Consider the following 57,671-nt stretch of genomic DNA (forward strand, 5'->3'; position numbering starts at 1 on the left):
CCCGTTCGCGACTCTTCAAACTACGATGTGCAAGCACGGTGTAGTTTGAAGCGTTCCACTTGCATGTATTAGGCACGCCGCCAGCGTTCGTCCTGAGCCAGGATCAAACTCTCGTTAAAAGTTCATTTCTGAACTGGCTTTGTTTTGCCATTATCCTTAGTGCTTTAGCACTTAGGAATAATGGACAAATCTTTTATGTCTTTCATTATTGAATTGACAGTTTTTGATGAACCGTAGTTCATCACATGAGTCATTCTTCTTTATTCAGTTTTCAAGGGGCTTGTGTGCCGCTCTCTTGCGACAACTATTATATTCTATCAAACCTCTTTTCTTTTGTCAAGAATAAAGTGCGATTTTTTTGAAAAAAGTTTGTGATGGTTCGTTTTTAGCAGGCAAAAAGCCCGTGGGACGGGCTTTTTTGCTTAATAAAAATTTTTTTATTTTTGTCTGCTAAAGTTGGCAACATCTTCTGAGATTTCTTTAATGAAGTCATCGAAGCTGAGCACCTTAGTGTCTGTAGAGCCGTAGCGACGGATATTGACCGTACCGTCAGCCTGTTCTTGGTCGCCGACAACGATTTGGTAAGGAATCTTGCGAGTTTGAGATTGACGGATCTTGAAGCCCATTTTTTCGTTGGCTTCATCGACAACCACACGGAAGCCTTTGCTTTGAAGTTCTTTTTGAAGCTTCCAAGCGTAATCAGCATGAATTTCGTTGTTGACAGGGATGATGGTTGCTTGAGTTGGCGCCAACCAGGTTGGGAAGGCTCCCTTATAAAGCTCGATCAGGTAGGCTGTGAAGCGCTCAAGTGTAGAGATAACCCCACGGTGAATCATGACTGGACGGTGTTTCTCGCCGTCTGCACCGACATAAGTGATATCGAAGTTTTCTGGATTCAGGAAGTCCAGCTGGATAGTAGAAAGTGTTTCTTCATTTCCAAGGGCAGTCTTAACCTGGATGTCGAGTTTTGGTCCGTAAAAGGCAGCTTCACCTTCAGCTTCAACATAGTCCAACTTCATCTCATCCATGGTTGCCTTCAGCATGGTCTGGGCATTTTCCCACATAGCATCGTCCTGGAAGTACTTTTCTGTGTCTTCAGGATCACGATATGAGAGACGGAAGCTGTAATCATTGATACCAAAGTCATGGTACATATCCATAATAAATTGTAAAATCTTACCAAATTCTTCTTGAATTTGTTCTGGCGCCACAAAAGTATGGCCGTCATTGAGCTGCATCACGCGCACACGTTGCAGACCAGACAGGGCACCTGATTTTTCATAGCGGTGCATGGTACCAAATTCAGCGATACGGATAGGCAATTCGCGGTAGCTGTGGACATGGTGCTTGTAGATGGCAATGTGGGAAGGACAGTTCATCGGACGGAGTTCCAACTGTTCGCCGTCGTCGAATTCCATTGGCGGGAACATGTCTTCATGGTAGTGTTGCCAGTGGCCTGATTGCTTGTAAATGTCAAGGTTCATCAGGTTTGGTGTGTGGACATGAAGATAACCGGCCGCGATTTCACGGTCTTCGACGAAACGTTGAATGGTCCGGCGAAGCGTCGCCCCGTCTGGCATCCAGTAGGCAGTCCCTGCACCAAGGTCTGAGTCGTTGAAGAAGAGATCCAACTCACGGCCGAGCTTACGGTGGTCACGTTCTTTGGCTTCTTCACGGAATTTCAGGTTTTCTTCCAGTTCTTCTTTAGTGAACCAGGCTGTCCCGTAAACCCGTTGCATCATGGCATTGTCAGAGTTACCACGCCAGTAGGCACCGGCAACACTAAGAAGTTTGAAGAATTTAATGAAGCCAGTCGCAGGGACGTGCGGGCCACGGCAGAGGTCAGTGTATTCGCCCTGGCTGTAGATGGTCAGGCCACCCTCGTCTTCATTGTGCTCGTCGATGAGTTCGAGTTTATAAGGGTCGTTCTTGAAAATGTCTTGAGCTTCAGCCTTAGAGACTTCCTTACGGATAGAAGGGAAGTTTTCCTTGGCGATTTTCTTCATTTCTTCTTCAATTTTCGGCAGGTCTTCTTCTGAGATTTGTCCTGCTTCATTGTCGGTATCATAGTAGAAACCGTCTTGGATGGCAGGGCCAACCCCCAGATGGATGTCTGGGAAATGCCGGCGAGCCGCCTGGGCAAAGAGGTGGGCCGCTGAGTGACGGAGGATGCCTAAGGCATCTTCATGGTCAGGTGTGACAATCTCAAAGTCCGCATCTTCAGTGATGGGACGAGTCACGTCGATCAGCTTGCCGTTGACCTTACCAGCCAGGGCTTTTTTCGCCAGGCCTGGCGAGATTTGATGGGCAATGTCGTAGGTTGTGATGCCAGCTTCAAATTCTTTGACGGCAGCATCTGGGAAGGTAATTTTAATCATATCTAACTCCTTTATTTTTTGTTAACAGCTTCAGGCGGTGGCCTTCACGATAATAATAAAAAACGCAAGAGCTCCCCCAAAAAGGACGCTCCTGCGTGTTACCACCTTTGTTCAATTTCCATTAAAAAATGAAAATCTCTCATCATTGGCGTAAGGTGCCAGAGACCCCTAGCGATTAGGCCAGGCATTTTATGAGTGGTACCCTCAAAGTCGACATCTAGGCTCGCAGTACCGCCTAGTCTCTGAAAAATCTTGTCTGAGGACATGTCTCTTTCTTGATTATAATGCTTATCTTAGATTTTGTCAAGCGTTTTCAGTGACTTTGTTCAATATTACGCCGAGTCTTGTATTCCAAGAAATCACGGGCCACATCTGGGTCAAAATCATTGAGCTGCTTCATGACATGGTTTTGAATGGCTTCAATCTCCACCTTTTCAAATGGCATCTCGGCAACCACCTTTTCGACAATGCGGGTAACATTATTGGCAATCATGTTGGCCTGGAGGGGCTTGTCGTGAAACTTTCCATTGATAGCGGCCTTAAAAACGGCTGTCTGGATACGGAAAGAATCCCAGTCGACCACGCGACCGTTTCGTTTGATGACCACCTTATTGACGAGTTTTGATTCCATAGGCTTCTCCTTTTGTCTTCTTATTCCTATTATAACAAATTTTTTAGAAAATCTTACCATTTATCGGCTTTAAGGCAAGGATTAAAATGTCTCTACTAAGAGAATCACATTAAGAATCGTCACAAAAATCCCGGTCGCTAGCAGAAGGATTTTTGTATACCAGACATTCTTATATTTTCCCATAATTTTCTTTGAGCTGGTCAGGTAAATTTGCAGGAAGATTGTAATCGGTAGCTGAATCGACAGGAAGACCTGCGAGTAAATCAAGATGTTAAAGCTTGAGGTCACCAGGCTAAATCCCATGATGGCAAGGGCCGCCCCGATGATTGTAATCAAGACGCCCAGCCTAGAGTGAGGGTCCCGGGCATCATATGGCTCGGCGAAGATACCAGCAAAGATAGAGCCACCGGCCATCCCAGCCGTCACGGATGAAGCCACACCAGCAAAGAGAAAGGCGAGCCCAAAGAGAATGGCCGCCCCTGGCCCGAGCAGGGGCTTCAGAATGTCTTGAGCCTGCGCCATCTCAGTGACCACATGCGGGAAAAAGAGGGCGGCAGCAATAATGATAATGACGGAATTTATTACCCAGCCCAGAAACATTGAGAAAATCGTATCGAAGAACTCAAACTTGAGCTGGCGTTGGATGACCTTTTCGTCCTCAAGATGCCACTGACGGCTCTGAATGACCTCAGAATGTAGGAAGAGATTATGTGGCATGACGACCGCCCCCAGGGCAGAGAGGATAATCGGCATGGCGGCCGGTGTAATATGAGGAACAAAGGATCCATGAAGGGCGGATGTCCAGTCAATATGGGGAATGATAAAAATTTCTGCCAATAAGGAAATCCCAATCAGGCTGACAAAGCCAATGATGACCTTCTCGATTTTAGAGTAGGAATTACTGAATAAAAACCAGATGACCAGGATGGCTACAATCGGTGTCCCGACCATTATCGGTAGGCCGAAAATCATCTGTAGGGCCAGGGCACCGCCGAGGAGCTCGGCCGTCGCTGTTGAAATCGAGGCCAGGACAGCCGTAATCAGAATAAGCCGGCTGAGCCATGGCCTCAAGTACTCGGTTGCATTTTCAGAGAGGCACTTGCCGGTCACGATGCCCAGATGGGCGACGTTGTGCTGGAGAAAGGCCAGCATGATGGTCGAGAGGCTGATGACCCAGAGGAGCTTGTAGCCAAATTGCGAGCCGGCGGCCAAATTGGCCGCCCAGTTGCCCGGGTCAATGAAGCCAACAGCGACAATCAGGCCAGGCCCAACATAGCGGAGAAAATCCAGGGCCGGGTGGCGCTCGTCTTTTAATATGTTCTTGAATTTCATCTTAGCTTAATTATAACAAAACGAAGCGAAGTCTGCTTTACTAGGCTGTCAGCGGGACACATCCTCTTCCTTACTAAGCAAAAAAGCCTGGCAAACGCCAGACTTTTTAAGAAACAAATTTTAACTTCAAATTAATTTATTTGAACTCTTTGAAGCGAACGTCATCGCCCAAAGTTTCCTTATCGACTGTGTTCGGAGCTTCGATAGAACCGAAGACGAATTGGCCACGGAGCTTCCAGTCTTTAGGCACATCGTAGGCTGCGACAACTTTTTCGTCGACGAGTGGGTTGTAGTGCTGGATGTTACCGCCGACACCTGCTTCTGCCAGGGCGTTCCAGATGTTAGCCAGGACAATCCCGTGGCTTTGTTCTGCCCATGGCTTGAAGTTGTCAGCGTAGAGCGGGAATTGCTCTTCGAGGTTGGCTACTGTCGCCATGTCTTCAAAGAGGAGGACTGTGCCGTAGCCGGCCTTGAAGCCATTGAGACGGCCTTGAGTAGCTTCCCAGGCTGATTCGTCGAGGACACCATCTTGGGTCATGACGGCCTTGAGGCTTGACGTCACGATGTCGTCCCAGAATTCGTCGTGCTTAGCGCCTGTCAAAATCACGGCACGGGCTGTTTGGGCGTTGAAGGCTGATGGGGAAAGGCGGACAGCTTCTTTGATAGTTTCGATTACTTCATCGGCATTGTTGAGGTTTTTGCCGAGGGCGTAGATGGTGCGGCGTTTTTTAAGTGTGTCTAAGTAAGTCATAGTGGGACTCCTTTTTAGTTTTTTTATTTTCGTTTACGTTTGTAATCTTAGCATGTAAGCGGATGAAAGTCAAACGATTTGCTTTTCATTTTAGATTTTGTTTTCTGAGGGAATCGTTCCGCTAGAGAAGGCCACTGTTGAGCTGTGAGGCCGGGAGCGAAGCCTCCGGCTTCCATCCCTAGATTTGGAGCCTTTCGTCTCCAAATCTGCCATTTTCACAGCCCAACAGTGGCCTTCTCTAGCTACACTTATCAACTCCAATAAAAAAATCCCCATTCCATTTCTGGAAACAAAGGATTGAGTATGCTGTATTTATTTCGTACCAAACAAGCGGTCACCAGCGTCACCTAAGCCTGGGACGATGTAGCCTTGCTCGTTGAGGTGGTCGTCGAGGGAGGCGGCGTAGATGTCGAGGTCAGGGTGGGCTTCCTGGAGGGCTTTGACGCCTTCTGGTGCAGCGACGAGGCAGACAAATTTAATGTTGCTGGCCCCACGTTTTTTGAGGACGTCTACGGCGAGGGCGGCAGAGCCTCCAGTCGCAAGCATTGGGTCGACGAGGAAAATCTGGCGGTCAGCGATGTCTGTCGGAAGCTTGACCATGTATTCGACAGGCTTCATGGTTTCTTCGTCACGGTACATGCCGATGTGGCCGACACGGGCAGCAGGAATAAGCTTGAGAATCCCGTCAACCATACCGATACCGGCACGCAGAATCGGTACAACAGCCAGCTTTTTACCGGCCAACTGTTTAGCCGTCATCTGGGCAACAGGGGTCTCGATAGTCACGTCTTCAAGCGGAAGCTCACGAGAGACCTCATAGGCCATCAGCATCCCGATTTCATCGACAAGTTCACGAAACTCCTTGGTAGAAGCTTCTTTACGGCGAAGGATAGAGAGTTTGTGTTGAATCAATGGATGTTCGACAACGGTAAATTTAGACATGGCATCTCCTAGAAATTTTATAATTCTATTTTATCATTTTTGGGCAGTTTTTGCCTTGCTGGGCAGTGACCATTTGATCAGGAATGGGGCAATCAGGGTCGTCAAAATCGTCACGATGACCAACTCTGAATAGACCGTGTCAGAAATCACGGCTGACGCCAGGCCGACCTGGGCGACAATCAAGGCGACTTCGCCACGGGAGACCATGCCAGTCCCGACCAGGAGGCTATCGGCATTGGACAGCTTGACCGAACGGCCGGAAATATAGGCCGGTAGGAATTTTGTTGCAATAGCCAACAAGGTAAAGGCCAGAATAATCCAAGGGTGCTCAATCAGGCTATCAAAGCTGACAGAAAGAGCGATGGACACAAAGAAAACAGGGATGAAAATCACATAGGCAATGGCCGAGGTGTACTCTTCAATCCGGTGGGAGACCTCAGTCTGACTGATGGCAAGACCTGCAAAGAAGGCCCCAATCACGGCTGACATGCCCGAAGCCCAGGCCAACAATGAAAGAATCAGACAGATGAGAATCGCCGCTGTCGTATTTTTTGCATAAATCGGCAGGCGGTCGACCCATTTCCAAATCCTGGGAATCATCTTGTGGACGAGGACCAGGAAAAGTAGGAAGAGGGCCTCAAGCAGAAACTGAAGGGGCAGATTTCCCGAGCCTGACTTGGTCGAAGTAAAGACAGAGAGGGCCACGACGGCCAGGATGTCATCGACCACGGCCGCACCCAGGATGATGGCCCCCGCCCGGGTCCCGAGCTTCCCGTATTCCTGGAGGACTTCCACTGTAATAGAAACTGAGGTCGCCGCAAAGACAATCCCGTAGAAAATCGCCGTAGAAAAGCCATAACCCAGCAAGTGGGCCACGCCCCAGAAGGCAAAAAGCGGCACCAGGACGCCAGAGCTGGCAATCAAGAGCGAGGCCTTGAGGTTCTTTTTCAAGACCGTCAAGTCACTCTCGAGGCCGGCCAGGAACATGAGGAGAATGACCCCAATCTCAGAGAGGGTCTCAATCGTGTGCCCGCCGTGAATCCAGCCCAAGACGCTGGGGGCAAGAATCACGCCCACCACCATCTGCCCAACCACAGCCGGGATTTTGAGCTTTCTGGAGACCACCGTCGCAAAGAGCGAGGCGACCAGGATAATTGTTAGTTGAAAAATGTCGTTCATGCTTTTATTTTAACATAAAAATGGGGTGGTTTGAGGCTTTTTCTTTGGTTTTGGCGGGCTTTTGGCGGGTGTTTGGAGAGTGTTATATGAAGGAAGTGGGGGAATTTTTTTGAAAAAATAGGCTGGGGTTGGTTATTTGAAAAACTTAATAGAGTTGTTCAACTCATAAAAAAAGCCCCTCAGGGCTCTCATCATCACAAATACCGTCTCTCCAAATACTTCAACTTAGGATGAGCCATCGGAAGATCATAAATCGCCTCAGCAAAAGGCTTGGTCACGATTTCTGCATCACGGTCGTCGAGTAATTTTTGAGCAAAGCTTGGGTCGACCAGGGTCTGCTGGGCGACTCCTGCCAGCTCAGCATCCTCAAGAATGCCTTCGGCAGCAACACGGTCACGGACGCCACCGACAGCAAGGAGGGGGAAGGCCCCGTCGATGCGGTCGTGGATGTAGGCCAGCTCTGACTTCTCTTGGAGCTCAGGCGAGTTGGACTTGCGGTCATAGCTCTTCAATGAAACATGGAGATAGTCGAGTGGAAAGGCCTTGAGCTCATCAATCAGGTAGAGGCTGTCTTCCAGGCGGATGCCGGGTGTCGTCGCCTCAACTGGAGAAAGGCGGTAGCCAACAGCAAATGGCCGGTCAGCCTTTTCGACTTCTTCAAAGACCCGCTTGGTCACGGCCTTAGGAAAGTTGGCCCGTTTTTCGAGACTGCCACCCCAGGCGTCATTCCGGCGGTTAGAGTGTTCGCTGAAGAACTGTTGAATCAGGTAGGTATTGGCCCCGTGGATTTCGACACCGTCAAAGCCAGCGGCGATGGCACGTCTGGTTGCTTGACCAAAGGCTTCAATAATCTCGAGAATCTCAGCTTCTGAGAGCTCGCGAGGGATTTCAGCCCCTGGCATTTCAGCTGGGATAGCTGAGGCAGAGACGACCTGCTCGCCGATGGTCTTGCTTGAAGACATCCGGCCAGCATGGAAAATCTGAAGGATGGCCTTGGCTCCCTTGTCCTGAATGGCTTTAGCAATCCGGCTCAGGCCTTCAATCATCGAGTCATCTGTGACGGAGAGCTCGCCAGGCCAGCCCTTACCGTTTTCTGTGACATTGGCTGTCCCAGTGATGACAAGGCCTGAGCCTTGTGAGATTTCAGCGTAGTGGTTGACCTCGTCCGTCGTGATGGCACCGTCGTGGAAGGACAGGACGACCGTCATCGGCGGGACAAAGAGACGGTTTTTAAGCGTGATACCTGAGCGGAGGGTCAGGCTTTCGTTAAGTTTTGGCATAATCTTCTCCTTTAATTCGCCATTATTTTAGCACTTTGACATGAAAATGTCTTAAATTTTGATTTAGAAAAAAATGATAATCAAGCTCATCAAAATCAGGCTGATGAGCATGGAAAGTGAGACCGAAAGGCCAGTCACAGCCTTGTCATTGCCAAAGGTCGTAGCCTGGAGCATGTGAAGGAAGGACATGGGCAGAAAAAAATCAGGAGGAGGACCTGCTTGACCAGGTGTGGAAAGGGGATCAGAAAGTAGACGAGGAGGGAAAGGACGAGGGCTGCCGTATAGCGGCTAGCCAAGGTCTTGAGAATCAGACCGAGCTTACCGTCAGGGAGTCTGAAGTCCATAAAGAGGCCAATCGTGAAGATAGAAAGCAGGGTATTGGCCTGAGACAAGGGCTTGAGGGGCGTCAGCCAGCTGTCAGGCAAGGCAAGGCCAAAGAGGGCCAGGAGAAACATGATGATGTAGGCGACGAAGGGTGGATTCCGCAAGAGGACGCCTGCGACCTCTCGGGGAATGAAGCCAGATTTTTTTCTGCCACTGAGGCCTTCGATCAGGGCCTGGGAGCCTCCTGTAACCATGAGGGAATTGCCCATGTCAAACATGGCAAGAAATGGGATGGCCACCGGGAAAAAGCTAGAGACAAAGGGAATCGAGAAATTGCCGATGTTAAAGCCAGATAAATTAAACATGTAGAGGGCCTGCTCTTCGGCCGGCCGTCTGCTGGACAAGAGCTTGCCGATGAAAATCAGGGCCAGATTGCTGAAGAGGCCCATGACCATGAGGATGAAGAAGGTGGCAGAAAGCTGGCTGTGGTTGACACCGATGATGATGGTGGCCGGCAGTGTGATGTAGACGACCAATTTTGAGGTCATCAGGCCATCTTTTGAGCGGACCAGGCGAAACTGCTTGAGGAGCATGGCGAGAGCTAGGACGATGAAGATGCTGAGGGCGTTTAGGATTACGGTGGACATGCTTCTATTATAGGCCTTTTTGTCGGGAATTTATAGGGGCCGGGCAGTTTCTTTTGAAATATGGGCTGGTCCGTTCCAGAAAACAGCACAACACAGCAGTGGGCCGAAAATGGGATTGCCAAGACTATCTGCGTAGAAAAAAAAGCAAAGCTTTTCACCTTGCTTCGGCTTCCATTCCAAATCAACTGGATTATCATTTCCCAGCATTGGAAGAAAAGAAATATTAAATTCTTAAAAAATCTCAATCTCATACTCAGCCACAAACTTACCCTCTGGGGCCAGTTCATTGATGGCGAACTTGGTCATCAGATCACCGTCGGTGTTTTCGTCATCTGCGAGGCCACACCAGGGCTCGATGCAAACAAATGGAGCATCAGCTGGATAGGGGCTCCAGAGGCCAAAGTAGGGCATTTTCTCCCAGCTGAGACGGACGCCATGGGCGTCGATGCTGTTGGTCAGGCTGACAGCCATCTTTTTAGATGAGCTAAAAACCAGGGCGTCTTCCTTGAAAAGCTCGCGGTTGAGCTCCAGCTCGCTGACCGCCTCTTCTTTTTTATCCTTGAGCTTGAGGAGGCCGGTCGGCGGGTCGAGCGGGATAAAATCCCGTTTTTCGGCAGGCGAGATGGTCAGCTTGTAGTCTTCAAAAGTCCCTGATTTCAGGGGAACATTGAAGGCTGGATGGGCTCCCAGGCCAAATTGCATGAATTTTTCGTCTTCGTTTTTGACCTCATAGCGGACCCGGATGGTCTGGTCTGTCAGCTTGTAGGCCACTCGGAAGCGGAACTTGCGAGGGTACTTGTTGAGGCTATCAGCATTTTCACGGAGTTCATAGATTACCTCGTCGCTGTCTTCCTTGATGAGCTCAAAGTCATTGTCCCGGGCAAAGCCGTGGCCTGGCATCTGGTAGTGCTCGCCGTCGAGCTGATATTCGCCGGCTTTCAGCTTGCCGACGATGGGAAAGAGGACCGGAGCATGCCTCGCCCAATAGCTCTTGTCAGCCTGCCAGAGGTACTCGATGCCGGCGTGTTGGATGGAGTTGAGCTCGGCTCCGAAGCTGTTGATTTCGATTTGGAGGTTTTCGTTGGATAGTCTTGTTTTCATTTTTGCTCCTTCATGTTTTTCTTTTATTTTAACATGAAATTAGTAAAGTTCACTGGCTCCAACTGACCAATTTGACCCCATCGTAGGAGAAGGTTGAAAAACTACTGCTGAAGAAATCATATTGTGAGCCCCAACAAAAGAAAGATAATGTCCCACAACTTCTTTTGTTGGATCATTGTTCACTTCGTTGAGCCAGTTTGAAGCATTAGCATTTGCCATCTGCTCTGGTGTTGAATAGAGATAATCTCCCGCCAGATCCGCAGCCCAGGCAAAATTTCCTGAAGTTGGTTGCAACCAGCCATTCGCACTTTGATAATGGTCAAATTTAATGAGGGCGCCATATGCCGCATCTGTTAAACTGTAGGCATTATCTATTGGATTGACATCTTTAACCAGCGCTGTTAATCCGAGTTTTGAGCGAAGCAAGTTTATATCTTGAGCCAGCCTTTGATTATAACGCTGAGACCATTGGCTCAAGGTCGAATAAGTTGTCGATGCTTCAGAAGCTGAAGCAATATAGAAATTGCCTGAGCTTATTCCAGCATTAAGCTTGCTTTGGAAAGTTGTCAACTCATTCTTATAGGCCGTTGAACTAAAGGTTGACGAATCAATTTGACTGTATTGACTATAGTTACTGTCATCCATATAAGTCTCATTCAATAAATTGATAAAATCGTTCACTATAGATTTAACCGTACTTGTAAAGGCCGTTGTTTGCGTTAAACCAGTTGCATCAGTTGTAGGGCTTGTGGTTGCCGTCGCAACATTTGGTAATTGAGAAGCCAAAGAAAGGCTTGAACTTTGAAGCTTCCAAATCTTTGTCGTCGTATTAGTAACCGTCACATCCCCATTAGTCGCTATATCCGTGCTGGAACTTTGAGTCGACGAAACAAGTGTATAGCCCGTCGTCGAATTCAAAACATTCCCATTCTGGTCTTGGTTAATCGTCACACTTTTCGTTATTGTGGCGACCTTGTGGGCAAAGACGGTGTAGGCTCCCGTGTTATTGCTATAGGCATTCACCTTGAGATAAACAACTTGTCCTGCGGTCAAAGTCGTTGGTTTAATCAAGAAATTGAAATTTTGTCCTGATGTGACATCGTCATTGTAGTCTAATTGACTATTAGAACTGCTGGTCAGGGTCCCCTGTGTGTCGAGGTTTCCTGTCGTATAGAAGCTGTAATCTCCTGCTACTGTCGCTGTAAATTTATAGTAGACGGCTTGCCCAGCAGTTGAAATACTCCCCGCCGTTGCTGTATCAAGTGGCAGGTTGATGGCTGTGGCTGTTGAGTCACCTGAACTCGAGTTGAGCTTCCAGATGACAGTGGTCGTATTGGTGATGGTCTTATCACCATTTGAAGCAACTGAAGTTGTCGTTGTGGTGCTTGATGAGACCTGACTATAGCCTGTCGTTGAGCTCAAAACATTGCCATTTTGGTCTTTATTCACGGTGATATTTTTAGTTGTGCTGACAATCAGGTGCCAGATGTTGCTGGTTGAAATCGTCGTGACTGTATCCCCTGTGCTGTTTACAGATGTTGTAACCGTCGGCCCTGTTGTTGACATCTTATGGTAAAGGCTTGTATCGACATTATCTCCAAGGACAATTCCTGATTCATCTTGATTGATTGTTACGGTTTGCGTGATTGATTGCAGTTTATGGGCAACAACAGAGTAGGCCCCTATGCTGCTACTATAGGCATTAACCCTGAGGTAGACCACTTGTCCTGCCGTTAGACTGATTGGACTAATCAGGAAGTTTCTGCCATTGCTATCATCGTTTGATCCCAAAGTATTAGAGAGGCTATCTTGCAACATCCCGACGGTGTCCAGCGTCCCTGTGGTATAAAAGCTATAAGCTCCAGCTGTTGGGGCAATAAATTTATAATAAACCTGCTGTCCGCTACTAGAAATATTGCCTGAGCTTGCAATATCCTGCGTTAAGCTAAAGGCTGAATTTGTCGACGAACCTGTCAACTCCCAGATCACTGTGGTCGTATTTGTAATGGTCTTGTCGCCATTTGATGCTGTGCTTATGGTCTGGACTGGCGAAGAGGTCGAGAGCTTTGTATAGCCTGCCGTTGAGCTCAAAACATTGCCATTTTTATCTTTATTAAGGGTAACACTAGTCGTCGCTGTCTTGATTTTATGCCAGATGACGGTCGTCGTGATGGTGCTTGTCTTATTGCCATAGACATCTGTTGTAATAACAGGCGAGCCCGTCACAGAGGACATTTTGTGATAAAGCGTGCTATCGACATTACTGCCTAAAAGATTTCCTGCCTCATCCTTATTAACCGTCTTATAAACGCTAATATTTGACGTCGAACTTGGCTTGTAGTAGACCCGAAGCGTTGTGGTTGTCAGGCTGTCTCCATTTGAAGCGACCTACTTGACTAAACTCGTGGTCTGATAATCCTTTGTAAAGCCGGCAGTAGAAAGTAGCGTTTGACCGGTCACTTCATTGATATTGATGGTGACAGTCTTTTGTGTGGCCACTGCCTTATGCCAAATATTGGTCGTGGTAATCGTTACTGTCTTATTGCCTTTAGAATCAGTGCTAGTCACGGTATTTACTCCGCTACTGATTTTAACATAGCCCGTCGTCGAGCTTAGAATCGCTCCCTTGTCTGACTTGTTGACAGTGACTCTTTTAGTTTGAGTTGTCCCCGCAGTCGATGGCTTTCCCAGGGCATAGAGTTTTGCCCCTTCTTGTTGCCAGCCATATTGCGGTAAGATGTTATACTCATTTTTATCAATCGTCAATAAGTGCTGACCATTAAGCTTCGCATTATAGACACGATAGACCGGCATCCCACCTCCTGAATAAAAGAGGGGCTTACCATTATTATCCTTCTGCCAGCCTGACCCACTGGTTAAGACTTTAACCTCATTTTTATCCGTCGTATAGAGGTGGTTATGTAGCGCGGGATTGTAAAGACGATAAACCGCCTGACCTGATGTTGGTGCCTCCCATACAAGCCCTTCCGCCTTCCAGCCAGCTGTTGTGGATAAGACATGATTTTCATTTGCATCAGGTGTAAAAAGGTGCTCTCCTGTGATAGGATTGTAAAGACGATAAATCCCCTGCTCAGTTGCAGAGGCCTTAACTGACTGCTGTAAGCCAATAACAGTCAGCAATGACAGACTAGCTAAAGAAATTCCAATGACCTTCTTCTTTTTTAACCCCCTTTTAATTTTTCAGATAACTTAATTATAGCATTTATAACCTTAGAAAGGTTAGTCTAGCTGACAGTTAGACAGATTAGCAAACCCAATAACTGAGGGGCTTCTGGCCTTTGTGTTATAATTTATGAAGTAAATACCATGACTTATATAGAAAAAACACTCCAACTTAACGACCCCCTCAACTTTTGGCAGGCCTTTGACCAGAGCGATGACCGCTTTTTTTGGTATGGCCAAGGGAAAATCATCATCGGAGCTGGGATCAGCGATGAGCCGGATGCTCCCTACCGCTTTTACTGGCAGGACTTTTTTGACTCAGAGAAAAAAGAGCTGCTCAGCTTCAAGCATTACTTTGTCATGACTGAAGGCCGTCAGAGCTACTATTACAGTGGCAAAGCCGTCGAGATTTTAGAGCAAGAAATCCCCCTCAAACAGCATGACATCGCTGAAGAAGTCAGCGACTATGCCAGCTGGCAGAGGCTTTTTGACCGGATCATGACGGCCATCCAGTCCGGCCAGGCAGAGAAGATTGTAGCCTCAAGACAGCTGTCCTACACGAGTCCTGAGGACTTTGACATTCCTTCGATTCTTAAAAAATTGATGCTTTCTAATCCTGAGAATTTCGTCTTTGCCTTTGACAATGGTAGCGAAACCTTCCTCGGAGCCTCCCCTGAAATCCTCGTCCAAAAAGAAAATTCAGCCATCCTAAGCTACGCCCTCGCAGGCACGGCCTCAAAAGCGAGCGACCCCGACGGCCAAATGCTCCTTGCCGACCCTAAGAACAAGGCTGAACACGCCATTGTCGTCAAAAAAATCAGAGACAAGATGCAGGCAAAGGCCCAGCAGGTCAGCACGAGTGAGCTCCATCTGATGTCGCTTAAAAACGTCTTTCATCTGAGGACACTGATTCAAGCCGAGGATGACGCCACTAGCAGTCTGACCGACTGGGCCAGCTTCCTCCACCCTACGCCTGCCCTGGGCGGAGAGCCGTCTGACGTCGCCCTGAAGCTCCTAAAAGAGCATGAGGGCTATGAGCGTGGCCACTATGCGGCCCCGCTTGGCGTCCTTGATTCTGAGGGCAACGGCACCATCATCGTCGGCATTCGCTCGGCGACGATCAAAGACAATCAGCTCACTGCCTACGCAGGCTGTGGCCTTGTCGCCGGCAGTGATTGCCAGGCTGAATTTGATGAAACACAAGTCAAACTAAAAACCATATTAGAGGCGCTATAAATGAACAATAATTATCTGGCCACACTGGTCGATGAATTTTACCAGCTCGGCATCCGTGACGTGGTCGTGAGTCCTGGCTCTAGGTCTACGTCGCTGGCCATGCTCTTTGAAGAATACGGCAAATTTTCAACCTATGTCGACATTGACGAGCGCTCTGCCGGCTTTTTCGCCCTGGGTACCGCCAAGGCCAGCAAGAAGCCTGTCGTCCTCATCTGTACTTCTGGTTCGGCTGGGGCCCACTATTATCCAGCCGTGACTGAAGCCTGGCATAGCCGAGTGCCCCTGATTATCCTGACAGCTGACAGGCCCTATGACCTCCAGTTTGTCGGGGCCCCTCAGACCATGGACCAGACCCGGCTTTTTGGCGATTTTGTCAATCATTTCGAGAATATGATTAGGCCTGATGAAAAGCTCTTTTGGACCTATCCTCGCAAGGTCGCACAGCGGGCTGTTCTAAAAGGTCAGAGCCTACCCGTGCAGATTAACGTCCCCCTGAGCGAGCCTCTGGTGCCTGACCTTGACCCTGAAAACTTTGCGAAGGGCAGAAGGTCTTTTAGCTTATCAGCCGGAACAATGTCTACCGACTGGGACTTTGAGCAACTTCCTAACAAAGTCCTGATTTTAGCTGGGGCAACGACCGAGTCCGCCCAGGAAGACATTATCCGCTTTGCAGAAAAGCTCAAGGCCCCTGTCCTCGCCGATCCGCTATCCAAGCTGCGGAGCTTTGAGAGCCCTGTCCTCATCGACAGCTACGATGCCTTCTTGACCGATACAGCTTTAGCTGAACAACTCAAACCCGAGCTCATCTTTCAATTTGGCCAAATCGTCGTCTCTAAGCGGGTCCAGCAGTACATCGCCAGGCTCGACTGCGACTATGTCCAGGTCGACTATGAAAGCGACTATCGTAATCCCTCGCAGACGACGACCGAGATTGTCCAAAGTCATGTCAAGGCCTTCGTCTCAGGCTGTCAGCTTGAGCGGGAGGACAGCCAATACCTCAGCCAATGGCAGGCCGTACAGGACAAGATGCGGGCTAAGCTCGACACTGTTGCTAATGAAGCCAGCCCCTTCGAAGGCCGTTATGTCCAGCTCCTTCAAGAACTCATGCCAGCAGGCAGTCAGCTGTCCAGCTCCAACTCCATGGAAATCCGGGACCTGGACTACTTCTGGAAGGCCAGCCAAAAGCAGGTCGATATCTACTGCAACCGGGGTCTAAGCGGTATTGACGGCCTGACTTCAACCGCCCTTGGTATTTCCGCAAATGGAAAAAAGACCGTCATGCTGACCGGCGACCTCTCCTTCTTCCATGACTTGACTGGCTTGACTGTCGGAAAGACTGAAGCACTCAACCTGACCATCATCCTTTTTAACAACGACGGCGGTGGCATCTTCCACCATCTGGCCCAGCATGATGCCAAGCATTTTGACCGGCTCTTCTCGACCCCCCACGGCCTGGACTTTTCTGGTCTGGCCAAGCTGACTGGCTTGGATTATCACGAGATAAAAGATTATGAAGATTTTACCGAGCAGTTCACAGAAGCCATTACTAAAAAAGGAATTCACCTCTTAGAAATCAAAACTGATAAAGAGCACAGCCTCAATCTTCACAAGAAATACACGAGCTATGAACAATAAAATCTTTGCCCTCCACGGCTTTTCAGAGCATCCTGAGACCTGGGGAAATTTGAACTTAGAAGGCTTTGAGCTGATGGCCATCAGCCTTGAAGACATCGCCTGCCTGCCCTTGGAAGAAGCCATCAAAAGCATTCACGAACGCTTGACTCAGCTTGCTGACGGCCAGAGCTTCGGCCTGATTGGCTATTCGATGGGCGGACGCCTAGCCCTTCATTATGCGATGGAGCATCCTTTGGACTTTCTCATTTTAGAATCGGCCTCTGTCGGCATTAAAAATGAGCAGGAAAGACAGGAACGACGGGTATCCGACGAGGCCTTGGCTCAAAAGATTGAGCTCAATGGCTCTGCCTGGTTCGCTGATTTCTGGGCGGCGACTCCCATTTTTGAAAGTCAAAAAAACCTACCTCAAGAGCTTCAGGACAAGGTCTGGCAAAGTAGGGCCAGCAATGATCCTAAACGACTTGCACAGACCCTCCGCATGACTGGCCAGGGCGTCCTACCCTATCTGGGTGATACGATTTCTCAGCTGACCATGCCCCTCCTCTACCTCTCTGGCGCTCTCGACAAGAAATATACGGCCATCGGCGAGACTTATTTCCCCGAGCAACATGTCATCATCCCACAAGCTGGCCATAATATCCATCTGGAGGCCCCCAAAGCCTTTCAAGAGGCAATTCAAGCTTTTCTAAATAAAAAATCAGTCCTAATCGACTGATTTTTTATTTAGTCTGAAACCTTAATCAAAGACTTAATCGTCTTGCGTTCATCCATATCGACATAGGCCTGCTGAATCTCATCAAGGCTGTAGGCCGCTGTAAAGACACGGCCAGGATTGATTTCGCCTGACAGGACCTTCTCCAGAAGAATCTCTTCGTCCCAGCGTTTAACAGAGGCAATCCCGCCGACCAGGCCGATGTTCTTGCGGAACATCTTGTCCAGGTACTTGTTGTAGTCGACGTCGTTGGGCAGACCGACCCGGGAGACATTGGCACCGGCACGGGCGACCTGGAAGGCCGTCTCGACTGAATCCTTCATGCCGACACATTCAAGAACAGCATCCGCCCCTGAGCCATTGGTCATTTCCATCAATTTCTTGACCGCAGCTTCGCCACGCTCAGCGACAATGTCGGTCGCCCCAAATTCACGGGCCAGGGCCGCCCGGTCTTCATGCCGGCTCATAGCAATGATGCGTTTAGCCCCCAAGAGCTTGGCACCAATCACGGCACAGAGACCGACAGCCCCGTCGCCAAAGACCACAACCGTGTCGCCTGCCTTCACGCCCGCCTGTTTTGCGGCGTGAAAACCTGTTGGCATCACGTCTGATAGAGTCGTCAATGAAGCCAGCTGTTCTTCCGTATAATCGCTCGGCTGTCCAGGAATCTTGACCAGGGCACCGTCAGCGTTAATCGCCCGGTAAAACTCGGCCTGGAAGGTTCCGTGGGCATCGTCCGCATTTTCACAGCTATTTTCAAAGCCGGCAAGACAAGGCACGCAATGGCCACAACCATGTGTAAAAGGCACGATAACAAAATCGCCTGCCTTAAAGTTTTTCACATCTTCGCCGACTTCTTCTATAATCCCAATCGCCTCGTGGCCGCTGGTTGGCTCACCTGATTTTGCTTCAAAAATTCCCCGATAACGCCAGAGGTCTGAGCCACAGACACAGGCCCGGACAATCTTGATCAGGGCGTCTGTCGGCTTTTCGATTTTAGGACGCTCAATATCGACAAGTTCGACCTGCTTGGTCCCCATAAATACAGCTGATTTCATAAATTTTAATCCTCGCTTTCTTAATTATTATAACACCATGAGAAAGGTTAATGCAGACATGTTGTCTGATTATTTCATTCTCCGAAAGACCTGCTTTAAGGCCATCCGGTAAAGGCCCGGAAAGCTCCTTGCAAAGGCCACCATCATCCGGTCACGCCCTGAATGGTAATTGCGGAGCTTGGGCCGTCTTGCAGTAATTGCCTGATAGAAGTCTTCGGCCAGATTTTCAGAGGTCGCCCCCTTGCTGGTCGCCGTCGTCAACCTTGCCGTCGCCTTGATCAGGTTGCCATAAGGGCTGTCGGCCTTTAGATTTTCTTCTGCATTTTCAAAGGCGATATTGCCCCAGTTAGACGCGGTTGCTGCCGGCTGAATGATAATGCTCCGGATGCCAAAGGGGCTGACCTCGAGGTCAAGCGTGTCGCTCCATTGCTGGAGAGCCGCCTTGCTGGCATAATAATGGGCCCCGAGTGGTGTGTAGAGGTCGCCACCGACACTTGAGACATTGAGAATCCGGCCATAGCCCTGCTCCCGCATGCCTGGCAGGACCAGATTGGTCAGCTCTACAGCCCCAAAGTAATTGGTGTCAAACTGTTGCTTAGCCCGATCCAGCGGAATCTCTTCGGTCGGGCCAAATTCTCCGTAGCCAGCATTGTTGACCAGGGCATCAATATGGCCAGCATCCTCTAAAATCGCCTGGATAAAGCCCTTGTTCACAGCAGAGTCTGTGACGTCGAGCCTGACTGCGACGATATTTTCCCCGGTCGGAATCTTCTCGACCCGTCTAGCCCCGGCGTAGACCTTCCAGCCCCGCTTGGCAAAGACTTTCACGGCCTCATAGCCCATGCCATTTGACGCTCCTGTGATTGCCACTACTTTTTTATCCGTCATCCTATCTCCTCTACTGATTGCATTTTTACTACAATATTAATTGTATAAGAAGAATGAGGGATTGTCCAAAAAAATCATCCTGGATGGATGATTTCTGCCTTAATATTCTGCTAACTTGGCTTTCTCGCCCAATTCCTCTTCAATTCGCAAAAATTGATTGTATTTTTCGATCCGCTCGCCCCGGGCAAAGGAGCCCGTCTTGATTTGGCCAGCCTTCATCGCCACCGCAAAATCAGCAATGAAGCTATCGACCGTTTCACCAGAGCGGTGGGAAATCATGGTCTTGTAACCCGCCTTTCTGGCCAATTTGATGGTCTCCATCGTCTCCGTCACCGTCCCGATTTGATTGAGCTTAATTAAGATTGAATTAGCAATGCCTTTTTTAATGCCTTCTGCAAAGATGGCAGGATTGGTCACAAAAATATCATCGCCAATCAGCTGAATCTTGTCCCCCATCGCCTTGGTCTGGGCTTCAAAGCCCTCCCAGTCATGCTCTGAAAAGCCGTCTTCTATTGAGATGATCTCGGGAAATTTTTGAATCAAATCCTGATAATAGTCCAGTAGCTCTGCAGAAGTCAAGCTCTTGCCCTCAAAGTGATAGCTGGCTTTTTTGGGGTCATAAAACTCGCTCGAAGCCGGGTCGAGGGCAATCCCAATCTCGCTCCCCGCCTTATAGCCAGACATGCTAATCGCTTCAATGATAAATTCAATTGCCTCTGCTGTGCTGGCTAGTTTTGGGGCAAAACCGCCTTCGTCGCCTACGGCAGTCTCGTAGCCTTCTTCTTTGAGGAGGTCTTTCAACTTATGGTAAATATTGGCCACCTTTTCCAGGCCGTCCCGGAAGGACTTTCGCTTCAAGGGCGTAATCAAAAACTCTTGGACATCAATGCCTGAGTCGGCGTGCACGCCACCGTTGATGATATTGAAAAAGGGGAGAGGAAGCTCCAAGTCGACACCTCCAAGGTATCGGTAAAGGGGACAGCCCTGGGAGGCGGCACTCGCTCTGGCGATCGCCATAGAGACGCCCAGCATAGCATTGGCTCCCAGCTTAGACTTATTGTCCGTCCCATCGAGTTCAATCAAGCACTGGTCAATATCAGCTTGCTGAAATGCTTCTGAGCCCTCTAAAGCCGTAGCAATCACCCCATTTACATTGGCCACGGCCTTTTGGACTCCCTTTCCTCCAAGGCGTTTACCCCCATCTCTTAGCTCGACGGCTTCTCGGTCACCCCTTGAGGCACCTGAAGGCACTGCTGACCGACCAAAGCTCCCATCTGACAGCCTTACGTCGACCTCTATGGTGGGATTTCCCCGGGAATCAAAAATTTCTCTTGCAAAAATCTTTTCAATCACGATTTTTTCAGACATCACGTCCTCCTTTAGTCTTTTGACCAAACAAAAAGCACACTACAATACGCCACTTGCTGGTCAAGTGTTTTGCATTGTAGGTGCCATCAGAATCAATCGCTTGAAACAGTTTCGGGAGTGCACCATTCCCATCATTAATTCCAGTATAGACCTTTGATATTGTCCTGTCAATCTTCAGAAAGAGACTTTTCTGCCCCTCCTTATGTCTTCTAAAGATTCTAAATTTCTAAGCTTATCCATCTCCTGAAAGCCATGTTATAATTAAAAGATAGCAACTCAAAAAGGAGAACACATGACAACATTTAACTGGGTCGCTGGACCCCGCAACTATGAAGACATCAAATATGAAGTCTACAACCACATTGCCAAAATCACCATCAACCGGCCTGAGGTGCGTAATGCTTTCCGGCCAAAGACGGTCAATGAGCTGATTACAGCCTTTACGGATGCCCGTGAGGATGCTGAAGTCGGCGTGATTATCTTGACTGGTGCCAATCATGGTCAAGGCGAAGAAAAAGAGGCCTTCTGCTCTGGCGGTGACCAAAAGGTTCGTGGAAATGGTGGTTATGTCGGTGAAGATAACATTCCCCGCTTGAACGTCCTTGACCTGCAACACCTGATTCGTATCATTCCAAAGCCTGTTATTGCGATGGTTAACGGCTTTGCCATCGGTGGTGGACACGTTCTCCACATCGTCTGTGACCTTTCTATTGCTTCTGAAAATGCCCGCTTTGGACAAACAGGTCCTCGTGTTGGTTCATTTGATGCGGGTTACGGTGCTGGCTTGCTCGCTGCTATGGTTGGCCAGAAAAAGGCTCGTGAAATCTGGTTCCTCTGCCGTCAATACACGGCTCAAGAAGCCCTAGATATGGGCATGGTTAATACGGTTGTGCCATTTGACCAGCTCGAAGCAGAGACCGTGAAGTGGGCAGAAGAGATGCTGGCCCTCTCGCCAATGGCTCTCCGCATGCTCAAGGCCTCATTTAATGCCGCAACAGACGGCTTAGCCGGCCTCCAGCAATTTGCCGGCGATGCAACGCTTCTCTACTATACTTCAGATGAAGCCAAGGAAGGCCGCGATGCCTTTGTTGAAAAACGCAAACCTGACTTTGACAAATTCCCTAAATTCCCATAATAGCTCATGAAATGGTTAAAAGAACAGGCGATTAAAAAGCCTGAAAAATTATTCTTAAATGATCTGACCTTTCGACAAGTCATGGTCCAGGTCGTGACTCGTGCCGCCCAGCTCCAAGACATCGCTGAGCCCCGTGTCGCCCTCAAGGCAGAAAATAAGCTGAGCAGCCTGCTCAGTCTTTTTGCCTTGCTGGCCCTGGGCAAAGAAGTCCTCATGCTCAACCAAAGGCTGACAGAGGGCGAAATCGCTGAACAGACGGCAAGTCTTGGCATCAGTCAAATCATTGACCCTGATAATCTCCCCCCTGTCATGCCTGAGCGCACACCAGACCTCAACTGGGAGCCGGCTGACGACAAGATTGCCATCCTCATGAATACCTCAGCCACGACCGGGAAATTTAAGACCGTGCCGATTACTTGGGGGATGATTTCTGCCCAGGTCGCCATGTCTGCCGAGCGAATCGGTGTCGAAGTCGATGACAACTGGCTGGTCGTCCTGCCCATTTTCCATGTCAGTGGCCTGTCAATAATCATGCGGAGCCTCTACAACGGTACTCGGGCGACGATTTTGCCTGCCTTTAATGAAGAAGAGATTCTCAGCCTAGTTGAAAATGAGGCGGTCAATATGATGTCGCTGGTGCCAACCCAGCTCAAGCGGATGATTGACCGGCTCGAACGGCATCGGCTGCGGATGATTTTGCTGGGTGGAGAATACATTCCCCAAAGCCTGATCACGACGGCTCTTGAGAAGCAACTTCCTATATATAAGACCTACGGCATGACCGAGACCTTTTCTCAGTCTGTGACCTTTAACATCCTCGATGCCCCTGAGAAGGCCGAGAGTGTGGGCCGGCCTCTTCCTGGAGTGACGCTAGAGATTCGAAAGAAAGACGCTGACGGCATCGGCGAGGTCTGGCTTTCATCGCCTGCCCTCATGGCTGGCTATCTGGACCGGGAGCCTATCGGTGACTTTCTTGAGACCGGCGACATCGGCTATCTGGACGCTGACGACTACCTGCATATCTTGAACCGCCGGACCGACATCATCATTTCTGGCGGAGAAAACATTTACCCCAAGGAAATCGAAGACCTGCTCTATCAACTCCCCGGTGTCCGTGAGTGTGCCGTCGTCCCACAAGCTAATGAGCAGTGGGGCCAGGTCCCCGTCCTCTATGTTGCGACGGACTACCGGGCGGTCGAGCTCAATCTCTTTATGAAGGAGCATCTGGCCAGCTACAAGCTCCCCAAGGCCATCATTATCATGGATAGCCTGCCGAAAAATACTTCAGGTAAGATTTTAAGAAAAGAGTTACTCTCATGAAAATCAGCCTTTACCATATCCAGTTGCCGATGAAGTTTGACTTTAAGACGGCTAAGAGCGAAATTAAAAAGCGGGAATCTATTATTATCTGGGCTGAAGAGGACGGCCTTGTTGGTTGTGGTGAATGTGTGGCCTTTACGACTCCTTTTTATACGGCTGAAACCCTAGACTCTGCCTGGAATGTGCTTTGTCAGGACTATATTCCGAAAGTCTTGCGACTTTCTCATTTTAATGAAAGCAGTCGGCTTCAAGACCTGCTTGGCTCGGCCTCACCCATGGCTTTGGCTGGTCTTGAAAACGCCCTGCTTGACTTGCTTTATAAGAAAAAGGGTGAAAACCTCATTGCTGGCTACTTTGGCGAAACTCCGGCCGAGCAGATTAGTCAGGGTAGTGTCCTGGGCGAAATGCCTTTAGAGGAGCTCGACGAGGCCATTTCCAAGCTTGCAAACAGCGGCGTTCATCGTATCAAGCTCAAAATCAGCCCTGAGACAGATATTGCCAGCCTTGGCGAGATTCTTAAAAACTATCCCCAACTTGATTTTCTCGCAGATGCCAACCAATCTTTCCAGGACTGGAAAAAACTTGAAAGTCTTGACCAGCTTGGTCTTCACTGCATTGAAGAGCCACTGGCCAATCCAGCAGACTACTCGATGCTCAAACTCCAGACCCCCATCTGCTTTGACGAATCCGTCCAGAGTCTCGAGGACATCAAGGCGATGCAACAGCTGGTCGCAAGGCCCTGGCTCAACATCAAGATTGGTCGTCTGGGCGGTCTTTATCAGACCCGAGAAATCATCCGCTATTGCCGGCAGGAGGGCCTCCCCTTCTGGATTGGCTCTATGGTCGAGACCGGAATTTCTAAAATCCTCCATGCCGGTCTGTCTGGCCTAGCAGGCAACGTCATGCCAGGTGACCTGTCTGCCTCCAAGCATTATTTTGAAGCAGACCTCATTGAGCCTGACCTTCATTTTGAAGAAGGCAAAATGAGCCTGCCTAAGGGACCCGGCATTGGTGTCTCTGTTAATGAAGGACTCCTCGAGCAAGTCACTATCCGAAAGGAGCAATTCAGCAATGAACCTCATTGAAAGCCTAAACCTCAAACTCGTCAACCTGACCAGCAGCGGCTTTGAAGCCAGCATGACCCTCAGCGACTTCCACGCCCAACCTCAAGGCTACCTGAACGGCGGGGCAACCCTCGCCAGCGCTGAAATCCTGGCTGGCATGGCCAGCAATCAAATCACTGACGACCAGCATTTCGCCGTAGGCCAAGCCATCTCCGGCAACCACCTCCGACCAACGAAGGCCGAGGGGAGCCTCAAGATTATCGGCGAGCTCCTATTGAGCGGTAAGACCAGCCATGTCTGGGAAATCCGCTTTATGAAGGAGGAAAAGCTTATCTCGGTAGTACGGGTGACCAATGCACTTGTAGAAATCTAAGAGCTGGCATGCCTTTTCAGAAATTCTGAAAAACACTGTGAAAAAGGCAAGTCGGAAGACCAAAGCACTTCCAACTTAGCAATGAAAGCGAAGCTTTGCTCGCGGGCCCTACAGTACTTTTTAGAATTTCCGGAAGGCAACAGACCTTATAAACAAAAAAGGACTGCCAACACAGCCCTTTTTTCATTCTATAAATCTTCGTCTTTTCTCCGGAAGAAATCAATCACAATTCTTAAAGCCAGCATCAAAAGAATCAAGACGATAAGGCCGTAAAGAATCAAGCTAAAGATTTTCATATTTCCTCCTAAACGTTGAATTAATAGTTATTTTGATGAAGCTCTCGGTTTGAGCTCGGTGCTAGTTTTAGTTTTTTTAGCATACTGCTGAACCAGAACAAATGTCCACCGGACAGGTTTACTTTTACTTCTCTTAAGGCTCTAGGCTCTTAGACAGTGCTAGAGATAGGCCTTCTCTTTTCCAGATTACTGGCTTCTGCCAGCATGCTTTGAGAACAGAACAAATGTCCACTGGACATTTGTTTACACAAAAAGGCACATAAGTCCCAGGCTTAGTGCTGCTACCGTCAGGTCCTGACACGCTTCACAAGTGACTTATTGCCCGAAGACTATTATAACATATTTCATTTTTTTCTGCGAGCACTAAAGAAGTCCTGCATGATGGCGGCACAGTCGGCTTCTAAAATGCCGTGTTCGACCTGGACCCGGTGGTTGAGCCGTTCATCCTCCAGAATCTGGTAGAGGCTCTTGACCGCCCCAAACTTGGGATTGGTCGCCCCAAAATAGACCTCTGGAATCCTGGCCAGGCCGATGGCCCCTGCACACATGACACAGGGCTCAATCGTCACAAAGAGGGCACAATCAAGGAGACGCCAGTTGCCGATGACCCGGTTGGCCTCCTCAATCGCCGTAATTTCTGCGTGGTGGATGGCTTGCTTATCAATTTCCCTGCGATTATAGCCCCGGGCGATGATTTCGCCGTCCTTGACGATGACGGCCCCGATTGGGACCTCTTCATTATCCCCCGCCTTTTTGGCTTCCTGCATGGCCTCCCGCATGAAAAATTCTTTTTCTTCTTGGCTAAACATCAGAGCACCCACTTCTTATGGGGGCTAGCCAGCTCAACAGGGAGCTGCCCTGCCAACTCCTGGGCCTCCTGCGTCAGCAAGTCAAGGTCGCCCACTTGTGGTAAATGGGTCAAGACCAGCTTTTTCACGCCCGCTTGACGAGCGATTTCCCCTGCCTCAGCAGAAGAGAGGTGATTTGGCATTTTTGCCTTGTCTTTGAAGAAATAGACGTCGGCTAGGAAGAGGTCGGCTTCTGCCGCAAAGTCTGCCAGACCGTCAAAAAATCCCGTATCTCCCGTGAAAACCAGGATCTTGCCCGTCGTCCTCTCCTCAATCCGCATGGCGTAATTCAGGACAGGATGGACGGTCTCCAAAAAGCGGATATCAAAAGGCCCGATGCTCATGCCATGATCAACATCATAGGCTCGCCCTTCAGAAACGCCGTCGAGGCTCAATTTATTAAATTCATAGACATTTTTATCATGTCCATAAATCGGCAAGAGGCCTGGACGGACCGCCTGCAACTGTCGGTACTGCCTGAGGGCACCCAGGTCAGCAATATGGTCTTCATGATAATGACTGAGAATCACAGCATCCAAGTCATTTGGCGACAGCTCATGCTCGAGCTCAGTCACCGCCCGGCTCCCGCAGTCCAGCAGGAGATTAAAGCCGTCCTCTGACTGCACTAAATAACTGGTCGTCCCCGCATCCCGGGTAGGATAGCCCCCCCAGACGCCTAAAGCTGTGACTTTCATGCCTTTTCCTCGCTTCTATTTTAACTTCCTTTAATTATATCAAAAAAACAGGTGCTTTGACCTGTTATTCTGCTAATGAGGTCCGTTGCGTTCCGGAAAGCTGGCAAAGCATAGTGAGGCCATCTTCGTGGCTACGCCACTACGCTCTCCACGCTCGCTAAGTCGCTAAAGCGAGTAGTCGCATGGGGACAGCGAAGCCTTCGGCTTCCATGTCTAAATCTGGAGCCCTGAAGGTCTCCAGATTCGCCTTATTTCACTATGCTTTGCCAGCTTTCCTCCACTTCACTCGGGCCTATTTTTCTGGCTTCCTTGACTATAAAACCAAACTCATTTCCAAATCTGATCCACCATCTTCTTAATATGAGCCAGCTTCGCCCATTCTTCCTCCTCGCTCAGGTCGTTGCCTTCTTCGGTCGAGGCAAATCCACACTGGGTCGAGAGGGCGAGATTTTCTAGGGGAACGAGGGCTGCGGCCTCATGGAGTCGGCTCAGGATGGCCCGCTCTGGCTCGAGGGCGGCAAACTTGGAAGTAAAGACACCGAGAACAATCAAGACATCCTTACGGCCATTCCAAATCTCAGCAAGGGGGCCGAAGTCGCCACTTCTGGCATCGTCGTATTCGAGGAAGAAGCTGTCATAGTTGAGCTGGCCCAGGTATTTAGCCACTGGGGCATAAGAGCCCTCAAAGAGGTAGGTTGACTTAAAATTCCCCCGACAGATATGGGTCGTCACACGGAGGTCTGTCGGCAAGTCCTCAAGGACCTTGTTAATCAAATATACCGCATCTTCCGCCTGCTTTTCATAAGGGCTCTTATCCTCCTCGGTCGTCAGGCGGGCAATCAGAAAGGCCCAGGTCGTGTCATCGAGCTGGATATAGCGGGCCCCCAACTCATAAAACTTGAGGAGGCTGTCATGATAGGCCGTGGCCAGTGCATCCAGATAATCCCTCCAGCTCTCATAAAAGTCGCTGTAGGCATCGCTCCGGCCATCTCTCAGAAACATGGTCGGCGAAGGAATCGTGACTTTAGCTTCAATGCCTTCTGGCGTGATGGACTTGAGATAGAGAAAGTCCGCAAAAAAAGGATGGACACTGTTGACAGCGACCTTGCCGGTCAGGCGGACATTGGTCGCCCGGGTCTGCTGGCCGTGAAACTGATAGGTCGAAGCTTCCTGTTCATAGCTCTCGACACCGGTCAGGCCAGCCATAAAATCCAGATGCCACCAGGAACGGTTAAACTCGCCGTCAGTCACAGCCTGGAGGCCAATTTCAGCTTCCTTATCGACCAAGGCCTTGATTTCTGCTTCTTGGACGGCCTTCAGGTCTACAGCCGTGATCTTGCCTGCTGCAAAGTCAGCTCTGGCCTTCTTGAGCCGGTCAGTCCGTAGGTATGAGCCCACATGATCAAAATGATAATGTTTTATCGCCATAATAATTTCCTCACAATCTTAGTTTTATTTTACAGCTTTCATGGCCTTTGCAACTTATTTTTTTCCGATGTCCGGCTTAGGATTTTTTTATGCCGGCTTTCAAAAAAACAGCCCTGGGCCAGTCAGCCGGCCAGCCTGTGTTATAATTAGATTATGACAACTTCAGCAGATATAAAAGAAAGGATGCGAATCGCCATTATCCTGGCCTTAAACGCTGGCTTTATGGATGGCTTTTCCTTCTTCCACTTTGAAAATCGCTTTATCGGAGCCCAGTCTGGAAATTTAATCCAGGCTGCCCTCGAGCTGGCAAAAGGAAATATTGCCCTCTTTCTTAATTTTATCATCCCCATCTTCTTCTTTATTGCTGGGGTCGTGACCCGGGGCCTCTATTCTCATTATCTGGCCGACCACCATCGCTTTGATGCCCTCTATCTCCTGGTCCTCCAGTGGCTCGGCGTGACCATCACTGCACTAAGCTATGCTCTGGGCCTCCGTCTTCCGGTTTCCTTATACGTCGGGATTTTCTCCTTCTTTATGGCCATCCAGTACGATACTTTTACCAAGACCCACGGCCGGGCCTATGCTTCGATTTTCATGACTGGAAATCTCCGCTCGATGTCGGTCAATATCGCCCAGTATTTTTTGACCAAAAATAAAGAGAATCTCCATGCCGTCTGGACCTACCTGAGCTTAGCGACCAGCTTCTTTGTCGGGGCCTTCGTCTCCGTCTTTGCCCTCAAGGCCTTTGACAACTGGACCATGCTGGGCTCTAGCCTGCTCCTCGGTATCGTTGTCCTGATTGCCCGTTTTGAAAGGAATTAATATGACCACCCAAGAACTCATCGCAAAACTCCAAGAAATGCCCATGGAGGCCAATGTTAAAATCATCCAAGAAGACCTGTCCGGAGAGCGTTTTTTCGACCTTGAGACCGTCGAGAGCATGACCCGGCTCTTGATGACCACTGAGGGCATCGAGAAGGTGGAGACCGTGATTATTGGGATTTAGCCCGGTCTTATAAAGAAAAAAGCCTGCTGGATTGGCGGGCTTTTTCTCTCTTTTATTGGGGACTGGACGCTTTGAGCTGATCCATAAAAAGGCTACTGAAAAAGTCAGACAGGGGCTTTGTTGTCCAGGATTTTAATGAGTTCTAACAGCTCCTGGATATTTTCTCTACCCCGGCTTGAACTTTCAAAATGGTAAATGTAGCTGCCCTCTGCCAAGATTTGGAAGGCTGTGATAAAAAAATCCCTTTCTCTTTCCAGTTTTGAGCAATCCTCCAAAATCTCCCTGGCCGCCTTTTTGATGAGGAAAGCTTCGCTTTCCCTATCCATAACCTTTTTTGCAGAAATATGGGCTTCAAAGTGACCTAAGTCACTTTGAAGCCTCAGATTAAATGAGGAAAGCTTCGCTTTCAATATCCACAACCTTTTTTGCAGGAATCTGGACTCCAAAGTGACCTAAGTCACTTTGAAGCCTCAGATTACTAGCAAAAAAGCCCCCATCACAAGGCTTTTTCGTTTATTAAAAGAGGAAGAAATGTTGAAGCAAGGCTAGTCAGGCCCTGCTTGGACAGTAGTCGCACCTACTCCGGCAAGTGTCCAGATAAGATATAAAGGACGGCAAAAATCATCAGGATGATCAGCGTGAGTAAGCCGGGTAAAAATAAGAGACTATAGAGCCGGTCAAAGAACTTCGCCGGTGTTCGATGATGCTCAAATAGCGGTTTACTCATTCTTTTGCCCTCCTTTCTATTTTATCTACCCTTACATAATAACAAAAAAATGAGAGCAATGCAAAATATATGGCAAGACTCTCATTTTTAATTCATTTTTCTTTTTTAGAAACAGCTTTAACTCCCATTACAGCAGGATTCCATTTCTAATCTGCAGCCAATGCATCAATGGTATTGAGCTTAGCAGCACGGCCTGCAGGGGCGAGGCTGGCCAGGAGGGCAATGATAATCGCAATGACAATCGCGAAAATGACTTGCCCCAGCTGGATCTGGACGATATTACCACCAACCAGAGAATGAAGGCCTGCGTTAATCGCCGCCTGGCCGAGGAAGGCCAGTACAATCCCAATGACGGCTGCCACCAGGCCAAGAATCACGCTCTCAGAAGTAAAGAGGCGACGGATGTCCTTACGGCGGGCCCCAAGGGCACGGAGGACACCGATTTCCTTGGTCCGCTCAGCCACTGACATATAGGTCGTGACCACAATCATAAAGATGGAAACAATCAGGCTGATGCCGGCAATAGAGGCCAGCACCGCCGCTACGATACTGGTAATATTATTGATGGTATCCAGAATCGCACCAACACCCTGGGTCACATAGACCTTCTGGCCATTTTCTTTGATGCCAGCAATATCATCCATGACCTGCTTGACATTGTGACTGCTGTTGACCGTGACCATGACCCGATTCGGCGTGGTAGATACGCCATTTTCTTCAAAGATTGATTTTAAGGTATCGTAAGAAGGTACCAGGGTGGGCACGCCAGGCACGGCCTGTAGGACACCAGAAATCTTGAGCTTGACCGTTGCCTGTTTGATGCCTGTCGGGCTCTGGAGGTTCAGATGGAGCTGGACTTCCTTGCCAATCACCGACTTCCAGTCCTTATTTTCAAAGGCCTTGGCATCGAGACTCTCCACCAGGCTTTCCTGGATGACGACTTCATTTTTGCCTGGCTTTTGACCAGCATCAAGACTGGATTCTTGGAGAATCGGATTCCAGCTCATCATGCTCTGGGCACGGCCTGTGTTTTCACCCAGCTGGATCTGGCTTGGGCTGGCATTGACAAGGACAGGGTCGACGGCCTCGACATTGTCAATGGCCTTGAGCTGGCTGATATTAGCTGATGAGAGCTCAGAGCCGGCCGGATTGGTCGCAGCATTTTGCTCAGCGGTCTGGAGGGCCTGCTGGTCATTGGCGGATTGATTATTGTCCCCCCGCTTCATGACAGACATGACATTAGGATTGGCTACACTGGTGACCTGGTCGTTCATGTACTTGGTCGCACCAGTCCCAAGACCCAGGAAGAAGATGACGGAAAAGAGACCAATCGCTGTCCCGATAGCAATCAGGAGGTTCATCTTCCAGCTGTTGCTAAAGTGCTGAAAGGCGGTCCGGCTGGTCGCAGAAAAGCTCAGTGCCTTGGTGGCAAAGTTTTTTTCGACATTTTCGAGCGGATAGGCAGGCTTCAGGCGTTCGTCTTTAAGGATTTTCCCGTCTGCCAGGTGGAGAATCCGGGTCCCGTTGTCAGCGACCTCTTGTGAGTGGGTCACGACGATGACGGTCTTACCAGCCTTGGCGATGTCATTGAGCAGGGCCAGGACTTCCTTGGTATTTTGGCTGTCGAGGGCTCCTGTCGGCTCATCGGCCAGGATAATCTCAGGGTCACTGGCCAGGGCCCGGGCAATAGCGACACGTTGCTTCTGTCCGCCTGAGAGCTGGGCTGGCTTCTTCTTGCGATGGTCGTAGAGGCCGACCTGTCGGGTCAGCTCGACCGCCCGCTCATGTTGCTCTTTGGTCGAGAGGTCCGTCATCTTGAGCGAGAGGAGGATATTGTCAAGGACAGACAGGTAGTTGACCAGATTAAAAGACTGGAAGATAAAGCCAATGGTATCACGCCGGTAGGCATCCATGTGCTTTTCCGTCTTTGATTTTTGGGCCATACCGTCGATGAGGACATCGCCCTCATAGTTGCGGTCGAGACCACCGATGATATTCATCAGGGTGGATTTACCGCCACCTGATTCGCCAAGGAGGCTGACAAACTCCCCTCTTTCTACTTCCAGGTTGATCCCGTGAAGGACAGGAAATTCTTCCTTGCCAAGGAAATAAGACTTACGTATATTTTTTAATGCTAAGATTGACATGATGTCTTCTTTCTATTATTTTATCATTCTAATTATATCACGTTGTGCTTAAGCAAGCCTCAGACTAAGTTCTTAAGCGGGAATGAAAGAAGTGGCCTTAAATAAAGCCACTTCTTAATGAAAACCATTGCTCACCGCATAGATGACGAAGGCAATCCCGATGACCAGGGCGAGGACGGCAATCACACGGGTCCGCTTGACCAGGCTCTTGACCGCTTCTTCTCGCTCTGTCTCTGTCCGGGCATTGTCAAAGGCCTGTTGTTGCTTGCCCTGGCCCCGATTTTGCTCAAGGACCTGACGAATCCGCTCTTCGCCACTGGTCACCAGATAAAAGACCCCCATCGCCAGCAATATCAAACCAATAACCCAATCGAACAGCATAATTAAACATTCTTCCTTTTTAATAATATAGAATTATTATAGCACGCTCGAAGGCTTGAGACAAGGTTTTTATAAATTGACTGTAAAAATTTAGTTATTAAATTCGACTTAAAACAGGCCTAATTGACCACCTGTTCTTTGACATATTGGCCATACAAGGGATGGCTCTCAACCAGCTCAGCATGCCGTCCGGCACCTGTCACCTGGCCTTTTTCGATAAAGTAAATCTTATCAGCATCCACAATCGTAGAAAGCCTGTGGGCAATGACCAGGGTCGTCCGTCCCTTCATCAGGCTGTCCAGGGCCTTTTGGACCATGGCTTCTGACTCAGAGTCAAGACTAGCCGTCGCTTCGTCCAGCATGAGAATCTTAGGATTCCTCAAGAAGGCCCGGGCAATGGCAATCCGCTGGCGTTGACCGCCAGAGATTTTCACACCCCGCTCGCCGACTTGTGTGTCCAGTTGTTCTGGCATGTCTTCGACAAACTTCCTAGCATAGGCCAGCTCCAGGACCTGCCAGAGCTCAGCATCACTGTAGTCTCTATCTTGGAGACCATAGGTCAGATTGTCCCGGATACTGCCGGCCATGATGGCAGAATCCTGTGAGACAAAGCCAATCTGGCTCCGCCAGCTCTCTAGGCTGATGTCGTTGACGGCTTGCCCGCCGATGGTCAGTTGACCTGAGGTCGGCTGGTAAAAGCGTTCCAGCATGGCAAAGATGGTCGATTTTCCGCCACCTGAAGGGCCCGCAAAGGCAACAATCGAGTTGGCCTCAGCCTCAAAGCTGACATTTTTAAGGATTTCTTCGGAGTCGTCATAGCTAAAGCTGATGTTCTCAGCTTTCAGGGTCTTGTTTTCAATGTCGACAGTCTGGCCAGCTTCGAGCTCTTCTTGCGCTTCGCCCAGGAGCTCAGTGATTCGACCAGTCGAGCCAGAAGCCTTGGCCAGTGCTGTTGCAAAGCCTGCCAGCGTACCGATGGCCCCAATCATATTCATCAGATAAAGCATCATCCCAAGCAGGGTACCAAGCGTCATGACACCGGTCGCAATCAGGTAGACCCCGTAGGCCAAAATTCCGAAAATCAGGAGCATCATGGTCATCATCATAACAGGTTGCATCATGCCGTCAAAGATGGCCTCGCGGACACCGACCTTGTAAAGGGAAGTCACCGCCTCGCGAGCACTAGCTGTCGCCTGCTTTTCAGCGTTTGACGATTTGATCAGGCGGACCTCGCTGAGGGATTCATTGGCAATCCCTTGAAATTTACCCATGGCATCCTGACGGCTGTAGGCAATTTTCTTGCCAAAGTTCATCATGGGCATCATGATCAGAAACATGACGGGAACCGCAACCACCATGACCAGGAGGAGGCGCCACTGGAGCTGAATCATAAAGAAGATAGAGCCCAGCACTAGCAGGATTTGCGAGAAGGCCTGGGGCAGATTGGTCGCAATCAAATCCTTGACCTGCATGGTGTCGTTGGCCAGTCGAGAAGAAAGCTCACCGGTCTGCCGTTCGTCAAAATAGCTGACCCTTAAATGAATCATCTTGTCCCAGACCCGGGTCCGTAGGCTCTTGACAATCCGTTCACCAAAGATACCAAGGACAATGGCTGACAAAGCAGAGAGGCCCGCCGATAGGATATAGAGGCCGATAACTGAGGCCACCTGTCCCGCCGCCACGCCATGGGCAAAGCTATTGGCCAGGCCCGTCACCATCTTAGGGACGATCAGAGAAATCCCTGTCCCAGCAAGAGAAATCAGGATGCCCAGGACAAATAAGAGATATTTTGGCTTGGTCATCTTGATTAATTTGAGAAAATCACGCAGGCTGGTCTTATTAAAAGCCTGCTTGCCTTCGTCTAATTTGCGGTCTTCCATTGAGAAGCCCTGTTCGTTCATTCCACCTTGTGCCATGGTGTTTACTCCTTTTATCTATCGCTGGACGACGCTGGAAGAAGGAGCTCGTTCAGTAGCCCTTCTCCCTGCTTCTTAAAATTCGTCCCAGCCCTTTTCATCATCTTTCTTCTTTTTATCGCCAGGCTTTGCCGGTTCAAAATGCCGATCTTGCCAGTCTGGATAATCCTTCATATCACGAGGGCCACGGACCCAGTCCATAAAGTTGCCGTGAGGGCGACCCATGCCTGGGCGACGTTCAAAGCCAAAGTCCTTCTGCCAGTTGGTCGCATCTTTGATTTCATCCCGCATGTCAGATTTCATCTGTCGCATTCGGTCCTTCATGCCCTCTTTGATGGCACGGCGTTCCTCAGGACTCAGCCCCTTCCAGTCAGCATGGCTCATGTCCAACCAGTCAAAGTTGTCATTTTCAGCCCAGTGGCTGGTCAATTTTTCAAGCAGGCCGGCGAGTTGAGCCTGTTCTTCTTCGGTCAGATTGTTGAAGAGCTCTTCAGAGTAGCTGTTGCGTTGCTCAGAGCGTTTGTCTTTAGCAGAACGACCTTCTTCTGTCAGGAAAATCCGAGAGACCCGGCCGTCGTTTTCGTCGGCCCGCCGTTCGACGTATCCCCGACGTTCCAGTTCTTTGACCTGGGCTGTTACTGAGGAAGGCCGGATATCCAAGAGCTCAGCAATTTCAGAGTTGGTCAAGCCGTCCTGTTCCCAGAGCTTGACGAGGAGGCCACGGGCACCTCTACGATCGCCACCATTTCTGAAACGCTTCGCCATCATTTCTAAGCGTAGGGCCATGATAAGTTGTGGCTCTCGCAGGATTTTAGAAAATAGATTCAATAGTTTATTTGTTTTTTCAGACATCTGTTCGTCTCCTTTTTTAGTTAGTTTACTCTTGACAAAACTAAGTATAATTTAATTAGTTCGTTTTGTCAAGAGTAAACTAACTAAAATTTGTTTTTTATTTTTAGGTATTCAAAAACAGCTCTACTGAGCTGTTTAAGACTAATTAAGAAAATATATAATCCAGGCAAAAACTTACAAATGCCACGAGTGAAGTGGAAGAAATTCTGAAAAACACTGTGAAAATGGCAAATGGCGAGACCGCTAGGGCTCGCCATTTAGCAATGAGACAGCAAAGCTGTCTGCTTGCGGCCTCACAGTGCTTTTTCAGAATTTCTGTAACGAAACGGCCTAGTCAGTCAGGCCCTTATCCAAAGCATACAACCGCTTAAAGTCAGGATTCTCCTCCAACAAGTCGCTTGGCTTACCATCAATCTTAATCTTCCCAGCTTCCAGGAAAATCACCCGGTTCATGTGCTGAATCCCAAGCAAGTGGTGGGTAATAAAGATAATCGTCTTATCACTCAAGCGCTCAAAGAAGAGCTCCAGCAACTGATTTTCAGTAATCGGGTCGAGGCTGACCGTTGGCTCATCGAGGATGACGAGGTCAGCATCAGACAAGAGCACCCGGGCCAGGGCCAACCTCTGGCGCTCCCCACCAGAGAAGCGTTGTCCAGCTTCGTCGACCATTTCATCAAGGCCGTCTGGCAGGCTGGCGACCATCTCTTTGAGGCCAACCAAATCCAGAATATGCCAGATTTCTTCATCGCTGGCATCAAGCTTGGCCAGGGTCAGGTTTGACCTGAGACTGGTCGCAAAGAGGTAGGGCGACTGATTGATAACGGCGACCTTCTGCTCGAGGTTCTTTGCCTCATAGGGGGCAACACCGTCCAGGGTCAGACTGCCGGCATCTGCGATGAGGTCGCCCCGGATGAGACTGGCCAGAGTAGACTTACCGACACCAGAGCGACCAAGGACAGCGACCCGCTCGCCTGGCTCGACGGTCAGATTGAGCTGGTCAAAGATTTGCTTGTCTCCAAAATGGAAGTCGAGGTCTTTGATTTCCAGCTTGACAGAGCTGATTTCCTTTGTCCGCTCTTCCTTTTTGCCTTCAGGAATCTCATCCAGCCTGCGGACAGAGTCGCCGTAGCGATTGGTCTCGACCATAGCGTCAGACAAGGGAAGGTAGGCATCGACCAGGGGAAAGACCGTCAGGGCGACGGCTGCGATATAGTTGATAGCATCGCCCTCTCTGAGAAAGCCGTGGCCCCAGATGAGGAGCAGCACCACAAGGATGCCAAAGACCGCCTGCAAGAGCAAGTTACGGTTTCTGGCATGGGCAAAGAGGAATTTCTGCTTAGCCCGACTACCTTGTTCTGCCTCACGGTAGACATTGAGGAAGTCGTCTTTTCGACCTGAGAGGACCCAGTCTTCAAGGCCTAGGACGTCATCAGTCATGTCGGTAAAGAGCTGGTTGCGATAGTTCTTGAGCTCTTCGTCAGCCTTAGATGTCCGTTTGACAGACAAGACAGGCACAAGGACGAGCAGGATGGCAAAGAAAATCGCCAGGATAACCGCCAGATGCAGTGAGAAGACCCCAGCACTGATGACCAGTGCAATCGAGAGGGTCCCTGAGATCAACAGCGGGAAGAGGGTCCGCAGGAAGAGGTCTTGCAGATTAGCAATGTCCTCATTCAAAATCCCTAAGAGGTCGCCAAGCTTGACCCGCTCTGAGAGGCCAATTGCCGTCTTTTCAAGGCGGAGATAGAGCTTCTTGCGGAGCTCACTCGTGATGCGTAAAATCCAGTTGTGACTGCTCAGCCGTTCAACATAATGAACGATGGGCCGTGTAATCCCGAAGACCCGTACCATCAGGGTTGGCACATAGATAATCAGGATATTAAAAGGCCGCTGGGCTGCACGAGAAATCACATAGCCACCTGAAAACATGAGGAGTCCAGCACAAATCAGGGTTAGCGTGCCTAGGAATACCGCCAGGACCAGGCCCCAGCGAAACTTCTTCATGAAAGGAGCAATCCAGTCATTCTTAAATAATATTTCTCTTAAATTCATTTCAGGCTCCTTTCTAGCCCCGCATCTCAGCGAGGAGTTTTTGGTAATAGCTGTTAGTAGCCAGGAGTTCTTCGTGGCTACCGATACCAGCGACTTGTCCTTCATCAAGGACGACCACCAGGTCCATCTGAGGGAGCCAGTGGAGGCGGTGGGTGGCCAGGAAGACGAGTTTTTTGTCTAATAAAGGAAGAATGTTTTCCTTAATTTCCAGCTCAGTCTCAATATCGAGGTGGGCCGTCGGCTCATCGAGCAACAAGATATTCCGCTCGCTAGAGAGAAAGGCCCGGGCCAGGGCGACCCGCTGGGCCTGACCGCCTGAAATGGTCCGACCGGCTGCACCAATCTGAGCATCCAGACCGATTTCATCGACCAGGCCTGAGAGACCGGCGAGCTTTGCGGCCTCTAAGATGGCCGTTTCTTCTGCTTCTGGCTCGTAAAAGGCGATGTTCTCTCTAAGTGTCGCCGCAAAGATATAGCTCTGCTGAGGAATCAGTGACAGTGACTGTCGCCAGTTATCTGTCATCAGACTGGATACCGCCTGGTCATTGATTTTCAGACTGCCTGACGTTGGATCAAGGAAGCCGGCCAACATAGACAAAAGCGTAGATTTTCCTGAGCCAGAAGCACCGACCAGGGCGACCTTTTGGAAGCCTTGGAGGTCAAGGCTGACATCAGCCACACCTCGGCCGGTCTCATAGGTCTTGGTCAGGCTTTTGAGTGTGAGTTTGCTCTCGTCAGACCAGCTGACTTTTTCTGTGATACCGGCGTCTTCTGCAGACTTGTCCCGCTCTTTAGCTAGGACCTCTTTGACCGCGTCCATGGCATTTTTTCCGTCCAGGGTCGCATGGTAGTCGCTGGCAAATTCCCGGAGTGGCAGAAAGTACTCAGGAGCCAGAATCAGGGCGGCCAGGGCAGGGAAAAGGAGGATATGGCCGTTAATCAGTCGGAGACCCAAGAACAAGGCCACTGTCGCTACAGAGAGGGTCGCAAAGAAGTCCAGGGCAAAGGTCGACAGCATCGCCATTGACAGGGTCGACATGGTCGCCTTCCTGAAACGCTCTGAGGTCGAGTAAATCGCTGAAGCATAGCTCTTTGAAAGGCCAAAATACTTGAGGGTCGGCAGACCACGAAGGGCGTCCAGGAAGTGGTTGGAGAGCATGGTAAATGTCTTGTACTGACGCTCAGCACGCCCCTGTGCCGCATAGCCCAGGAGAATCATAAAGATAATTGCAAAGGGAAAGGCGACAATCAAGACAATCGAGCTCTCCCAGTCAAGGAAGAAGACCACAACGACGAGCACAATCGGCACAATCATCATATTGAGGATTTTTGACAGGACCAGCTTGATGTAGGTCTCGACATTTTCAATTCCAGCAATGGCGGTCGAAATCAGGTTACCTGAGCCCATCTCTGAGACCAGACTAGGGCCGAGTTCAAAGCTCTTTTCCAGGAGCTGGAGGCGGTAGTCCATGGCCATCTGATAGGCAAATTTATCTAAAAACTTTAGACGAAGATAGCTGATCAGCTCTCTGACCATATAGCAGACAAAAAAGCCCAGGATCAGCAGGGCGACAGAGCCCAGCGTCTGCTTCTTCCAGAGACCTGTGATAGCTCCTGAAAGAAAAAGGGCCTGGCCTGAGATGACCAGGCCTTGAAAGACAGCCAGTATGCCCAGAAGCGGGAGAATCCGCTTAATGGCAGGCAGCTGCATGAGTTCACGATCAATCATGATAGGGATCCATTTCTATATAAAATCTACCTTTAATTATAGCAAAATTTAGGTGGCATAAGGCTTCAGGGGATTAACTTCCTATATTGTTTGGCGGTCTATTAAAAAGATGATAAAATTATTATAAAGAAATGAGAAAGGAATTGGCCATGAAAAATAACGAAAAACATGTCAAGCATCCCTATCTTGGCATCACAGCAGGACTTCTCGCCCTGATTATCGCGACCAGTGTCGCCTTCTTTATTCCTCCGCACCCAGATTATGAGCATGTGCCACAGCGTTGGCCAAGCCGAACGAATTGGGAGTGATTGTTTAGACCGCTGTGATGGCGGTTTTTTATTTTTCGGTGGGCTGTCGTTCCGCTCTGGGCAGTCGGAACTGTTGTGAGGCCGGAAGCAGACGCCTCTGGCGTCTCATTCCTAATTCTGGAGCCCTGCGGTCTCCAGAATTGCCAACTTTCACTACAGTCCCAACAGCCCAGAGCTCCACTAGTACTTTATAATTAATTCAAGAAACAGGCAGAAGTAGGGTTTCTGGAGGGCAACGAACCCCAACATGCATTTCGTTTTACCCTCCCAGATATTAGTTTATAATTAAATTATGATTAGTTTTTCCTCATCAAAGAAAGGAGTTAGGATGGAACACATTATTACAGTGAATAACTTGCACAAGGCTTTTGACAGCGAAAAAGTCTTGAAAGGGGTTGACTTGAAGGTAAAGCCGGGTCAGATTTTTGCCTTGCTTGGTACAAACGGGGCTGGAAAAACAACCATGATCAATATCTTGTCAACGCTATTGCCCCATGATAAGGGCGAAGTCAACATCAATGGCTTTGACGTCAAAGAAAGTCCTCATCAAGTCCGCCAGTCGATTACACTGACAGGACAATTTTCAGCCCTTGATGAAGTCTTGACGGGCAGGGAAAATCTTCGCTTTATTGCAAAGCTTTCCGGCTTGAAAAGTGTTGAGGAGCGGGTTAGTCAGATTTTAGAAGAAGTCAGCATGACCAAGGCCGCAGACAAGCGAGTCAAAGAATACTCTGGCGGAATGAAACGAAGAATCGACATCGCCATGGGCCTCCTGGCAGACCAGGATATTCTCTTTCTTGATGAGCCGACGACCGGCCTTGACCCAGAGGCCAGAAAAGAGATTTATGGCTTGATTGAAAAACTCGTGTCCTCTGGCAAGACGATCTTTTTGACCACTCAATACCTGCAAGAGGCCGAAAAGCTCGCCGATTATATTGCTGTTCTTCACAATGGCAAGATTGCCGCTAGCGGGACCTTTGAGGAGCTTCAAGCCCTTTATCAAAGGCAAGATGAAGCACTTGATTTGGAAGAAATTTTCTTTGCTGTCATTGAAGAAGAAAAGGAGGTTAGGTTAGGGTATGATAAGACAAACTTTAGTACTAACAGGACGACTTTTGAAGCACCTGAGGAGAAATGGTGAAGCCATCTTGAGCATCTTTGCGATTCCTATCGCCTTTTTCCTCATCAACTACTTTATGGCTGTGTCACAGGGAGAGACAATCAGCTTCGAGCAGCTCTTTCCCAGCATGGCGATTTTGACCGTCCTCATGGGGATTTCCTACACTGGCCACCGGGTCTTTGAGGATAAGGAAAAGAATATGGTCATGCGAATCAAATCCATGCCCGTCCGCCAGACTGCTCTATTGTGGGCACATGCAGTGACCAGTGTCCTGACGACCTTGGCATCACTTCTGACCCTCCTAGCTCTAGGATTCCTCCTTGGAATCGAAAACTCTGCAGGGATTTGGCAATGGTTGCTCAGCTTTGTAATCCTCGGCTTATTGACCCTAGCCTTGAGTTGGTTTGCTATCATTTCAGGGCTTGTTGCCAAAACGGCCTCGATGGCCTCCTCCTTCTTCTATCTCCTGATGTTCTTGATGATGGGCATCATGTTTGGAGGCTTAGAGCTCCCAACAGCCCTTCATATCCTGATGAACTACCAGCCCCTGACCCACACAGCAAATGGGGTCAGCTACTTATTGACAGACGGCCTCCTTCACGCAGACCTCGGCTTCGCCGTCCTCTGGGCAATCGCTATCTTTGCCGTCTGCTACTTCTTTGCGATGAGAAAGTATAGGAAGTTGACGCCTTAACACTAGCCTTCCACTTCTTGGCCGTTGGGTTGTTGTGAGGCCGGAAGCAAGCACCTCCGGCGTCTCATTTCCAATTCTGGAGCCCTGCGATTTCCAGAATTGCCAACTTTCACGACAGCTCCAACGTCCCAGAGCTCCACTGGTTTTTATACATATTATAACTTGCCAAATCGAAACAGTTACAAGTGGAGTGAAAGAAATCCCGCCAAAACACAGTGTTATCAAGGCAAATCAGAAGACCCAAAGGGGCTTATGATTTAGGCATGGAAGCCGCAGGCTTCGCTGCCGGCCACACTGTGATTTTGGCGGGATTTCTGGAACGCAACGAACCAAAGAGCACGAATGTTGAGGAAAGCTTCGCTTTCCCTATCCACTACCTTTTTGTAGAGTTTTGGACTTCAATGCTCCCTTTGGTCGCATTGCTTTCTCAAAACGTTATACAAAAAAACCGCTCAAGGCGGTTTTTACTCTTATTTCTCAATCCGTTTCCGGAAGATGAAGTAAGTCCATGCGACATATACTAGGACAAATGGCAAGATACAGAGGGCAACGATGGTCATCGCTGTCAATGTATAGCTTGTTGAGCTGGCATGGCGGATCAAGATATCATGCACAGGATTAGTCGCAATCATCACACGTGGGAAGATGCCTTGGAAAAGAAGGGCAACCAGTGCGAAGAAGGTGATACCTGAGCTAAAGAAGGCCATTTTTTCATTTGACTTCATGACGCCGATATGGGCGATCACTGAAAGCACAACGATGACTGCAAGCAAGATTACTGTCCAAACAGCGTTTTTGTGAACACCGTCGATGACTTGTGTCTTGAAGAAATCTGTAAAGAAGAACAACAAGATAGCGAAGACAACTTCACCTGCGTACAATACGAAGTAAAGGACTTTAGCAATGGCTTTAGCCCGGTCACGGAGAGGACCTGCCACCTTAAGCGCCAGGTAGTTCAAACCGTGGAGGAAGCAAAGCAGGGTCACAGCCACACCACCTACGATAGAAAGCAAATTCACATAGGTAAAGAAGTTAGCTGACACGTTGCCATTCACATCCATTGGGATGCCTTGGATAAAGCTTGTGAACATCAAACCAAAGAGGAATGGCACTGCTGTAGAGGCAATCCCCAAGATCACACCCCAGAACTTGTGGTGCTTAGCAGATGGAGCACGGTGGCGGAATTCAAATGAAACCCCACGCAAGATCAACCCTGCCAAAATCAAGAGGAGAATCAGGTAGTAACCTGAGAACAATGAAGCGTACCAGTATGGCATAGAGGCAAACATGGCACCACCAGCGGTAAGGAGCCAAACCTCGTTACCATCCCAAAATGGACCGATGGCTGCGATGGATTGGTCAATCTCGCGGTCATCTTTTGCGACAAAGAGGGTCGACATGCCGACACCAAAGTCGAAACCTTCAAGGAAGAAGAAACCACCAAAGAGAACGCCAACAATGATAAACCAGAATAATTGTAATCCAGACATTATTTTTCTCCTCCTTCTTCTTCATTTTCGTCTTTTACTTTGAAATTGTCCTTGTTAAATGGATCAAGTTCAGCGTAAGCTGTTTCAGCATTTTCAATTGGTTGACGCATCACGTGTACTGAGTAAGCAATCATCGTAGCCGCAAGACCACAGAAAAGGACGAAGTACAAGATGTTAGAGAAGGTCAATGAAGCGACTGAAACGTTTGGTGATACAGAGTCTTGAATGGTAAAGAGTCCGTAAACTGTCCAAGGGTAACGACCAAGCTCGGTTACCAACCAACCACATGTGATGGCGAGGATTGGAGCGTAGAGCATGATACCGTAGAAACGAAGGAAGCCGCGGTTTTCATAGAGCCATGGTTTTTTCTTCCGTGTCCAGAAGAGACCAAGTGCACTCGCCAGAATCATCAGCATTGAAAGACCTGCCATGATACGGAAAGTATAGAAGATGGCGTTCATTGGTGGAACAAAGTTATTACCGATTTCCTTGGCTGCTTCTGGATATTGGGCAGCAAGCTCTTTGTTCAACTGGTCAACTGACTTGATGTCTGTCTTGTTGGTAGGCGAGTGGAAGGTCAGGATAGAGAGCATCATTGGCACACGGATGCCTGCGACTTCTCTGTGTTGTGCTTCATTGAAGAAGGCTACGATTTCCCAAGGGGCAGATTCACCCTTCTTAGAAGTGTCCATGACACCTTCAGCTACGGCAAACTTCATAGGTTGGCTTTCAGCCACATAAATCATGGATTGGTCTCCAGCAACGAAGTTACCGATAGAGCCAATCAAAGCAACCAAGAGTCCCAGACGAAGGGCTGGCTTGAAGAAGTCAACATCGCGCTTCTTCAAAAGTTGGAAGGCTGCGATACCGGCTACTGAGAAACCACCACAGAGAGCCCAACCCGTAATGACGTGACTGAATTCAAGCGTCGTTTGTGGATTGGTCACAAGGGCAGCAAAGTTGTTCAATGTGGCACGGGCACCACCAGCGAGTGATGGGTTTTGAGCCCATTCTGACAGAGGAATCCGCTGTCCATTGCCGCCTGTGATTGTGAAGCCTACTGGGTTTTGCATGAATGAGTTGGCTGCCAAGATCCAAAGACCTGAAAGCACTGAACCAACCAGCGTGATCCAAGCCACAACCATGTGGAGCTTCTTGTTGATGCGGTCCCAACCGAAGAGCCAGATTCCAAGGAATGTAGATTCCATGAAGAAGGCAAGCAGGGCTTCAACCGCAAGTGGGGCACCGAAGATGTCACCGACGAAACGTGAGTAGTCAGACCAGTTCATCCCAAATTGGAATTCTTGGATGATACCGGTCACGACACCGACAGCGAAGCTCAAAAGCATGATCGAGCCAAAGAATTTAGTTCTGATTTTCCATTTTTCATCTCCGGTCTTCACGTAGATGCTTTCCATGAGTGCGACCATGAAGAGCATACCAATAGAGAAGGGCACAAAGAAGAAATGGAATACCGTTGTCATCGCAAACTGGAAGCGTGCGAGATTGACGATAGTAAACATAATACCTCCTTTAAGGTTCAAAAAATAGTCTAAAAATAGACAGAATCTTAATTACACCTATATTATACACCTTTGACAGCGATTTATCTAGGGGTTTTTCAGTAAAGTTTATTTTACATACAATTTAATTTTTGTGTGCTTTTTCACATGCTTTTTAAGGCTTAATATAGCTGGGAAAGTCAGGAGATTCCCATTTGGTTTTTCTGCCAAGCCTGGCTCGAGCGCTCTGAGCCCAGCCCTAGGCATTTGTCTGCTTTGAAAAGACAAATCTTTCCTATATGTAAGTAATTTTCGAAAGCAGCCTCTTGAGTTATGAGCAAATTCTCTTAAAATGAAAGTGACAAGGAATATCGCTACCAAAAAATTGAAGGAGGGATTTGAAATGAGAGCAGCAGTCGTGAGACAAAAACCAGATGGATACGCAGATGTCGTTGAAAAGACACTCCGGCCTATCAAGCCTAATGAAGCCAAGGTCAAAATGGAATACTGCGGTGTCTGCCACACCGACCTGCACGTCGCAGCTGGTGACTATGGCAACAAGGCCGGCACAACTCTTGGCCACGAAGGCATTGGCGTCGTCACAGAAATTGGGGCCGATGTCCAGTCGCTGAAAGTAGGCGACCGGGTCTCTATCGCCTGGTTCTTTGAGGGCTGTGGCCACTGCGAATACTGCGTTTCTGGCAATGAGACCTTCTGTCCTGAAGTCAAAAACGCAGGCTACTCGGTCGATGGTGGGATGGCCGAAGAAGCCATCGTGACCGCTGACTATGCGGTCAAGCTCCCTGAGGGCCTCGACCCCGTCGAAGCCAGCTCCATCACTTGTGCCGGCGTGACGACCTACAAGGCCATCAAGGTTTCTGGCATCAAACCAGGCCAGTGGCTGGTCGTCTACGGAACTGGTGGCCTGGGCAATCTGGCCATCCAGTATGCGAAAAATGTCTTCAACGCCCGCGTCATTGCTGTTGACGTCTCTGACGAAAAACTGGCCTCTGCCAAGAAAGTCGGAGCCGACCTTCTCTTAAACTCAGCCAATGCCGATCCGGCCAAGACCATCCAAGAACTGGTCGGCGGGGCCCATGCTGCGGTCGTCTGTGCCGTCGCAGCCTCTGCCTTTGACAATGCCATCGACTGCCTGCGTCCTATGGGCAAGATGGTCGCTGTCGCCCTGCCCAATGCCAAGATGGAAGTTTCGATTCCAAGAACCGTCTTTGATGGCATTGAAATTATCGGCTCACTCGTCGGGACCAGGCAGGACCTGGCCGAAGCCTTCCAATTTGGGGCCGACGGCAAGGTTAAGCCGATTGTTGCGACCCGTAAGCTAGATGACATCAACGACATCATCGATGAAATGAAGGCGGGTAAAATCGAAGGCCGGATGGTCATTGATTTTACAAAGTAAAATATTTCAGCCGTCTTGTGAGCCTCGAAATGACTTGGACTCCTGAAGCCAATATCCCTAGCTAACGCTAATCTCCTCTTAATATTTAGTCATCTGCCTTGTAACCCCAAAAAACCGCCCCAAAGGCGGAGTCAGGCTTGAACTCAAGCCATGATTAGGTTATAATAGTAACTAAATATAAACAAAGGAGAGCGTTTCTGTTGGACAACGACCACCCGAATCCCGAAAATAAGCCATTTTCGTTGAATCAACTCTAAAAACAAGACGCTCTAAATGTCAATAAAAACTGACGGAGCCGTCAGTTTTTTCTATTGTCTTCGCATGAAACCATCATTTCAATCATGCCCCAAGTAATTTCATCAAATAAGGCGGTCTGTCTCGTCAACGGCCGTATTCATAGGGTCTCTGGGGGAGACTATCTGGAAAACCTCGACCCGAGCCTGCAGACCGTCATCACCCGTGACTATCCTGATGTCGACATGCACAGCTTTATCTGCAATGAACACCAGGTTAAGTTCCGTCTCGAGGTCTTGGACACCCTCTTCCATCTTGACCTGCAAAAAAACTTTACCATCAACGACCAGCTCAATGAAGAGCTTGAAAAAGCCAACTTCCAGATTCAGGACGTGGAAGAACAGCTCGAAGCTCAAGCCACCATCGGTGAGCGTGCTGCCGACCGTGTGACTGACTTTGTCGGGAGCTGGGCTTTCATTATCATCTACACCAGTATCCTCGCGGTCTGGATGTTCCTCAATGTCAGCAAGCTTCTCGGTGTCGCTTGGGACCCTTATCCTTTCATTTTGCTCAATCTTTTCTTGTCGATCACTGCTGCCATGCAAGCACCGTTGATCATGATGAGTCAGAACCGGGCCAGCGACCACGACCGCTTGTCAGCAAAGAATGACTACCTGGTCAACACCAAGTCCGACAAGGGAGTACGTGCCCTCCATGAAAAGCTCGACCACCTGATGATGGAAGACCAGTCTTCTACCATGCAGATTCAAAAAATCCAGACCGAAATGCTGGGGGACATTCAAATCCTCCTCAACGAAGTCTACCAACAAAACCAAGATATCCGTGAGCGGCTCGACAACGTCGAAGACCAGCTCGATGACTTTGAAGAAACACTTGACACCATCGAAGAAAATACAGACGATGATGATGTCAATGAGGAAAACAACAATGAAGAAACAAGCAGGCCTCATGCCTCTTAAAACTCATAAAACTTATAAAACAAACGCTATCTCAACCGATAGGGTTCGTTTTTATTTTTTAATTCTAAGAATGTAAGGTAATTATCATGAAAAAATTTAACACAAGAAGAAAAGACGAACTCCTGATCTACGCTGAGCTCAGACAGGAAGAGCTCTTCAAGAGCATCAACACTAGCCCGACTGGCCTGACCAGTCCTGAGGCTGAAGAAAGGCTTGAGACAGTCGGCCCAAACATTGTCGCCAACCAGAAGCTCAAGCCCTGGTATGTGCTTCTAGCAAAGGCCTTCTGGAATCCCTTTGCCCTGGTCCTGGCCTTTCTGGCCCTGATTTCTGCGCTGACTGGAGACGCCGAAGGGGCCATTTACATGGCCGCCATGATCATTATTTCCGCCGCCATCGCCTTTTATCAGGAATACAAGAGCGAGCGGGCCTCTGATGCCCTCCGGGAAATGATTGAAAACACCACCCAGGTCCTACGTGATGGGAGCTTTATAGAGATTCCTATGGATGAAGTCGTGCCGGGTGATATCATCAGCCTCCAGACCGGAGATATGATACCAGCCGATGCTATTTTATTAGAATCTAAAGACCTCTTTATCAATCAGGCGACGTTGACGGGCGAGTCTTATCCGGTCGAGAAGACCTTTGACGACAAACAGGTCACGAGCTCGCTTGACGCCTCAAATGTCCTCTTTATGGGGACCGACGTGGTCTCCGGAAACGGAAAAATCCTCATCGTCAAGACCGGTGCCCAGACCATGTTTGGCGATTTGGCGACCAAGTCCTCTTCTTCTGCTCGGATTCAATCCAGCTTTGACAAGGGGCTCAACCGGGTCTCTAAGCTCTTGATCAGCATGGTTGCCATCCTCTTCCCCTTGGTCTTTCTGATTAACTGGCTGACCAAGGGCGAACCGGTCGATGCCTTCTTCTTCGCGATTGCGGTCGCGGTTGGTCTGACCCCTGAGATGCTACCGATGATTGTCAACTCCAATCTGGCCAAGGGTGCCCTTGCCTTATCTAAAGAAAAGGTCATTGTCAAAGAGCTCTCCGCCATCCAAAACCTGGGCTCTATGGACATCCTTTGTACCGACAAGACCGGGACCATCACTGAGGACCGGGTCGTCATGATGACCTATCTCAATATTGACGGCAAAAAAGATGATCAGGTGCTCGAAGCTGCCTTTATCAATTCCAATTACCAGACCGGCTGGAAAAACCTGATGGACGTTGCTGTCATCACTTACTTTAATCAAAAAGAGCGAGCACTCAAGAGCGGTCGCCTCCAAAAAATCGATGAAATTCCCTTTGACTTTTCAAGACGCCGGCTTTCTGTCGTGGTCGAAAATGAAAAACATGAACATATCATGGTCTCTAAAGGGGCCATCGAAGAAATGGAGAGCATCTGTAGTCATGTCATGCGAAATGGCGAGGTCCTCCCGCTGACTGACGAACTCCGCCAGCAACTCCAGACCATCAGCCAAGAAATGAGTCAGGAAGGCATGCGGGTCCTGACCGTCGCCCAAAAAGCCCTAACGCCTGATGAAGTAGCGAGCTTTGACAAGGACTCTGAACAGGGCCTGATTCTCATGGGCTTCCTCGGCTTTCTTGACCCGGCCAAGGCCTCTGCCGCTACTGCCATCAAGAGCCTGCAAGGCCATGGCGTGACCGTCAAGGTCCTGACTGGCGACAATGCTATCGTGGCCCAGAAAGTCTGCCAGGATGTCGGGATTGATGCCAGCCACTATTACCTCGGTACTGACATCGACCAGATGAGCGATGACGAGCTCTATCTGGCGGCCAGCAAGACCCAGCTCTTTGCCAAGCTTGCCCCATTACAAAAGGCCCGGATCATCGAGCTCCTCAGAAAAGAGCATACCGTCGGCTTTATGGGCGACGGCATCAATGATGCTCCAAGCCTTCGGGCTGCTGACATCGGGATTTCTGTCGACACCGCCGCCGACATTACCAAGGAAGCCAGCAATATCATCCTGCTAGAAAAATCCCTCCAGGTCCTCGAGACCGGTGTCATCGAAGGTCGCAAGGTCTTTGCCAACATGATGAAGTATATCCGGATTACACTTTCTTCCAATTTTGGAAATGTCTTCTCCGTCCTCGTCGCTTCAGCCTTTCTCCCCTTCCTGCCGATGGCTTCAGTGCAACTGCTCACGCTCAATCTAATCTATGACGTTTCACAGCTGACCGTTCCTTGGGACACTGTCGACCCAGAAGAAATCGAACAGCCCGTCAAATGGAATACACGTGGCCTAGCTAAATTCACGCTTCAGATTGGTCCTATCTCTTCTATCTTTGACATCACGACCTTCATCGTCCTCTGGTTTGCCATGGGCTATACGACTATGGACCAGGCACCACAATTCCAGGCCGGCTGGTTCATCCTGAGTCTCGGCACCCAGTCGCTGGCCTTCCACGTCCTGCGAACCAAGAAACTTCCATTTGTACAAAGCTGGGCAGCCTGGCCAGTCCTGATTTCCACCTTCTTTGCCTTTGTGATTGGCTGGACACTGCTTCTCACTCCAATCGGGCAAGTGCTTGAGCTTCCGCCTGTCGAGTTGCCTTTTGTCTTCTGGTGGATTGGGATTATTGTGGCTTATATTCTGCTACTGCAGTTTATGAAAAAGGCTTATTATAAAAAAGAAAGTCTATACTAAGTCAGTATAAGCCAGAATTTCCCTAACGAAACGGTCTTTATCATCATCCCTGAGCCTCAATCCCCTTTACAAGCGAAGTCCTTGCCCTCATCAAAAAAAAAGGCTAAAATAGTCTTTATGACAATGGATAGTAAATATAATGCTCCCTGGAAAATCGGAGACATTGAGATAAAAAATAAGATTGTGCTAGCTCCCATGGCCGGCATTACCAACAAGGCCTTTCTGACAACGGCAAAGGAATTTGGAGCAGGCCTCGTCGTGACAGAGATGATTTCTGACAAGGGCATCGAGCACCGCAATGCCAAGACCCTCTCTATGATGGACTTTGAAGGGGTGCCACATCCCCTTTCTATGCAAATCTTTGGGGGCGAGGTCGATACGCTCGTCGAGGCCGCCAAGTTTGTCCAGGAAAATACCGTCGCTGATATCATCGACATCAACATGGGCTGTCCTGTGCCAAAAGTCACCAAAAATGAGGCCGGCTCAAGGCTTCTTCTTGACCCTGACAAGGTCTACGATGTCGTCAAGGCTGTCAGCTCAGCTATTGATTTGCCCCTGACCGTTAAAATCCGAATCGGCTGGGACGAAGACCACCTCTTCGCCGTTGAAAACGCCAAGGCCATCGAGGCTGGAGGCGGATCCGCTGTCTCCATGCACACCCGGACCAAAGAGCAGGCCTACACCGGCAATGCCCAAGAACGCTGGGAATGGCTGGCCAAGCTGACTGACGCTGTCAATATCCCCGTCATCGGAAATGGCGACGTCAAGCAACCTGAAGACGCCAAGAAGATGATTGACGAGACCGGCGTCACTGCCGTCATGATTGGTCGTGCCGCCCTCGGTAATCCTTGGATGCTCCACCGGACCGAGCACTTCTTGCGGACCGGCGAGCTACTCGATGAGCCCTCAGTTGCTGAAAAAATCAACACCGCCAAGCTTCATCTGGCTAGACTTGTCGAGCTCAAGGGTGACAACCTGGCCTCACGTGAGTTTCGCCAGCACGCCGCCTACTATCTCAAAGGGGCTCCTCGTGCCGCCAAGGTCAAAAATGCCGTGAACTCGGTCGATAGCCAGGCAGAGATCATTGAGATTTTAGATCATTTTGTCGCTTCATTGGCTTAAAATAAAGGCCTTTAGCTCTTGAGCTGGAGGCCTTTTCTCTTTTTGCTTATTGTTTATGGGATTTTTATGATTTGGCTTGAGAAATATTTCAAAAACTAGTCTATCCCCTAGTGGAGTTTACGGCTGGAGGCCAATCAATAGTGAACAGGCAAAACTTGAGACCTTAGGCTCAAGTTTTAGACATGGAAGGCAAAGCCTTCGCTGTCGGCCCACTATTGATTGGCCTCCAGTCGTAAACGGAGCGGACTCAATACACACAAAAAAGACAAGACTCGAAGGCCTTGCCTTTTTTATACAGTCGTCAAGCGAGCTTAACAACCATTATAACTTCAAACTAGTCTTATTTGTTAGTTGAAAGTGCGTAGAAGTTGATTCCTTCGTACTTCCATCCACGTTGAGTAGAGAGGACGTCACGTTCGTTTGAGTCAGCAGTTACCAAGTGGGCACCGATACCTGCAGCTGGGTTGAAGAGACGGAAGACTGGCTTAGCAGTTTTAGCTGCTGAGTAGAAGGTAACACCTTCGTCGTTCCAGCCCATGCTTACAAGAGTCTTGATTTCGTTTGAGTCTTTAGAGTAGATGTGTTCACCAGATTTTGGATTGTAAACACGGTGGATACCTGTAGATGATGATGCAGGTTCAGTGAAGGCTTTACCTTCTTGTTTCCAGTCTGAAGAGATTTTTGGAAGGCTGTTGTATTCGTTAAGTGAAGTTGACAGCAAGTGTTCCATGTTACGTTGGTTGTAAAGACGGTAAACAGTAACAGTCTTAGTTGGAGCTGGAGCTGGAGTTACTGAACCAACAGTTACAGTAGCAGCAACTGAAGTGTTGCCGTGGATATCTGTAGATGTGATTGTAAGCTTAGTTCCGTTAGCAACTTTACCGAAGGTTACAGCTGCTGAGCTTTGAGCCAATTTAGATGCAGGACCATCGAAGTTAACTGCTGGAGCACCAGATTCTACGGCAGTACCGATGACTTTACCAGCGTTCATAACTTTGATAGTTGAACCAGCTTCAGCCTTAACTTGGAGTGAGTCGTTCTTAACTGAAGATACAACTGGTGTAACAGGTGCTACGATATCTTTGAAGGTCAAAGTGTTAGCAGTGTCTGTGTAGTTGTTCAAGACGTTAAGGTCAATCTGTGAGTTAGTTGGTGCGATGTAGCCTACGAAAGTTTCGTCGTTACGTCCGTTTGCAGCGTGAGCAGCGTACCATGATTGAGCAGTCGCGATGTTAACTGGGAAAGTAACTTTTTGGCTTGTCAATACTTGAATGTCAGCAATAGAATTTGCAATTTGAGCTACTGAGTTAGACAGGCTCTTGAATGCATTTGTAGCAGTATTAAGCAATGATGCAAAAGCAGACCATGCAGCACCAAAGATAGAATCAACCAAGCTATCTCCAGCACTCAATTGAACATTTTGGAATGCATTGTTCAATCCAGTCATCCATTCGTTCAACTTGTTTACGACAGCTGTAGCAGTTGATTGATTAAAGGTAACTGTAGCTTTGTTACCTGAAATCTGCATGTCGCTACCTTGAACAGTAACATTCATGTCCTTCACTGCATCAGTGAAGCTGTTAACGTAATCAATCAGTGATGTAAGGTCAACTTTTGGTTTACCAAGCTCACTATTCCAGTTAGCTTGTGAATCTTGCAATTGAAGCAAAACAGCAGAACTAAGGTTTGAGATAGCATTAGTAATGGTAGTCATGAATGGAAGGCCTGAAAGGTTAAGTCCGACTGTCATTGTAGCTGAACCTTTACCGTTTGCTTTAACAATATTAACAAGGTCAGAAGGGATAACAACAGTTGCTTGAGTTGTTGAAGGCAAGATGATGCTTGCACCAAAACCGATTGAGTTGTTAAGTGTGAATGTACCAGTGTTAGTGTTGAGGCCAGAGATTGGACTCTTGAAGTCATTTGACAATACAGTCTTTTGGTTAACTGTTGCGTCAAGAGTTGCCGCACTTGCAGTAAGTGTTGTTGCGTTAAGCACTGGAAGAGCTACAGCTGTACCAGCGATAAGTGATGTCGCAGCAAGTGAAACTACTGTCGATTTTTTCATTTTCTTTCTCCTTTTTTGAACCTAAAAGATATTCTTTTTGTTACAGATTATATTTTAATACAATTTAATAATTCCCGCAAGCGATTTTTTATATTATCTCAATTCTTTAGCGAAACGTAAACTAAAAGAAATATTTAAGTAATATAATTAGCATTTTATTATTTTATTTTTAACAAAAGACCTCTTATTTTAGTTTACATTCCATAATAAAGCCTTTTCATATTCATCATTGTCAGTTCATTCTTAGTCGCCATTCTCAAAAATCGGCCGAAAGCACTGGCCTGGCTGAAATGAAATATAAGAATCTTATCTCTTAGAAAACTTTCACTTCCTCTTGTCAATAACGTCACAAACTTGTTGCTTTTGTCTTTTTCAACGTATTATTAGGCTTCCAGCCCCATTTCTAGGCACAAAAAAAGAGGGAAGTCTCAGCTTCCCTTTTTATCAGGCTCTTATTTTTTTACCAAAAATCTGCTCTTAGGATAGTTAAAGTCCCCAATCACCTCATGAACATTAATAATCGAAGCAAAGGCCTTTGGATCCTCAACAGAGAGAATCTCCTTGACCTCCTGGATTTCGCTCGGGTTTAAGACAGCGTAGATGACCTTCTTCTCAGCACCAGAGTAGGCTCCGGTCCCGTTCAAGAAAGTCACGGTCCGGCCGATTTCGTTGACGATGGCCCGGGCCAGCTCGTCTGGCTTGTCGGTCATGATGAGCATTCCTCGCACAGTATAACCACCATTTTGGACAATCCCGATGACCTGAGCTGCCACAAAGCTGGCAATCAGTGTATACATCATGTGGGTCAGCGGAATATAACTGAGCGACAGGGTCAAGACAATGGCATCAATCGCAAAGAAGGTCTTCCCGACCTGGATGCCCTTCTTAAACTGGAGAAGCTGGGCGATAATATCAGAACCACCAGTCGTGCCCCCATAGCGGAAGACAATCCCAACGCCAGCTCCGGCAAAGACACCAGCCAGAATCGCTGCAATCAGCGTGTCGTGGTCAATGTTAATCCCAAAGTCCAGCCTCTGGAAGAGCCAGATAAAGACAGAAAGGCTGATGATGGCATAAATCGTATAGGTAAAGGTCCGCTTCCCTAAAAATTTATAACCAATAAAGAGCAGGGGGACATTGAAGACAATCTGCATATAAGACGGATCCAGGTGGAACAAGGCCCGGGTGATCAGAGTCACACCAGCTAGACCGCCCTCGGCCAGGTTGTTGGCGATGTTAAATTCTACAAAACCAAAGGCGTAAATCACCGTCCCCAGTGTGATGGCGATAAAGTTTATCGCATGTAAGCTAAAATCTTTTTTCAATACATCTTCCTTTCTAATAAAAATATACTGAAAGAGCAGCTGGTCAGCAGTCGCTCTTTTTTCATTTTTTTAATCCGTAACTTCTGCAAACTTCCCTAAGACACGGACGTTTTCAGAGATGGACACAAAGGCTGTCGGGTCATATTTCTCCATCAGCTCTTTGAAGTCCTGGTATTCATACATGGTAATGACGGTCAAGAGCACAGTCTGTGGCTCGTGGGAGTAGGCTCCCTCGACGTTGTTTAAGACTGTAATGCCGTGACGGCCATGTTCTAGCAATTTTTCAGTGACCAGGTCAGGATTTTTTGTGACAATCATGACTTGGAGACGTTTCTGCCGGGTAAAGACAGCATCCTGGACACGCGAGGAGACAAAGATCCCGACCAGTGAATAGAGCATGTACTCCCATCCAAAGAGGAGGCCGGCCACAAAGACGATACAGCCATTGACAATAAAGGCCAGGCGACCGACGGTCCGGCCGGTCTTCTTGCGGATATAGAGGCTGACCACGTCAGTCCCTCCCGAGGAAATCCCTGATTTCATCGCATTTCCGACCCCAAATCCCATGATGGCCCCACCAAAGACGGCGTTGGTCACCGGGTCATGGGTGAGCGGTGTCACAGGGACAAAGTGGATAAAGATCGAAGACATGGCAATCGTCAACACCGTATAGACCGTAAACTGCTTGCCGAGCTTCTGCCAGGCCAGGATAATCAGTGGCACATTGACCAGGACCAGCGTGACGGAAATGGGCAGGTAGTCATGGCCAAAGACCCGGACGACAATTTCTGAAATCACCTGAGAAAAACCAGTGGCACCTGAAGAATAGATATGCCCTGGCTGATAAAAGAAGTTCAGGGCAAAACTAGAGAAGACGGCATAGACGACGGCAGCTGAAAATTTTTGTGCTAAACGCTCTATCCCGATTTCTTTTAAGAGACTAATCAGCTTGTTCAACTTTAATACTCAACTCTTCTAGTTGCTTGTCTGCAACAGGTGACGGTGCGTCCGTCATAGGGTCAGTTGCCTTATTATTTTTCGGAAAGGCGATGACTTCCCGGATATTGTCCTTGCCAGCCAGGAGCATGACAAAGCGGTCAAGACCGAGGGCAAGCCCACCGTGTGGTGGGAAGCCGTAGTCGAGGGCCTCTAGCAAGAAGCCAAATTGCTCATTGGCGTCATCTAAGCTAAAGCCGAGGGCTGTCAGCATCTGCTCTTGGAGCTCACGGGTGTGAATACGGAGAGACCCGCCACCCAGCTCATAGCCGTTCAAGACAATGTCGTAAGCATGGGCACGGACACGGCTCAAGTCGCCAGCCACCAGCTCGCCTTCCGTTTCCTTGGTAGGGAGGGTAAATGGATGGTGGGCAGACATGTAACGGCCTTCTTCTTCAGACCATTCAAACATTGGCCAGTCGATGACCCAGAGGAAGTTGAACTGGCGGTAGTCGATGAGGCCTTGTTGCTTACCAACTGTGAGACGAAGGGCGCCCAGCGCGTTATTTGCCACTTCGAGTGTATCAGCAACGAAGAGCACAAGGTCTTTGTTTTTAAGACCCAGTCTTGCGATGAGTTCGTCAGCGATTCCAGGCATAAACTTGGCCACGCCACCTGTAAACTCGCCTTCGTCATATTTGACAAAGGCCAGGCCCTTGGCTCCGTTTTGCTTGGCCTGCTCAGTCAGCTTATCAATCTGTTTACGACTATATTTGTCAGCTGCTCCTTTGACGACAATGGCCTTGACAGCTTCTGCCTTACTGAAGACATCGAATCCTTCGACCTTATGAGCAATCTCAGTCAGGTCCTGCAAGAGGAGTTCAAAGCGGGTGTCTGGCTTGTCAGAGCCGTAGCTATTCATAGCCTCATCCCAGCTCATGCGTGGGAAGGGCAGCGTCACGTCAATCCCTTTGACATCCTTCATGACCTTGGCAATCAGGCCTTCAGTCAACTCTTGGATTTCTTCTTCTGATAAGAAGCTGGTTTCCAGGTCGACCTGGGTAAACTCAGGCTGGCGGTCACCACGGAGGTCTTCATCACGGAAGCACTTGACAATCTGATAATAGCGGTCAAGACCGGCCGTCATCAGGAGTTGCTTCATGAGCTGTGGGCTCTGTGGCAAAGCGTAGAACTCGCCTTTATTTACACGTGATGGCACGAGATAGTCACGCGCACCTTCTGGTGTTGATTTATTGAGGAAGGGCGTTTCGACATCGATAAAGCCAGTGTTGTCCAGGTAACTCCGGATGGCTTTAGTCACGCCGTGTCGCATGGTAATATTGGCCAGCATCTCAGGACGGCGGAGATCCAGATAGCGGTATTTGAGGCGGGTGTCGTCGAGGACTTCGACATCATCTTTGATTTCAAAAGGCGTGGTCTTTGATGATGCCAGGACTTCGATGGCGGTCGCTTCGATTTCGATTTGGCCAGTCTTCATCTTGTCATTCTTGCTGGCCCGCTCGATGACCTTGCCGGTCACTGAGAGGACGTATTCATTGCGGACGCTGTCAGCCAGGTCAACCAGCTCTTGTGCTTGGGTTTCTGGATTGACCACGATTTGTACGATCCCTTCACGGTCTCTGAGGTCAATGAAAATCAGCCCTCCAAGGTCACGGCGTTTGGCCACCCAGCCCTTGACGGTCACTTCTTGACCAAGATAGCTCTCGGTAATATTTCCTGCATAGTCTGTTCTCTTCATATTTATATTAGTCCTCATTTATTAGTAGAGCCTCAAAGATGGGGCTAAAGTCATTGGATACTGCTGAAATCGTTGTTTCGACTTCTTTTCTGGTCCGGTTGTGTTTGACCTTGATGTTGCCGGTCTCAGCTTCATTGTCGCCCAGCGTGATTACGAGCTCGGCAGCCAGCTTTTCTGCCGACTGGAACTGCTTGGCTAGCTTCCGGTTTGAAAAGTCCCGCTCAACCTTGTAGGCCTGACGTCGAAGGCTTTCTGTCAGCTGGCTGGCCACAACAGTCGCCGCATCGCCCATGACAGCAATGTAGACATCGAGCGGTTCAGCAGGCAAGAAGTTGACCTCTTGCTGCTCAGCAATCATGAGCAAGCGCTCAAGACCGAGACCAAAGCCAAAGGCCGGTGTTTCAGGCCCATCAAAGTATTCAACCAGGCCATCATAGCGACCGCCGGCACAGACAGTCAGCTCTTGGCCCTTGATATTGACGATGAACTCAAAGATGGTGTCATTGTAGTAGTCCAGGCCACGGACCATGTTAGTATCGATGACATAGTCGATGCTAAGTGCCTCAAGCTGCTGGCGGACACTGCTAAAGTAGGCCTCTGACTCCTCTGAGAGATAATCAAGGATAGAGGGAGCGTCAGCAACGATTTTCTTGTCGGCCTCTTCCTTGCTATCAAGGACCCGCAGAGGATTTTCGTGAAGGCGGCGTTTGCTGTCTTCTGAGAGCTCAGCCTCAAATGGCGTCAGGTAGTCAATCAGGGCCTGACGGTAGGCTGCACGAGAATCGCTGTCGCCCAGTGAGTTCAGATGTAAAGTCACGCCCGTAATGCCAACGGTATCAAAGAAGTTCTTAGCCATGGCCATGACTTCGACGTCGACGGCCGGATTCTTCATGCCAAAGCACTCGACACCTAGCTGATGAAACTCACGGAAACGCCCGGATTGCGGACGTTCATAGCGAAACATCGAGCCGATGTAATACATCTTGACCGGCTTTGGAATTTCCGGTGCAAAGAGCTTGTTTTCGACATAGGCACGGACGGTTGAAGCCGTCCCTTCAGGACGCAGAGCCACATGACGGTCGCCCTTGTCCATGAAGTCATACATTTCCTTGGTGACAATGTCGCTGGTCTCGCCAGTCGCCCGGCTGAAGAGCTCGTAGTTTTCAAACATTGGCGTCCGGATTTCTTGGAAATTATAGTCTTCAAAGACCGCCCGGGCCATCGTTTCAATGTATTGCCATTTTGCCATATCTTGAGGGAGCAGGTCTGCTGTCCCTTTTGGTTTTTGGAGTTTCATAATTGCCTCTCAATAAATAGGATAAAGATAAAATAAAACACCCTAAAAATATCTCTAGGGCGTCAAATACGCGGTACCACCTAAATTCGCTTGCAATAAGCCTTTAGTTTAGCTATAAGGTCGCCAGCCATAA

48 protein-coding genes, 1 rRNA gene, 1 other RNA gene and 1 riboswitch are annotated in these 57,671 nt (G+C 49.0%); of the genes, 16 read left to right on the plus strand and 34 right to left on the minus strand.

Going from position 1 to position 57,671, the window contains the following annotated elements; translation table 11 throughout:
- The 12 genes from NtB2_RS02560 to NtB2_RS02615 form a co-directional block, all read right to left on the minus strand.
- Window positions 1-119, minus strand: a 16S ribosomal RNA gene (locus NtB2_RS02560); the annotation flags it as partial.
- Window positions 120-437: 318 nt separating this feature from the next.
- Window positions 438-2,378 carry a threonine--tRNA ligase gene (gene thrS / locus NtB2_RS02565; protein WP_109245390.1) on the minus strand — a complete coding sequence of 647 codons (1,941 nt, stop codon included), beginning with the start codon at window positions 2,376-2,378 and terminating at the stop codon, window positions 438-440.
- A 313-nt stretch (window positions 2,379-2,691) separates the two neighbouring features.
- Window positions 2,692-3,009 carry an ATP cone domain-containing protein gene (locus NtB2_RS02570; protein WP_109245391.1) on the minus strand — a complete coding sequence of 106 codons (318 nt, stop codon included), beginning with the start codon at window positions 3,007-3,009 and terminating at the stop codon, window positions 2,692-2,694.
- 81 nt (window positions 3,010-3,090) lie between these two features.
- Window positions 3,091-4,341, minus strand: coding sequence for an Nramp family divalent metal transporter (locus tag NtB2_RS02575; protein ID WP_109245392.1), 1,251 nt, complete (start codon window positions 4,339-4,341; stop codon window positions 3,091-3,093).
- A gap of 136 nt (window positions 4,342-4,477) precedes the next feature.
- Window positions 4,478-5,092, minus strand: coding sequence for a nitroreductase family protein (locus tag NtB2_RS02580; protein ID WP_109245393.1), 615 nt, complete (start codon window positions 5,090-5,092; stop codon window positions 4,478-4,480).
- A 312-nt stretch (window positions 5,093-5,404) separates the two neighbouring features.
- A complete protein-coding gene (gene upp, locus NtB2_RS02585) occupies window positions 5,405-6,034 on the minus strand; it encodes a uracil phosphoribosyltransferase (RefSeq protein ID WP_109245394.1) in 630 nt (209 codons plus the stop codon).
- Window positions 6,035-6,067: 33 nt separating this feature from the next.
- Window positions 6,068-7,213 carry a cation:proton antiporter gene (locus NtB2_RS02590; RefSeq protein WP_109245395.1) on the minus strand — a complete coding sequence of 382 codons (1,146 nt, stop codon included), beginning with the start codon at window positions 7,211-7,213 and terminating at the stop codon, window positions 6,068-6,070.
- A gap of 194 nt (window positions 7,214-7,407) precedes the next feature.
- Entirely contained in the window at window positions 7,408-8,493 is a 1,086-nt protein-coding gene (locus tag NtB2_RS02595) for an NADH-dependent flavin oxidoreductase (protein WP_109245396.1), read from the minus strand.
- 134 nt (window positions 8,494-8,627) lie between these two features.
- Entirely contained in the window at window positions 8,628-9,464 is an 837-nt protein-coding gene (locus NtB2_RS02600; protein ID WP_225867037.1) for an AEC family transporter, read from the minus strand.
- 231 nt (window positions 9,465-9,695) lie between these two features.
- Entirely contained in the window at window positions 9,696-10,565 is an 870-nt protein-coding gene (locus tag NtB2_RS02605; RefSeq protein WP_109245397.1) for an aldose 1-epimerase family protein, read from the minus strand.
- A 39-nt stretch (window positions 10,566-10,604) separates the two neighbouring features.
- Window positions 10,605-12,800, minus strand: coding sequence for a hypothetical protein (locus NtB2_RS02610; protein ID WP_109245398.1), 2,196 nt, complete (start codon window positions 12,798-12,800; stop codon window positions 10,605-10,607).
- Between the two features lie 153 nt (window positions 12,801-12,953).
- Complete coding sequence (locus NtB2_RS02615; protein ID WP_109245399.1) at window positions 12,954-13,706, minus strand: hypothetical protein; 753 nt, start codon at window positions 13,704-13,706, stop codon at window positions 12,954-12,956.
- A 186-nt stretch (window positions 13,707-13,892) separates the two neighbouring features.
- On the opposite strand from NtB2_RS02615, the gene NtB2_RS02620 reads away from it, so the two are divergent.
- Genes NtB2_RS02620 through NtB2_RS02630 form a run of 3 tightly spaced genes read left to right on the plus strand, consistent with a single transcriptional unit; the run spans window position 13,893 to window position 17,334 of the window.
- Window positions 13,893-14,984: an isochorismate synthase gene (locus tag NtB2_RS02620; protein WP_109245400.1), complete on the plus strand. Its 1,092-nt coding sequence runs from the start codon at window positions 13,893-13,895 to the stop codon at window positions 14,982-14,984.
- Window positions 14,985-16,619, plus strand: coding sequence for a 2-succinyl-5-enolpyruvyl-6-hydroxy-3-cyclohexene-1-carboxylic-acid synthase (gene menD, locus NtB2_RS02625; protein WP_109245401.1), 1,635 nt, complete (start codon window positions 14,985-14,987; stop codon window positions 16,617-16,619).
- A complete protein-coding gene (locus NtB2_RS02630; RefSeq protein ID WP_109245402.1) occupies window positions 16,609-17,334 on the plus strand; it encodes an alpha/beta fold hydrolase in 726 nt (241 codons plus the stop codon). The genes menD and NtB2_RS02630 overlap by 11 nt, the downstream gene beginning before the upstream one ends.
- Before the next feature lie 8 nt (window positions 17,335-17,342).
- Here the strand turns inward: NtB2_RS02630 and NtB2_RS02635 are convergent, their stop codons facing one another.
- From NtB2_RS02635 to eno, 3 genes are all read right to left on the minus strand, one after another.
- Window positions 17,343-18,389 (minus strand): zinc-dependent alcohol dehydrogenase family protein, encoded by a 1,047-nt coding sequence (locus tag NtB2_RS02635; protein ID WP_109245403.1) that lies wholly within the window; start codon window positions 18,387-18,389, stop codon window positions 17,343-17,345.
- Between the two features lie 69 nt (window positions 18,390-18,458).
- Window positions 18,459-19,277 carry an SDR family NAD(P)-dependent oxidoreductase gene (locus tag NtB2_RS02640; RefSeq protein ID WP_109245404.1) on the minus strand — a complete coding sequence of 273 codons (819 nt, stop codon included), beginning with the start codon at window positions 19,275-19,277 and terminating at the stop codon, window positions 18,459-18,461.
- A 99-nt stretch (window positions 19,278-19,376) separates the two neighbouring features.
- A complete protein-coding gene (gene eno / locus NtB2_RS02645) occupies window positions 19,377-20,645 on the minus strand; it encodes a phosphopyruvate hydratase (RefSeq protein WP_109245405.1) in 1,269 nt (422 codons plus the stop codon).
- A gap of 70 nt (window positions 20,646-20,715) precedes the next feature.
- Window positions 20,716-20,784, minus strand: a riboswitch (Fluoride riboswitch).
- A gap of 153 nt (window positions 20,785-20,937) precedes the next feature.
- Here eno and menB point away from each other — a divergent pair.
- From menB to NtB2_RS02665, 4 genes are read left to right on the plus strand one after another with little or no spacing between them, the layout of a single operon-like run.
- Window positions 20,938-21,780 (plus strand): 1,4-dihydroxy-2-naphthoyl-CoA synthase, encoded by an 843-nt coding sequence (gene menB / locus NtB2_RS02650; protein ID WP_109245406.1) that lies wholly within the window; start codon window positions 20,938-20,940, stop codon window positions 21,778-21,780.
- Window positions 21,781-21,786: 6 nt separating this feature from the next.
- Complete coding sequence (menE, locus tag NtB2_RS02655; RefSeq protein ID WP_109245407.1) at window positions 21,787-23,100, plus strand: o-succinylbenzoate--CoA ligase; 1,314 nt, start codon at window positions 21,787-21,789, stop codon at window positions 23,098-23,100.
- Window positions 23,097-24,185: an o-succinylbenzoate synthase gene (menC, locus tag NtB2_RS02660; protein WP_109245408.1), complete on the plus strand. Its 1,089-nt coding sequence runs from the start codon at window positions 23,097-23,099 to the stop codon at window positions 24,183-24,185. Before menE ends, menC begins: the two co-directional genes overlap by 4 nt.
- Window positions 24,172-24,537, plus strand: coding sequence for a PaaI family thioesterase (locus NtB2_RS02665; protein ID WP_109245409.1), 366 nt, complete (start codon window positions 24,172-24,174; stop codon window positions 24,535-24,537). Before menC ends, NtB2_RS02665 begins: the two co-directional genes overlap by 14 nt.
- Window positions 24,538-25,080: 543 nt before the next feature.
- On the opposite strand, the gene ffs is transcribed toward NtB2_RS02665, so the two are convergent.
- The 4 genes from ffs to NtB2_RS02680 all read right to left on the minus strand — a co-directional run bounded on the left by ffs (window position 25,081) and on the right by NtB2_RS02680 (window position 27,804).
- Window positions 25,081-25,161, minus strand: an RNA gene (gene ffs, locus NtB2_RS08880) — signal recognition particle sRNA small type.
- Between the two features lie 16 nt (window positions 25,162-25,177).
- Window positions 25,178-25,645 (minus strand): tRNA adenosine(34) deaminase TadA, encoded by a 468-nt coding sequence (gene tadA / locus NtB2_RS02670; RefSeq protein ID WP_109245578.1) that lies wholly within the window; start codon window positions 25,643-25,645, stop codon window positions 25,178-25,180.
- Window positions 25,642-26,376: an MBL fold metallo-hydrolase gene (locus NtB2_RS02675; protein WP_109245410.1), complete on the minus strand. Its 735-nt coding sequence runs from the start codon at window positions 26,374-26,376 to the stop codon at window positions 25,642-25,644. Before NtB2_RS02675 ends, tadA begins: the two co-directional genes overlap by 4 nt.
- Before the next feature lie 327 nt (window positions 26,377-26,703).
- On the minus strand, window positions 26,704-27,804 hold the full coding sequence (locus tag NtB2_RS02680) for a vitamin B12 independent methionine synthase (RefSeq protein WP_109245411.1): 1,101 nt from the start codon (window positions 27,802-27,804) through the stop codon (window positions 26,704-26,706).
- Window positions 27,805-27,957: 153 nt separating this feature from the next.
- Here NtB2_RS02680 and NtB2_RS02685 point away from each other — a divergent pair, with 153 nt between their 5' ends.
- Both NtB2_RS02685 and NtB2_RS02690 read left to right on the plus strand, forming a co-directional pair.
- A complete protein-coding gene (locus tag NtB2_RS02685; protein ID WP_109245412.1) occupies window positions 27,958-28,626 on the plus strand; it encodes a YoaK family protein in 669 nt (222 codons plus the stop codon).
- Window position 28,627: 1 nt separating this feature from the next.
- A complete protein-coding gene (locus tag NtB2_RS02690; RefSeq protein WP_109245413.1) occupies window positions 28,628-28,810 on the plus strand; it encodes a hypothetical protein in 183 nt (60 codons plus the stop codon).
- A 104-nt stretch (window positions 28,811-28,914) separates the two neighbouring features.
- Here the strand turns inward: NtB2_RS02690 and NtB2_RS02695 are convergent, their stop codons facing one another.
- The 8 genes from NtB2_RS02695 to cydD form a co-directional block, all read right to left on the minus strand.
- Window positions 28,915-29,220: a hypothetical protein gene (locus NtB2_RS02695; RefSeq protein WP_109245414.1), complete on the minus strand. Its 306-nt coding sequence runs from the start codon at window positions 29,218-29,220 to the stop codon at window positions 28,915-28,917.
- Between the two features lie 167 nt (window positions 29,221-29,387).
- The gene (locus NtB2_RS08585) at window positions 29,388-29,537 is read right to left on the minus strand and encodes a hypothetical protein (RefSeq protein ID WP_165814940.1); all 150 of its coding nucleotides are present in this window, start codon (window positions 29,535-29,537) and stop codon (window positions 29,388-29,390) included.
- 146 nt (window positions 29,538-29,683) lie between these two features.
- Complete coding sequence (locus NtB2_RS02700; RefSeq protein ID WP_109245415.1) at window positions 29,684-31,684, minus strand: ABC transporter ATP-binding protein/permease; 2,001 nt, start codon at window positions 31,682-31,684, stop codon at window positions 29,684-29,686.
- Window positions 31,685-31,798: 114 nt separating this feature from the next.
- Complete coding sequence (locus NtB2_RS02705) at window positions 31,799-32,065, minus strand: 6TM ABC transporter family protein (RefSeq protein WP_109245416.1); 267 nt, start codon at window positions 32,063-32,065, stop codon at window positions 31,799-31,801.
- 119 nt (window positions 32,066-32,184) lie between these two features.
- On the minus strand, window positions 32,185-33,945 hold the full coding sequence (locus tag NtB2_RS02710; protein ID WP_109245579.1) for an ABC transporter ATP-binding protein: 1,761 nt from the start codon (window positions 33,943-33,945) through the stop codon (window positions 32,185-32,187).
- A 111-nt stretch (window positions 33,946-34,056) separates the two neighbouring features.
- A complete protein-coding gene (locus NtB2_RS02715; protein ID WP_109245417.1) occupies window positions 34,057-34,833 on the minus strand; it encodes a MarR family winged helix-turn-helix transcriptional regulator in 777 nt (258 codons plus the stop codon).
- A gap of 330 nt (window positions 34,834-35,163) precedes the next feature.
- Window positions 35,164-36,885 carry a thiol reductant ABC exporter subunit CydC gene (gene cydC, locus NtB2_RS02720; protein ID WP_109245418.1) on the minus strand — a complete coding sequence of 574 codons (1,722 nt, stop codon included), beginning with the start codon at window positions 36,883-36,885 and terminating at the stop codon, window positions 35,164-35,166.
- A 13-nt stretch (window positions 36,886-36,898) separates the two neighbouring features.
- Window positions 36,899-38,614 (minus strand): thiol reductant ABC exporter subunit CydD, encoded by a 1,716-nt coding sequence (gene cydD, locus NtB2_RS02725; protein WP_109245419.1) that lies wholly within the window; start codon window positions 38,612-38,614, stop codon window positions 36,899-36,901.
- Between the two features lie 149 nt (window positions 38,615-38,763).
- Here cydD and NtB2_RS08590 point away from each other — a divergent pair, with 149 nt between their 5' ends.
- The 3 genes from NtB2_RS08590 (at window position 38,764) to NtB2_RS02735 (ending at window position 40,736) form a co-directional block, all read left to right on the plus strand.
- Complete coding sequence (locus NtB2_RS08590) at window positions 38,764-38,922, plus strand: hypothetical protein (protein WP_165814941.1); 159 nt, start codon at window positions 38,764-38,766, stop codon at window positions 38,920-38,922.
- A gap of 328 nt (window positions 38,923-39,250) precedes the next feature.
- A complete protein-coding gene (locus NtB2_RS02730; protein ID WP_109245420.1) occupies window positions 39,251-40,063 on the plus strand; it encodes an ABC transporter ATP-binding protein in 813 nt (270 codons plus the stop codon).
- Entirely contained in the window at window positions 40,038-40,736 is a 699-nt protein-coding gene (locus NtB2_RS02735) for an ABC transporter permease (RefSeq protein WP_165814942.1), read from the plus strand. Before NtB2_RS02730 ends, NtB2_RS02735 begins: the two co-directional genes overlap by 26 nt.
- A gap of 470 nt (window positions 40,737-41,206) precedes the next feature.
- On the opposite strand, the gene cydB is transcribed toward NtB2_RS02735, so the two are convergent.
- Window positions 41,207-42,226 (minus strand): cytochrome d ubiquinol oxidase subunit II, encoded by a 1,020-nt coding sequence (gene cydB, locus NtB2_RS02740; protein ID WP_109245422.1) that lies wholly within the window; start codon window positions 42,224-42,226, stop codon window positions 41,207-41,209.
- Window positions 42,226-43,749 carry a cytochrome ubiquinol oxidase subunit I gene (locus tag NtB2_RS02745; RefSeq protein ID WP_109245423.1) on the minus strand — a complete coding sequence of 508 codons (1,524 nt, stop codon included), beginning with the start codon at window positions 43,747-43,749 and terminating at the stop codon, window positions 42,226-42,228. Before NtB2_RS02745 ends, cydB begins: the two co-directional genes overlap by 1 nt.
- Window positions 43,750-44,131: 382 nt before the next feature.
- Between NtB2_RS02745 and adhP the strand changes: the two genes are divergently transcribed.
- From adhP to dusB, 4 genes are all read left to right on the plus strand, one after another.
- The gene (adhP, locus tag NtB2_RS02750; RefSeq protein ID WP_109245424.1) at window positions 44,132-45,148 is read left to right on the plus strand and encodes an alcohol dehydrogenase AdhP; all 1,017 of its coding nucleotides are present in this window, start codon (window positions 44,132-44,134) and stop codon (window positions 45,146-45,148) included.
- Between the two features lie 341 nt (window positions 45,149-45,489).
- A complete protein-coding gene (locus tag NtB2_RS02755; protein ID WP_225867038.1) occupies window positions 45,490-46,362 on the plus strand; it encodes a DUF1003 domain-containing protein in 873 nt (290 codons plus the stop codon).
- A gap of 86 nt (window positions 46,363-46,448) precedes the next feature.
- Complete coding sequence (gene mgtA, locus NtB2_RS02760) at window positions 46,449-49,031, plus strand: magnesium-translocating P-type ATPase (protein WP_109245425.1); 2,583 nt, start codon at window positions 46,449-46,451, stop codon at window positions 49,029-49,031.
- 117 nt (window positions 49,032-49,148) lie between these two features.
- The gene (gene dusB / locus NtB2_RS02765) at window positions 49,149-50,153 is read left to right on the plus strand and encodes a tRNA dihydrouridine synthase DusB (protein WP_109245426.1); all 1,005 of its coding nucleotides are present in this window, start codon (window positions 49,149-49,151) and stop codon (window positions 50,151-50,153) included.
- Between the two features lie 340 nt (window positions 50,154-50,493).
- Here the strand turns inward: dusB and NtB2_RS02770 are convergent, their stop codons facing one another.
- From NtB2_RS02770 to hisS, 5 genes are all read right to left on the minus strand, one after another.
- Window positions 50,494-52,221 (minus strand): adhesive domain-containing protein, encoded by a 1,728-nt coding sequence (locus NtB2_RS02770; protein ID WP_109245427.1) that lies wholly within the window; start codon window positions 52,219-52,221, stop codon window positions 50,494-50,496.
- Between the two features lie 452 nt (window positions 52,222-52,673).
- Window positions 52,674-53,546, minus strand: coding sequence for a YitT family protein (locus tag NtB2_RS02775; RefSeq protein ID WP_109245428.1), 873 nt, complete (start codon window positions 53,544-53,546; stop codon window positions 52,674-52,676).
- Window positions 53,547-53,615: 69 nt separating this feature from the next.
- Window positions 53,616-54,503: a YitT family protein gene (locus NtB2_RS02780; protein ID WP_225867039.1), complete on the minus strand. Its 888-nt coding sequence runs from the start codon at window positions 54,501-54,503 to the stop codon at window positions 53,616-53,618.
- The gene (gene aspS, locus NtB2_RS02785) at window positions 54,487-56,241 is read right to left on the minus strand and encodes an aspartate--tRNA ligase (RefSeq protein ID WP_109245429.1); all 1,755 of its coding nucleotides are present in this window, start codon (window positions 56,239-56,241) and stop codon (window positions 54,487-54,489) included. The genes NtB2_RS02780 and aspS overlap by 17 nt, the downstream gene beginning before the upstream one ends.
- A 7-nt stretch (window positions 56,242-56,248) precedes the next feature.
- The gene (hisS, locus tag NtB2_RS02790) at window positions 56,249-57,538 is read right to left on the minus strand and encodes a histidine--tRNA ligase (protein WP_109245430.1); all 1,290 of its coding nucleotides are present in this window, start codon (window positions 57,536-57,538) and stop codon (window positions 56,249-56,251) included.
- Window positions 57,539-57,671: the final 133 nt, after the last annotated feature.

Source organism: Lactococcus termiticola (assembly GCF_003116835.1).
In the GTDB taxonomy this organism is placed as follows: domain Bacteria; phylum Bacillota; class Bacilli; order Lactobacillales; family Streptococcaceae; genus Lactococcus; species Lactococcus termiticola.

Excerpts from the sequence above, each read along its gene's own strand:
- NtB2_RS02575 (WP_109245392.1), bottom strand. The coding sequence starts at position 4,341 with ATGAAATTCAAGAACATATTAAAAGACGAGCGCCACCCGGCCCTGGAT.
- NtB2_RS02620 (WP_109245400.1), top strand. The coding sequence starts at position 13,893 with ATGACTTATATAGAAAAAACACTCCAACTTAACGACCCCCTCAACTTT.
- NtB2_RS02710 (WP_109245579.1), bottom strand. The coding sequence starts at position 33,945 with ATGGAAGACCGCAAATTAGACGAAGGCAAGCAGGCTTTTAATAAGACC.
- NtB2_RS02605 (WP_109245397.1), bottom strand. The coding sequence starts at position 10,565 with ATGAAAACAAGACTATCCAACGAAAACCTCCAAATCGAAATCAACAGC.
- NtB2_RS02675 (WP_109245410.1), bottom strand. The coding sequence starts at position 26,376 with ATGAAAGTCACAGCTTTAGGCGTCTGGGGGGGCTATCCTACCCGGGAT.
- NtB2_RS02570 (WP_109245391.1), bottom strand. The coding sequence starts at position 3,009 with ATGGAATCAAAACTCGTCAATAAGGTGGTCATCAAACGAAACGGTCGC.
- cydD (WP_109245419.1), bottom strand. The coding sequence starts at position 38,614 with ATGATTGATCGTGAACTCATGCAGCTGCCTGCCATTAAGCGGATTCTC.
- upp (WP_109245394.1), bottom strand. The coding sequence starts at position 6,034 with ATGTCTAAATTTACCGTTGTCGAACATCCATTGATTCAACACAAACTC.
- aspS (WP_109245429.1), bottom strand. The coding sequence starts at position 56,241 with ATGAAGAGAACAGACTATGCAGGAAATATTACCGAGAGCTATCTTGGT.
- menC (WP_109245408.1), top strand. The coding sequence starts at position 23,097 with ATGAAAATCAGCCTTTACCATATCCAGTTGCCGATGAAGTTTGACTTT.
- adhP (WP_109245424.1), top strand. The coding sequence starts at position 44,132 with ATGAGAGCAGCAGTCGTGAGACAAAAACCAGATGGATACGCAGATGTC.
- NtB2_RS02600 (WP_225867037.1), bottom strand. The coding sequence starts at position 9,464 with ATGTCCACCGTAATCCTAAACGCCCTCAGCATCTTCATCGTCCTAGCT.
- cydB (WP_109245422.1), bottom strand. The coding sequence starts at position 42,226 with ATGTCTGGATTACAATTATTCTGGTTTATCATTGTTGGCGTTCTCTTT.
- NtB2_RS08590 (WP_165814941.1), top strand. The coding sequence starts at position 38,764 with ATGAAAAATAACGAAAAACATGTCAAGCATCCCTATCTTGGCATCACA.
- menD (WP_109245401.1), top strand. The coding sequence starts at position 14,985 with ATGAACAATAATTATCTGGCCACACTGGTCGATGAATTTTACCAGCTC.
- NtB2_RS02610 (WP_109245398.1), bottom strand. The coding sequence starts at position 12,800 with ATGTCCTCTGTGACGGGCTCGCCTGTTATTACAACAGATGTCTATGGC.
- NtB2_RS02755 (WP_225867038.1), top strand. The coding sequence starts at position 45,490 with ATGCCCCAAGTAATTTCATCAAATAAGGCGGTCTGTCTCGTCAACGGC.
- mgtA (WP_109245425.1), top strand. The coding sequence starts at position 46,449 with ATGAAAAAATTTAACACAAGAAGAAAAGACGAACTCCTGATCTACGCT.
- NtB2_RS02635 (WP_109245403.1), bottom strand. The coding sequence starts at position 18,389 with ATGAAATCAGCTGTATTTATGGGGACCAAGCAGGTCGAACTTGTCGAT.
- NtB2_RS02705 (WP_109245416.1), bottom strand. The coding sequence starts at position 32,065 with ATGCTGTTCGATTGGGTTATTGGTTTGATATTGCTGGCGATGGGGGTC.
- NtB2_RS02640 (WP_109245404.1), bottom strand. The coding sequence starts at position 19,277 with ATGACGGATAAAAAAGTAGTGGCAATCACAGGAGCGTCAAATGGCATG.
- NtB2_RS02590 (WP_109245395.1), bottom strand. The coding sequence starts at position 7,213 with ATGAACGACATTTTTCAACTAACAATTATCCTGGTCGCCTCGCTCTTT.
- NtB2_RS02715 (WP_109245417.1), bottom strand. The coding sequence starts at position 34,833 with ATGTCTGAAAAAACAAATAAACTATTGAATCTATTTTCTAAAATCCTG.
- cydC (WP_109245418.1), bottom strand. The coding sequence starts at position 36,885 with ATGAATTTAAGAGAAATATTATTTAAGAATGACTGGATTGCTCCTTTC.
- NtB2_RS02595 (WP_109245396.1), bottom strand. The coding sequence starts at position 8,493 with ATGCCAAAACTTAACGAAAGCCTGACCCTCCGCTCAGGTATCACGCTT.
- hisS (WP_109245430.1), bottom strand. The coding sequence starts at position 57,538 with ATGAAACTCCAAAAACCAAAAGGGACAGCAGACCTGCTCCCTCAAGAT.
- menB (WP_109245406.1), top strand. The coding sequence starts at position 20,938 with ATGACAACATTTAACTGGGTCGCTGGACCCCGCAACTATGAAGACATC.
- NtB2_RS02630 (WP_109245402.1), top strand. The coding sequence starts at position 16,609 with ATGAACAATAAAATCTTTGCCCTCCACGGCTTTTCAGAGCATCCTGAG.
- thrS (WP_109245390.1), bottom strand. The coding sequence starts at position 2,378 with ATGATTAAAATTACCTTCCCAGATGCTGCCGTCAAAGAATTTGAAGCT.
- NtB2_RS02580 (WP_109245393.1), bottom strand. The coding sequence starts at position 5,092 with ATGACTTACTTAGACACACTTAAAAAACGCCGCACCATCTACGCCCTC.
- NtB2_RS02685 (WP_109245412.1), top strand. The coding sequence starts at position 27,958 with ATGACAACTTCAGCAGATATAAAAGAAAGGATGCGAATCGCCATTATC.
- NtB2_RS02690 (WP_109245413.1), top strand. The coding sequence starts at position 28,628 with ATGACCACCCAAGAACTCATCGCAAAACTCCAAGAAATGCCCATGGAG.
- NtB2_RS08585 (WP_165814940.1), bottom strand. The coding sequence starts at position 29,537 with ATGAGTAAACCGCTATTTGAGCATCATCGAACACCGGCGAAGTTCTTT.
- eno (WP_109245405.1), bottom strand. The coding sequence starts at position 20,645 with ATGTCTGAAAAAATCGTGATTGAAAAGATTTTTGCAAGAGAAATTTTT.
- NtB2_RS02730 (WP_109245420.1), top strand. The coding sequence starts at position 39,251 with ATGGAACACATTATTACAGTGAATAACTTGCACAAGGCTTTTGACAGC.
- dusB (WP_109245426.1), top strand. The coding sequence starts at position 49,149 with ATGACAATGGATAGTAAATATAATGCTCCCTGGAAAATCGGAGACATT.
- NtB2_RS02665 (WP_109245409.1), top strand. The coding sequence starts at position 24,172 with ATGAACCTCATTGAAAGCCTAAACCTCAAACTCGTCAACCTGACCAGC.
- menE (WP_109245407.1), top strand. The coding sequence starts at position 21,787 with ATGAAATGGTTAAAAGAACAGGCGATTAAAAAGCCTGAAAAATTATTC.
- NtB2_RS02745 (WP_109245423.1), bottom strand. The coding sequence starts at position 43,749 with ATGTTTACTATCGTCAATCTCGCACGCTTCCAGTTTGCGATGACAACG.
- NtB2_RS02770 (WP_109245427.1), bottom strand. The coding sequence starts at position 52,221 with ATGAAAAAATCGACAGTAGTTTCACTTGCTGCGACATCACTTATCGCT.
- NtB2_RS02700 (WP_109245415.1), bottom strand. The coding sequence starts at position 31,684 with ATGTCAATCTTAGCATTAAAAAATATACGTAAGTCTTATTTCCTTGGC.
- NtB2_RS02680 (WP_109245411.1), bottom strand. The coding sequence starts at position 27,804 with ATGGCGATAAAACATTATCATTTTGATCATGTGGGCTCATACCTACGG.